We start from the raw sequence: 57,529 nt of genomic DNA on the forward strand, positions 1-57,529 counted from the left end.
GCCCATGACGACCCCCAGCACGCCCAGCGTCACGAGGTACGCGGTGAGGCGCTCGGACGGTGTCATGCCCTCGGCGTCCCGGCCAGCCCGGTGCGCGTCGTCGACCCGCTCCTCGGTGACGGAACGGGCGTACGCGTCCGGGTCTCCGAAGAGGTCGGCCGCGGGGCGACCGGTCTCGGTGACGGCCTCGTGCGCCTCCGCGAGGACCTGGTCGGGGAGTCCGTCGGGGACGCGTGGGTCGAGAGCGAGCCGCAGTTCCACGACCGACGCCCACTGCTCGTCGTCCGCACGCTGCCAGGTCCTGGTCATGACCGGTCTCCCTTCAGCAACGCCCCCACCACATCGTTCAGCTCGTGCCAAGCCGCGCTGTCCCGTCGTAGCCGGGCCCTGCCCTCCTCGGTGATGCGGTAGTACTTGCGGCCGGGGCCGCCGTCCCCCGCGCCCCATTCGATCTCCACGGCGCCCTCCTCCTCCAGCCGGGCGAGGGCGGGGTAGAGCGTCGCGGGCTTGATGCCGGACAGGCCCGCCTCGTCGAGCCGGCTGAGGAGGGCGTACCCGTAGTCGCGCTCCTCGGTGTCCAGGACTCCGAGGAGGCAGAGCGGGAGAACCGCCCGCGTCCACGCCGTGCTCGCCGCCGCCATCGGCCGTCGCCCCCTTGTCCAGATCCCCGACTATTACAGAAACCAGAATAGTCGGCAACGCCTGAATCCGAGAAGCCCCAGCCCTCACACCCCCAACGCGTAAGGGGCGCCCTCCACGGAGAGCGCCCCTTACCTGGTCCCACTACCGATCAGCTGTCGCCCGTCCTCGACCCCAGCGTCAGCTCCGCCGTCTGGCTCTTCCCACCCCGCGTGTACGTGATCGTCACCTTGTCCCCGGGCTTGTGCGTCCAGATCTCGCCGATCAGGGTCGGCCCGGAGTCGATGACGGAGTCGTCCAGCTTGGTGATGACGTCACCGGACTTGAGGCCGGCCTGTGCGGCGGGCCCGCCCGATTCCACGGCGGCGGTGCCGTTCGCCCCGGTGTCGCTGATCTTCGCCCCGCCGGTCCCCTCTTCGAGGGATACGGACGCGCCGATCTTCGCGTACACCGGCTTGCCGGTCTTGATCAGCTGCTGGGCGACGTACTTCGCCTGGTTGATCGGGATGGCGAAACCGAGGCCGATCGAACCGGACTGCCCGCCCCCGAGACCACCGCTGCTGCTCGACTGGATCGCGGAGTTGATGCCGATCACGTTCCCCGCGGCGTCCAGCAGGGGGCCGCCGGAGTTGCCGGGGTTGATCGAGGCGTCCGTCTGGAGCGCGGACATGTACGAGCTGCTGCTGCCGCTGCCGTCCGAGGAGGCGACGGGACGGTTCTTCGCGCTGATGATGCCGGTCGTCACCGTGTTGGACAGGCCGAAGGGGGCGCCGATCGCGATCGTGGAGTCGCCGACGGCCACCTTGTCGGAGTCGCCGAGGGTGAGCGGCTTCAGGTCGGAGGGGGCGTTCTTCAGCTTGATGACGGCGACGTCGTACCCCTGCGCGTGGCCGACGACCTCCGCGTCGTACTTCTTGCCGTCGGGGAACGTCGCCGTGACCTTGCCGCCGTCGACCGCGTCCGCGACGACGTGGTTGTTGGTGACGATGTGGCCCTGGGTGTCGAAGACGAAGCCGGTGCCGGTGCCGCCGTCGCCGCTGCTGGACTCGGCCTGGATGGTGACCGTGCTGGGCAGGGCGCGGGCGGCGACGTTCGCGACGGTGCCGGCGGCGCGGGTGACCGAGCCGCCGCTGTCGGAGGCGGAGACGGTCGTCGAGTTCGTGTCGTCGTTGTCCTTGGCCATGGTGTAGCCGAGCGCGCCGCCGAGGCCGCCGGCCACGAGGGCGGCCACGACGACCGCCGCGACGAGCCCGCCGCGCCCCTTCTTCTTCGGCGCGGGCTCCTGCGCGTACGCCGCGCCCCAAGCAGCCCCAGCACCACCGGCCCCGGCGCCGCCGTCCGCGTAGGACGGGGTGGGCGGCGGCGGAGGGGGCCAGGCGGCGTCCACGGGGGAGGTGGTGGAGCCGTAGGGCGGCTGGGCCGCCGTGTCGTAAGGCCCGGCCTGCGGGGCCGCGTACGGGTCGTGCGGGGCCTGGGCGGCGGCGGGCGGGGGCCAGCCGGCCTCCGGGGCGCTCGCCGGGGGCTCCGGGGCAGTCTTCGGGAGCTCGGCCGTCGGGGCCGCGTCCGGCGCGGGGCGGTCGGCGGACGTCGCGGGAGAGTCCACCGGCACGGGGGGTGCGGACGGGGCCGGGGGTACCGCGGTGCCCTCGTTCTCGGTGCTCACAGCGTCTTCTCCTCGGTCCACGGCTGTCTGTCGAGTGTGCGTTGCCTTTACGCTTCAAGCTTTTCCCACAGGCCGTCAGAGCACCATAAGCGGTGGCTGTGGGTCGGCGAGCTTTCCTTATGTGAGATATCGGACGATACGACGGATATACCGGGCGCTTGTACAGAACATCTCAGACGGTTCTCAGACGCACGTCCCGGATCTCGCGCCGTCCGCCGCGATGGGACCATGACGCGGTGACCCACGCACGGCAGCACCACATCCAGGTCGTCGCCCACCGCGGCGCCTCCGAAGAGGCCCCCGAACACACCCTCGCCGCGTACCGCAAGGCCATCGAGGACGGCGCGGACGCGCTCGAATGCGACGTACGGCTGACCGCGGACGGGCATCTCGTCTGTGTGCACGACCGGCGCGTCAACCGGACGTCCAACGGGCGCGGGGCGGTGTCGGCGCTGGAGCTGGCCGAGCTGACCGCCCTCGACTTCGGCTCCTGGAAGACCCGGCGGGCGGCACGCGCGCGCGTGGGCGACGAGGAGGAGCCGGACTGGGAGTTCCGGCCCGAGGACCGCGAGCACACGTCCGTGCTGACGCTGGAGCGGCTGCTGGAGCTGGTCGCGGACGCGGGGCGGCCGGTGGAGCTGGCGATCGAGACGAAGCATCCGACGCGTTGGGCCGGACAGGTGGAGGAGCGGCTGCTGACGCTGCTGAAGCGGTTCGGGCTGGACGCGCCGGAGACCCCCGCCGAATCGGCCGTACGGATCATGAGTTTCTCGGCGCGGTCGCTGCACCGGGTGCGGGCGGCGGCGCCGACGCTGCCGACCGTGTATCTGATGCAGTTCGTGTCGCCCCGGCTGCGGGACGGGCGGCTGCCGGTGGGGGTGGGGATCGCGGGGCCCTCGATGCGGATCGTGCGCGGTCATCCGGCCTACGTGGAGCGGCTGAAGCGGGCGGGGCACCAGGTGCACGTGTGGACGGTGAACGAGCCGGAGGACGTCGACCTGTGTGTCGGGCTCGGGGTCGACGCGATCATCACGAACCGGCCGAAAGCGGTGCTGCGGCATCTCGGGACGGCCTGACGCCTACGGGGAGTGCACCGGCGCGTTCGGTGCGTCGCCGAAGGTAAGAAATGCGTCAGCGGAGGGACGTCCACCGGTTTCCGGCGCGGACCAGGGGGGCATCCACTCGGTGGCGTGGGGCTAAGGAGGTCTCGGGGGTGGCGTTGGTGGTGGCACAAGAGGTGCCCACGTCGTCGAGCATGGCCGTGTCCCATGGCCCTGCGGGCGTGGGCGAGGCGAGACACCGGATGCGGGACCAGCTGCGCGGCGGCGGGGTCTGCGAAGAGGTCATCGACGACGCCGTACTGATCCTGTCGGAGCTGCTGAGCAACGCGTGCAAGCACGGACGGCCGCTGGGGGACGCGCTCGCGGGTGACGGCGACGTCCGCGCCGCGTGGCGGGTCGACCCGCGCGGGCGTCTGCTGGTCGAGGTCACGGACGGCGGCGGCCCGACCCGGCCCGCTCCGGCGACCCCCTCCGTCTCCGCCCACGGCGGGCGCGGCCTCAACATCATCTCCGCCCTCGCCCACGACTGGGGCGTCCGCGACGACATCCACGGCGAGGTCACCGTCTGGGTCGTCGTCCACAACGACGTCCACGACCCCGACGCCCACGCCTGCGCCGACTTCCCGGCGAGCCTGACGACACCGTCGCTGGCGGGGCTGGACTTCGACGACCTGGAGTAGGGGCGGGCCTCCCTGTCGTCCCGTCACCCCCTCTCCCCCGACCGGCTAGGCTCCCCGCGTACCAGACCAGCCGTATCCGGGAGACAGTCGATGGCCAAGAAGCGACCCCAGACCAAGGCCCAGGGGCCTCAGGTGACCGACGGAGAGGTGCCGGTCGTGGGGGCGCGGGAGCCGTGTCCCTGCAAGAGCGGGCGGCGCTACAAGGCGTGCCACGGCCGGGCGGCGGCGCAGGCGGTCACCGAGCTGGTGCAGCGGCCGTTCGAGGGGCTCGCGGGGGAGGGCGACTGGATCGCGCTGCGGGAGCTGGTGCCCGCGGCCACCGCCGAACTGACGCTCAAGGGCGGCCTGCCGGACGGCGTCCCCTCCGTGACGCTCGCCACGGTCCTCCCGATGGCCTGGCCGGCCCTGCGCCGGGACGACGGCTCGGTGCTGCTGGGCCTCCAGAACGACACCGCCTCCGGGGACATCAGCCGCGACCTCGCGGACAACCTGGTGCGCGCCCTCGAAGCCGCCCCCGGCACCCCCGTACAGGGCCGCCGTGCCCCGGCGGACGGTCCGCGCCTCCAGGATCTGCTGGATTCCGAAGGCGGGTTCGAGCCAGTTGTGCACACCGGTTTCGACTTCTGGGTTCCGGACACGGAGAACGCGACCGCGGACGTCACCGCGTCCCTGGAGCGCGCGAACGAGGCCGTGATCCCGACGGTCAAGCTGACCGGCGTGGACGCCGCGTACTGGTGCGAGACGCCGGAGAAGAACCACCTCAGGTGGGTCATGCCGTACCCGGAGGAGCGTCTCCTGGACGCCCTCGCGCGGCTGCACGCGGCCGGTACGGCCGGTCTCGGCGAGGGCACCCGCCTGGTCGGTTCCTTCCGGGCGCACGGCCTCACCGTGCCGGTCTGGGACCTGCCGAGCGGCGTCACCGCGGAGGACGTCGAGAAGCCCGCCGCACAGTTCGCGGAGCGCCTCGCGACGGCCCTGGCCTCGGACGCCCCGCTGACCCCGGACGAGCGTCGCGCGCGCGGCGGTCTGACGAACCGACAGGTCACGCTGAGCTGACCCGGGCCTCCCCCGGCCGGGTGACTCCGCTCACAACTCCCGCCCCCCGTAAGGCGGGTCGGCGCCGAAAACCGCCGCTCAGGGGTTGTCCGGAAAGCCGATGAAAACAGGAGATCGAATTTGCTTGGAGCCGATCTCTTGTTACGGTTCGAGTAGCCCGGTTGCTGGTGCATCCCCCGTCGCCAGCAACCGGGTCTTTTCTTGCCCTCCTGAGGGCCCGCGCCGCTTCACAGTCCGGCGCGATACGTCAACTCCCCGTGTCCGGTGTGGAGTTGCTCCCCGAGCGCAGCAGCAGCGGCCCGTCGCCCCGGTGCGCGAACTCCGTCACGGCCGTGTACGCGTCGAGGCTCCCCCTGGTCCGCTCGCGGGGTGTCTCGCAGCTCGCGGGCTCGTCCTCGGCGCCGACGGCGCAGCGCAGCTGGACGGTCCGCCCGTCGGGGCCCAGGAAGCTCAGGACGGCCTCCAGGGCGCGTCCGGTGGCGTTGCGGTAGTAGGTCCGCGCCCAGGTCTCCTCACCCTGCGTCAGGACACACGTCTGCGCCTCCACGCCCTCCGGGGAGGCCAGCTCGGGACCGCAGCGGGCGGCGGTGGCGAGGCCGAGGCCCAGCAGCCGCGCGGGCTCCCTCGACACGGCCGGCCTGGGATCGTCGTACACGTCGGCGCCGCCGCGCGGGAGGACCGTGCGTACGGCGTCGTCGAGGACGGTGGCCTCCTCGCCCGTCTGGCCCGCCGACGCGATGGTCAGGGGGAGCACGACGGCGCACAGGGCGGTGGCGCCGAGGGCGAGGAGGCGAAGGTTCATAGGCGGAAGATAACGAGCGGGCGCGCGCCCGCCGCCCCGTCCGCGCCGGGCGGCCCTACAACTCGGGGGCGCTCACACCCGTACGAGTGAGGACGTCGACGACCGTGTCGACCACGGCCTCCACGTCGGGCACCCAGGGGGAGGCGGAGCCGGGCAGCGGGGCGCGCTCCCAGCGGATGTCGCCCTGGCCGGTGAGGCTCGGCGGGAGGGCGAGGTAGCCGCCCTCGCCGTGGAAGCGGAGGGAGCCGGGGACGTAGTCCTTGGCGTACAGCAGTTCGCCGAGCTGTTCCATGGAGTACGGCTTGACGAGGATCGCCCAGCGCGCGGGGGCCGCGACGACCGGGCCGAGGCGCAGCCCCGCGGCGTCCAGCTCGACGAGGGCCTGAGCCGCGGCGCGGGCGGGCAGGCTGACCGCGCAGGGCGCCTTGTCGCCGGTCGCCAGGATGATCGGGGCGGCCGGGCGCTGCGTCCACCACCAGCGGACCATCCGGTCGTCGGTGGTGGCCGCGAGGAGGCCGGGGTCGAAGGGGTGCGCGCCGGGCATCGTGCAGCCCGGGTCGGGGCAGGTGCACCGGGACCGCCCCTCGGGGTCGGCCGGCGCGCCGGGGAGAACCGGCCACTGCCACTTCGTCGCGCAGGTCAGGGCCGCGTCGATCAACTCAGGCATCCCGTCGCCGCGCTGGGACAGAAGCCTGCGTCGCCTTCCGAGGATCTCGCGCATGAGCGCTCGTTCCTTTCCGTTGCACCGCTGGCAACACCGTGGGCCACATCACACCATGTGTCGATCACTTCACTGTGCATACCTGTTGGCGCATCACACCCTTGCACCGAGCAAGAGGAACCCCGAACTGCGTCTCGCGAAAGCCTGGGTGGCGTGGGGTGGCGAAGTCTGGCGTTTTGCCGTCCCGCGTATTTCTCTCCGCCTCCGCCACGGAGGATGGGGCTCGGTCGTCGGTGGCTAAGACGCCCGGGTGGGTCACCAGGTTCCGGGCGGCTCTCCACCACCCCTGAATCCCTACCGAGTACGTACCCATCACGACCGGTGTGACGCTCTGTGGAGCAAGCCCAGTCGACCTCAATCGCCTGGAACCCGAGGCGGTTTTAAGCCAACTTTGCATTTCTGTCCACGACTCACTCTCCGCTCATGGACACCCGGAATCCGGATAGGACAATGCTGGACATCCCAACACGAGTGCGTGTAGATGTGGTGACAGTGCCGGCGGTGCCGAATGAGCCGAATGACATGGGGGTTTGCGATGCTTTTGAGCAATACGCACCGGTTCGAGAGCCGGACGCCATGAACGCCCCTCACCCGCCGAAAGTGGCCGGAATCGATTCCACGGTTCCCGCACCCGCACACACTGCGTCGCCCGTCTCCGTGGGCCCGCCCGCCGCGGCCGTCCCGCTGCCCGCCACCGCCCCCACCTGCGCGTCCGGCCCCGGCGTCGTGCTCCAGGACCGCCTCGCGGGCTGGGTCTCGGACCTCACGACGCTCCACGAACTCACGGAACGCCTCTCCCGCACGGACGCGCTGCCCGCGGCCCTCGACGAGCTGCTGCGCGCCGGCGCCGCCCTGCTGGGCGCCCGCCGCGGCCTGGTCGTCCTCGAACCCGCCTCCCCCCTCGACGGCCCCGCCACCACCACCGCGCTCGGCCTCGACCGCGCGGACCTCGGCCACCTGGAGACGGTCCCCCGTGCGGCCCTCCCCCACGCCCTCCTCCTCGACGGCCGCACCGGCCGCGAACTCCGCCGGCCCGACCTCCTCGCCGAGCCCGACCTCGACCCCCGCCACCGCGAGGTGGCCGCCCGTCTGGGGTACGCGGCGGTGTACGGGGTGACGCTGAACTCTCTGACGGCGGAAGGGGGTTCGCGCTACGGAGACGGCACACCCCTCGGACGCCTGACCGGCAGGGGGAGCTTCGCGGAGGCGGACGACCGGGGCGTGGGCGGAGGCGGTCCGGGGACCGGCACGGGGGCGGCGACGGCAGCGGACGGCGTCCGCGGGACCGGCGGCCCCGAGGCCCCCGGCGGACCTGGTTCGACAGGGGTTCCCGGCGCCGCGAGGAACCCCGGCACGGCCGACACCCCGGACCTCGCGAACAGGCCCGGCACCCCCGGCACCACCCCACTCGGCTCGCCCGGCACCCCCGCCACACACCCCCTCCCCGGCGCCCCCGACGTGTTCGCCTCCCTCGGGAACCCCGCCCTCGCCGCGGGCCCCGGCGTCCTCCACACCCCCGCCGCCCCCCGCGCCGGTGTCGCCGGCTGGGCCGAGGCCCCCCGGGGCGGGTTCACCGGAGCCGTCGTCTGGTTCTACGACGAGGCCGGGGAGCCCGACGAGCGGCGGCGGCACCTCGTCGAGCTGTACGCGCGGTTCGCGGCGGCGCACGTCGGACGGCTGTCGGAGGTCGAGCACACCCGGGCCTGCATCGCGACGATCGCCGAGGAACTGCTCCCGTCACGGCTGCCGAGGGTCGCGGGGATGCAGCTCGCCGTCCGCCACCGCAGCGGTGCGCGGGGCGGCGGGGACTGGTACGACGCCCTGCCGCTGCCGGACGCGGCGCTGGGCCTGTCGGTCGGGTCGGTCACCGGGAGCGGGCCCAGCCCGGTGGCCGCGATGGGCCGGCTGAGGGCCTCGCTGCGGGCGTACGCCGTCATGGAGGGCGAGGACCCCGTCGCCGTCCTCTCCGACCTGGAGCTGCTCCTGCGCCTGACCGAACCGGCCCGCTCGGCGACCGCCCTGTTCGCCTACTGCGAGCCGGCCCTGCGCAAGCTCACCCTCGCCGGAGCCGGCCACTGTCCCCCGCTGCTGGTCGGCGACCGCCGTACCGAGTTCGTGGAGACGTCCGTCTCGGCGCCGCTCGGCATGCTGTCCTGCTGGGAGGCGCCAAGCGTCGAGCTGGAGGCCGAGCCGGGAGAGACGGTTCTGCTCTACACGGACGGGCTGCTGCGGCGCACCGGCGAGTCCATGGACCGCGCCTTCTCGCGCCTGCACTCCGCCGCCGCCGGTGTCCCGAAGGCGCTGCGGGGCGACCCGGGGGCGATCGCGGACCACGTCCTGCGGGCGATGCTCCCGGGCGGCGCGGACGGCGAGGACCGCGCGGAGGACGTCGTCCTGCTGGCCGCCCGCTTCGAGTAGGCGGGTTTGCGCGGATACGGCACGCTTCCGCACAACCGTACGATGGGGACGGTCCCGTGCCGTATGGAGGAGGAAGACCGTGTCCGACGAGCTCATTCCGGAGACCCCGGAAGCCGAGGAAGCCGAGCCGATCAAGCAGCGCAAGAACGGCCTGTACCCCGGAGTCTCGGACGAGCTGGCGGAGAGCATGAAGTCCGGCTGGGCCGACACGGAGCTGCGCGACCTCGCGCCGATCCCGCAGGCCGCCGAGACCGCCGCCCGCCGCGCCGCGCTCTCCGCCCGCTTCCCCGGCGAGCGGATCGTCGTCCCGGCGGGCAATCTCAAGGTCCGGTCCAACGACACGGACTACCCGTTCCGCGCGTCCGTGGAGTACGCGTACCTCACGGGCAACCAGACCGAGGACGGCGTCCTCGTCCTGGAGCCGGTCGCCGCCGGCGGGCACACCGCCACCCTCTACCTCCTGCCCCGCTCCGACCGTGAGAACGGCGAGTTCTGGCTCTCCGGCCAGGGCGAGCTGTGGGTCGGCCGCCGCCACTCCCTCACCGAGGCGGAGCAGGTGTACGGCCTGCCGGTGTCCGACGTCCGCGCGCTGCCGGACGCGCTGCGCGAGGCGACCGGCCCGGTGCGGGTCGTGCGCGCGTACGACGCCGGCGTCGAGGCCGCCCTCACCGACAAGGTCACCGCCGAGCGGGACGAGGAGCTGCGGGTCTTCCTCTCCGAGGCGCGGCTCGTGAAGGACGGGTTCGAGGTCGCCGAGCTCCAGAAGGCCGTCGACTCGACCGTGCGCGGCTTCGAGGACGTCGTCCGGGTCCTCGACAAGGCCGAGGCGACGTCCGAGCGGTACATCGAGGGGACGTTCTTCCTGCGCGCCCGCGTCGAGGGGAACGACGTCGGGTACGGCACGATCGCCGCCGCCGGGGCGCACGCCTGCACGCTGCACTGGGTGCGCAACGACGGGCCGGTGCGCTCGGGCGACCTGCTGCTGCTCGACGCCGGGGTCGAGACCCACACGTACTACACCGCCGACGTGACGCGGACCCTGCCCGTCAACGGGCGGTTCAGCGAGGTGCAGCGGCGGGTGTACGACGCCGTGTACGACGCGCAGGAGGCGGGGATCGCCGCCGTGCGCCCCGGCGCGAAGTACCGGGACTTCCACGACGCCGCCCAGCGGGTGCTGACCGAGCGGCTCGTCGAGTGGGGGCTCGTCGAGGGGCCCGTCGAGCGGGTCCTGGAGCTGGGCCTCCAGCGCCGCTGGACGCTGCACGGCACCGGGCACATGCTCGGCATGGACGTCCACGACTGCGCGGCGGCCCGCGTGGAGTCGTACGTGGACGGCACCCTGGAGGCGGGCATGGTCCTGACCGTCGAACCCGGGCTGTACTTCCAGGCCGACGACCTGACCGTGCCGGAGGAGTACCGGGGCATCGGCGTACGGATCGAGGACGACATTCTGGTGACGGAGGAGTCCAACCGGAACCTCTCGGACGGACTGCCCCGGCAGGCGGACGAGGTGGAGTCCTGGATGGCCTCGCTCAAGAGCTGACGCAGAGGTCAGAGCGCCGGCAGCGCGTCCACGAACAGGGCGCCTGCCAGGAGGCCCGCGCTTCCCCTCGGGCTCCAGCCCCGCTCCGTCAAGTCCGCGTCGAACGCCTCCAGTTCACGGCCCCCCTCTTCCGTCGCCGTCCCCCCTGCCTCCAGCACGCCCCTCGCCCCCGCCTGGACGTGCCGCAGCCCCAACGGGCCGGCCGTGTGCAGGAGTTCGGTGTCCTGGAGGGTGGACATGACGGTCAGGAGGGCGTCGAGGCGGGACTGGGGTTCGGGGGTGCCCGCTGAGCGGGACGCCGACAGGGCTGTGAGGGCTCGGCGGACGTGGGGGAAGCCGGCTCTCGCTTCGCCTCTGGCTCCTGCCGCGCCGTATTTCGCCGAGACGCTGGAGCCCCGGGACGGGCGGCGGGGGGCCGTGCGGTCGGGGTGGGCGGCGATGCGTTTCGCCGTCGCCGTGACGTCCGCGCCGCGTGCACGGGGGTCCAGGGCGGCCGCGGCGACCAGGAGGCCGAGGGTCCACAGGGCGCCCCGGTGACCGCCGCCCGCCAGGCCCACGGAGTGCTCCGTGCAGCGGCCGATCGAGCCGAGTTCCGCGCGCAGGCGGGGGGTCGGTTCGCCGGTGCGGCGGGCCGCCGCCGCCATCGCCGTGAGGCCGGGCGTCAGGGCCTGCGCGGACCAGCGCAGGCCCAGGTGGTCCCGGCGGGCGGACAGGTCACGGTCGGCGGACAGGTCGCGGGGGTCGGGGAGACCCGGCTTGGGGGCCAGGGCGAGCTGTCCGGTCAGCGCGGTCACCGCGGCCCGCGCGAGCGCGTCGTCCGCCGGGCTCTTCATCGTCGTACGGCTCACCCGGCGCCCCCTAGGCCGACGGGGCGTCGGTCGGCGTGCCGGTGGGCGGGGTGCCGGTCGGGGGCTCGCCGCCGCCTCCGCCGCTGCCGGCGCCCGTGTTCTCGGTGTCGGGGTCGATGCCGAGGGTGAGGTAGCCCTTGTAGCCCTTCGCGGGGTCCTTCTTGTGGACGGGGTCGAGGGTCAGGAGTCCGCTGGAGGCGCCGCCGCCGTCGTAGACCATGTCGTTGTCGAGGGTCGTGTAGCTGCCGGAGTGCTTCGCGTACGGGTCCAGGGTGAAGACCTGCTCGGCGATGTCGTCGGCGAAGAAGAACTGGCCGGTATAGTTGACCTTGCCGCCCTCGTACGTGCCGTCCTCCTTCGCGCCGCCGGTGTGGACCTTGACGTGGATGTGGCAGGTGCGCGGGGTGTACCAGCCGGGGAAGATCGTCTCGAACTTGACGACCCCGTTGGCGTTGGCGATCTGGTAGCCCCGCAGGTACGTCGCGTCGTTCGCGGTGGAACCGTCCTCGCTCTCGGCGGGGGCCGAGCCGCCGGGGTTGGCGGTGGTGTAGCCGGAGTAGTAGCCCCAGGCGTCGCAGTGCCAGATCTCGACGGCCGCGCCGGGGACGGGGGTGCAGCCGTCGGTGGCGTCGACGACGGTGAGGCGGAGGGTGAGGGGGACGCCGCTCTTGCCCTCGGTGATGTTCTTCCGGACGAGCGCGCCGTCGAGGTAGTACGGGCCCTCGGTGACGCTCGTCATCAGCGTCATGCACTCGGTGGCGGCCGTCGTCTCGGTGGTGGTGGCCGCGGTCTCCGTCGTCGTCGTGTCCGCGAACGCCGTCTGGTAGCCCGCCAGGGCCAGTCCGCCGGCCGCGACCGTGCCGCCGCCGACGACCATCGCGCGGCGCCGGGTGATCGTGGTGTCCTTGTGGTTTCCCGTCATGCACAGAAAGGTAAGAACGGTGACCGTCAGTACCTTGGGTGTCCGCTGAGAGGAACCTGTGAGTGCTGAGGAACCTGAACCGGCGTCACACCGCGACGAGCGGGGCGTCCTCGCGCCACTTGAGGATCTTGTCGAAGCTGACGACCGCGCCGCCGATACCGGGCTTGTTGCCGATGTGGACGTGGTCGGCGAGCTGCCGGATCAGGAAGAGGCCCCGGCCGTGCTCGGCCTCGGAGGACGACACTCTCGGCGCGGCTCTCTCGCCCTGCACGAACCCCGGCCCCGAGTCGGCGACTTCGATACGGCACTTCTCGCCGTCCAGGTACGCCGTGACCCGGTACGCCTCCGACGTCGTGCCCCCGCCGTGCTCGACGGCGTTCGCGCACGCCTCGCTCAGGGCCACGGAGAGGTCGTAACAGACGTCGGGGTCGACGCCCGCGGTCTCCATCGTGCCGAGCAGCAGGCGGCGGGCGAGCGGCACGCTCGCGGCGTCGCGCCGCAGATGCAGTGACCACCAGATGCTCATGTTCCAGCCTCCTGGTCGCGGCTCTGGTCGCTCGACATACCGATACCTATTGCCCCGAGGGGGCCTGTGTAAGCGCGAATTCCGCGTGATCCCGCCCATATGGTGGATGCGCGCGGGGCCGGAACGGGTGTATTGGGGCGGAAAACGGCCCGGTGCGGACCTTGCGGACCTGCCGTCGGGCGGCGATACGACCAGTGCGATGATGAGCCCGCCATGACTGTCCCTCTCCGGCTGCTCCGGGCCGCGGTGTTCGCCGCGGTCTGCGTCGTGCTGGCCGCCGCCGGGCACGCGATCGCGTCCTGCGCGAGCGTCCCGCTGTGGACGCTGGGGGCGGGGTTCCTCGTGATGTGCGCGCTCACCCTGCCGCTGTGCGGGCGGGAGCGGTCGCTGCCGGGGATCGTGGCGTTCCTCGCGGTCGGACAGGCCGCGCTGCACACGGTGTTCGGCCTCGGCCAGCACACGGCGTCCGGCGCCATGTCGTCGATGCCGGCCATGGCCTCGACGCCGGCCGCCTCCCCGGTGTCCGACGCCGACCTCGTCGCCCAGGCCGCCCGCCTGCTGTGCGGCACCACCACCGCCGCGATCAGCCCGGCCCACGCCTACCGGATTCTCACCGAGGCCCGCGTGTACGACGCCGGCGCGCATCCGGCGCCGTCCGGCGGGGCCGGTTCCGTCGACCTGCTGCCGTCGCTGCCGATGCTGCTCGGGCACGTCCTCGCGGCCGTCGCCGTCGGCTGGCTGCTGCGGCGTGGGGACAGCGCGGTGCTGCGGCTGATCCGGCTGTCGGTGCGCGGGGTCGCGGAGGGGGCGCTCGTCCGCTCCCTGCGCGGGGCGCTCACGCTGGTGCGCGCGCTGCTCGCGGGGCTGCCCGGGGCGCCGGAGAAGGGGCCGCGCGCACCCCGCGCGGACCGGTCGGCGCCGCCTCGGCTGCGGCATGCGGAACTTCAGCACACGGTCGTGCGGCGGGGGCCGCCGGCGGGGGCGTTCGCTCTCGCCGCCTGACACGACGGGTCGTCCCCATCCTTTTTTTGGGGGGGTGATCGCCGTCGTGCGGCACGCCCCCACGCGTTGTCGTGGGTCCGCGGTACGACCATCGGACCGCCCCGGCGTGCCCCTCACCCGACCTCACTCACCGTGGAGTGCCCGCAGCCATGAAGTCCCTGACCGTTCGCACGCCCCGCCGTCTCCTCGCCGGTTCCGCCCTCGCCGGGACGGCCGTCCTCGCGCTGTCCTCGCCCGCCTTCGCGCACGTCTCCGTGGTGCCGGAGGGCACCGCCGCCAAGGGCGGTTACGCGGTCGTCGACTTCCGCGTCCCGAACGAGCGCGACAACGCCTCGACGGTCAAGCTGGAGGTCACCTTCCCGGCCGACCACCCGCTCGCGTCCGTCATGCCGCAGCCGGTCGAGGGCTGGTCGGTCGTCGTCACGAAGGGCAAGCTCGCCAAGCCGCTGTCCCTGCACGGCAAGCAGATCACCGAGGCCGTCACCAAGGTCACCTGGACCGCGACCGCCCCGGACAAGGGCATCCAGCCCGGCTTCATCCAGCAGTTCCCCGTCTCGGTCGGCGCGCTACCCGAGGACACCGACTCGATCGTCTTCAAGGCGCTCCAGACCTACTCCAACAAGGAGGTCGTGCGCTGGATCGAGGTGCAGGAGAAGGGCGCCGAGGAGCCGGAGTACCCGGCCCCGACCCTCACCCTGTCCGCCGCGACCGGTGACGGCCACCACGACAGCGGCACCACCGAGGCCGCCGCCGCGAACACCACGACCACCGCGGCGTCGTCCGCCCCCGCCGACAGCACCGACACCACCGCCCGGGTGCTCGGGGTCGTCGGCATCGTCGTCGGCGTCGCCGGGGTCGCGTACGGCGTCCTCGCGGGCCGGCGTCGTACCACCGCGCCCGGCGCCTGATCCTCGCGGACGCGCGCCGGGACGCACCGGCGCGCGTCCCCCCTCCTTCTGAACATCTGGGACATTTCTCTATGCTCTCCAAGCCTTCTCAGCGCAAGAAGACGTACGCCGCGACCGCCCTGCTGGCCGCCGCTCTCCTCACCCTGTCCGCCTGTGGCAGCGAGGACGGCTCCTCCTCCGTCGCCTCGGTCGTCGACGAGGGCGGCAACACCACCGAGCAGGCCGCGATCGTGCTGGACCAGCCCTTCACCAAGCCGAACCTCGTGCTCACCGACACCAAGGGCGCGAAGTACGACCTGCGGGCCGCGACCAAGGGGCAGCCGACCCTGCTGTACTTCGGCTACACGCACTGCCCCGACGTCTGCCCGCTGACCATGAGCAACATCGCGGTCGCCAAGTCGAAGCTGCCCAAGGCGCAGCAGGACGAGCTGAAGGTCGTGTTCGTGACGACCGACCCCGCGCGGGACACCCCGGCCGCGCTCGCCTCCTGGCTCAAGGGCATCGACCCGCAGGCCGTCGGGCTGACCGGTGACTTCGCGACCATCCAGGCCGCCGCCCGCACGGTCGGCATCACCATCGAGCCGCCGCACAAGGACAAGAACGGCAAGATGGTCTCCACCCACGGCACGCAGGTGGTCGCGTTCTCGCCGAAGACCGACGGGGGGTACGTCCTCTACACCGAGTCGGCCACCGTCGACGACTACATCAAGGACCTGCCGAAGCTCGTCCAGGGGGCCAAGCCGTGAGGTTCGCCGTGGCGGGCGCGGGCGCGGTGCTGCTGCTGGCCGGGTGCTCGTCCTCCTCCGACAGCGCGCCCGCCCTGTCCGTCGGCGCCGCCTACATCCCGCAGCCCGTCTCCGACATGGCCGCCGGGTTCCTGACCATCAGCAACAAGGGCGGTACGCAGGACGAGCTGACGTCCGTGACCAGCGCCGCCGGGCCGGTCACCGTGCACGAGACGAGCGGCGGGACGATGTCCGAGGTGACGTCCCTTCCGGTGCCCGCGCACGGTCAACTCGTGTTCAAGAGCGGCGGTAACCATCTGATGTTCGAGAAGCTGGAGCGCAAGCCGAGGCAGGGCGAGAAAGTGACCGTGACCCTGCACTTCGCCGAGTCGAAGGCCCTGGAGGTCGAGATTCCGGTGGAGTCGGCCACGTACGTCCCGAAGACCGGGAACTGAGGGAGGGAAACACATGCCGTCGGCCACCGCCTCGCGCGTGCGCACCTGGGTGCTGCTGTTCCTGGCCGTCACCGGAGCGCTCCTCGCCGGCGCCGCGCCCGCGTCGGCGCACGCCGCGCTCACCGGCAGCGATCCCACGCAGGGGTCGGTGGTCAAGGAGGCGCCCACGCAGGTGACGCTCACGTTCTCCGAGAAGATCGCCACCAACACGGACTCCGTGCGCGTCCTGGACCCCAAGGGGAACCGGGTCGACGCCGGGAAGGCCAACAACACGGACGGCACGAGTTACGCCGTTCCGCTGCGCAGCGGTCTGCCCGACGGGACGTACACGGTGACGTACCAGATCGTCTCCGAGGACAGCCATCCCGTCGCCGGGGCGTTCACGTTCTCCATCGGGGCGCCCTCCAAGACCAGCGTCTCGGCGTCCGTGCAGGCCGCGGGCGGCGGGGTCGTGGGGGCGCTCTACGACACCGGGCGGTACATGTCGTACGCCGGGTTCATCGTCCTCGTCGGCGGGGCCGCGTTCGTGCTGGCCTGCTGGTCGCGGGGGAGTTCGGTGCGGGCCGTGCAGCGGCTCGTCGTCGGGGGGTGGCTGACGCTCACCGCGTCGACGCTGTTCCTGCTGCTCGTGCGCGGGGCGTACACCGGGTCCGGGAAGGTCGGGGACATCTTCGACCTCGCGCTCCTCGGGGACGTCCTCCAGACGAAGGCGGGGGCGGCGCTCGTCTCCCGGCTGCTGCTGCTCGCGGCTGCCGCGCTGTTCATCGCCGTGCTGTTCGGGGCCTATGACAAGCGGGATGACGAGGAGAAGCGCGACCTGACGTTCGGGCTCGCGGTCGGGGGTACGGTCGTCGCGGCCGGGCTCGCGGCGAGCTGGGCGCTGGCCGAGCACGCGTCCACCGGGCTCCAGGCGGGCATCGCGATGCCGGTCGACATCGTCCACCTGCTCGCGGTCGCGCTGTGGCTCGGCGGGCTCACGACTCTGCTGGTCGCGCTGTACCGGGCGCCCGCCGACCGGCCCGTCGAGACGTCCGCCGTCCGGCGGTTCTCCCAGATCGCCTTCGGCAGCGTCCTCGCCCTGATCGCCACCGGCGTCTACCAGTCCTGGCGGCAGCTGGGCTCCTGGTCGGCGTTCACCGAGACGTCGTACGGGCAGCTGCTGCTGGTGAAGATCGGGCTGGTGGTCGTGCTGGTGGGGATCGCCTCGGTGTCGCGACGGTGGACGGGGCGGCTGGCGGAGACCGGGGGGACCGCGGTTTCGGCGGAGGAGGCTGCCTCAGGAGAGGCGTCGGCCTCCTCCGAGGGCGCCGAGAGCGATGCGGCCGGCGAGGACGGCGGACGTAGCGAGGGCGCGCAGGTCAAGGAGACCGCCGCCGTGCGGGCTGCGGGCGGCGGTGGCGAGGCCGCCGAAACGGCGGGGGGAGATGTGCGGGTCGGCGACACGGCGGGCGGCGAAGCCCGGGCCGCTGACACGGCCGGCGGGGACGCCACTCCGGGCGCCGGCACGGCCGGGGACGAAGCCCGGGGCGCCGACACCGTCGGGGACGAGGCTCAGAGCGCCGGCGACGACAGTCCGGCCCTCGACTCGGCCGACCGTAAGCGTGCCGCTCAGCTCGCTCGGCAGCAGGTCGCTGTGGACTCCGCGCGGGAGCGGAAGCTGCGGGACGGGGACGTCAACCGGTTCGGGCTGCGGCGGTCAGTGCTGGCCGAGGCGGGGGTGGCCGTCGTGCTGCTCGCCGTGACGACGATCCTGACGTCGACCGAGCCGGGGCGGACCGAGCTGGACGCCAAGGCCGCGAACTCGGTGTCGTCGAGCACCGCCTCGGACGGGACCGGCGGGGCGCTGACGCTGGACATGAGCTTCGACACCGGCGGCGCCAAGGGCAAGGGCGTCGTCAGTGTCGACATGGACCCCGCCGGGACCGGCCCCAACGAGATGCACGTCTATGTGACCGACGCCAACGGCCAGCCCTTCGACGTCGCCGAGCTGAAGGTCGCCTTCACCCTCGAATCCCAGAAGATCGGGCCCCTGCCCGTCACCCCCGACCACATCACCACCGGTCACTGGGCGGCGAACGGAGTACAGATCCCGGTGGCCGGCGAGTGGAAGATCGCCGTCACCGTCCGGACCTCCGACATCGACCAGACGACCGTCTCCAAGAACGCGCAGATCGGCTGAACCGTGACCCTTTCGGAGCCCCGTACCACCCCGGAGACCCCCTTGAAGGAGGGCCTCTCCCGCCGCGCCCTGCTCGGCACCGCCGGCGCGACCGGGCTGGTGCTCGGCGCGGCGGGCGGTGCCGGCGTCGCCTACGCCGCCGCGCCGAGCGAGGCGACGCCGTTGACCTCCGTCGGGTCGGACGCGGTCTCGTTTCACGTGAAACATCAGCCCGGCATTCTCCAGGGGCTCCAGGCCCGTGGGCATGTCGTCGCGTTCGACCTGGCGGCGGGGACGGGGGCGGGGGCGGGGGCGGGGGCGGGGACTGGGGCAGCCGGGCGGGCGCAGGCTGTCGCGTTGATGCGGCGCTGGTCGCAGACCGCCGAGCGGCTGATGGCGGGGGAGGCTTCGACGCAGGGCGACACCGGTGTCGCCCTGGACGCCGGGCCCTCCGCGCTGACCATCACCTTCGGTTTCGGGCACAGCTTCTTCGCGAAGACCGGTCTGGAGAAGCAGCGGCCCGTGGGGCTCGACCCCCTGCCGAGCTTCTCCTCGGACCGGCTCGACAAGACCCGCAGCGACGGCGACCTGTGGGTGCAGATCGGCGCGAACGACGCCCTCGTCGCCTTCCACGCGCTGCGCGCGATCCAGAAGGACGCGGGGAGCGCGGCGAGGGTCCGCTGGCAGATGAACGGCTTCAACCGCTCGCCGGGCGCCACCTCCCACCCCATGACGGCCCGGAATCTCATGGGCCAGATGGACGGGACGCGCAATCCGAAGCCGTCCGAGTCCGACTTCGACCAGCGGATCTTCGTCCCCGAGTCCGGTTCGGAGAACCCCGCGTGGATGGCGAACGGCTCCTACGCCGTCGTCCGCCGTATCCGGATGCTGCTGGACGACTGGGAGAAGCTGACGGTCGCGGCGCAGGAGCAGGTCGTCGGGCGGCGGAAGGCGGACGGGGCGGCGCTGTCCGGGGGGTCGGAGACGACCGCGATGGATCTGGAGAAGACCGACGCGAAGGGGGATCTCGTGGTCCCCATCAACGCGCACGCGCGGATCTCGCGGCCGGACCAGAACGGGGGCGCGGCGATGCTGCGGCGGCCGTTCTCCTTCCACGACGGGATCGACGCGGACGGGACGCCCGACGCCGGGCTGCTCTTCATCTGCTGGCAGGCGGACCCGCTGCGGGGGTTCGTGACGGTGCAGCGGAAGCTGGACCGGGGGGACGCGCTGTCGAAGTACATCCGGCACGAGTCGAGCGGGTTGTTCGCGGTGCCGGGGGGCGCGGAGAAGGGGGGGTATGTGGGGCAGGGGTTGCTGGAGGGGTGAGGCTGGCTTTGGGCTTTGGGCTTTGGGGGCTTGAGGGCACGCCGCTCGGAGCTTCTCAGGGTTTCTCGGGGCGTGAGGTCACGCTGATTCACTCGACCGTGAGACGCGCGGGCCGCGCCGCTCTAGGGCCATTAGGGTGAGGCCATGCCTGCCAGCTATGCGTATCTCGGTCCCGAGGGCACCTTCACGGAGGTCGCCCTGCGGACGCTGCCCGAAACCGCGACCCGGCAACTGATCCCGTACGTGTCGGTGCAGTCCGCGCTGGACGCGGTCCGGGCCGGCGAGGCCGAGGCCGCGTTCGTGCCGATCGAGAACTCCGTCGAGGGCGGCATCACCACCACCCTCGACGAGCTGGTCGCGGGCACCCCGCTGATGATCTACCGCGAGGTGCTCCTGTCGATCACCTTCGCGCTGCTGGTCCGGCCCGGTACGAAGCTCTCCGAGATCAAGACGGTCTCCGCGCACCCGGCGGCCCAGCCGCAGGTGCGGAACTGGCTGAAGAAACATCTGCCGGACGCGCTCTGGGAGTCCGCCGCCTCGAACGCGGACGCCGCCCGCCTCGTCCAGGAGGGCCGCTACGACGCCGCCTTCGCCGGTGAGTTCGCCGCCGCCCGGTACGGCCTGGAGGCCCTGGAGACCGGCATCCACGACGCGGAGAACGCGCAGACCAGGTTCGTCCTGGTGGGCCGCCCGGCCCGGCCCGCCGCACCGACCGGTGCCGACAAGACGTCCGTCGTGCTGTGGCAGCGCGACGACCACCCCGGCGGGCTGCGCGATCTGCTGGGCGAGTTCGCGACGCGGGGCATCAACCTGATGGTGCTCCAGTCCCGGCCGACCGGTGCGGGGATCGGCAACTACTGCTTCTGCATCGACGCCGAGGGGCACATCAACGACCGGCGGATGGCGGAGACCCTGATGGGGCTCAAGCGGATCTGCCGCGAGGTGCGGTTCCTGGGGTCGTACCCGAGGGCCGACGTGGTCGACGCGGGGGAGGTCGCGATGCCGTTCCCGGGGACGTCGGACGCGGAGTTCGTGGCGGCGTCGGAGTGGGTGGCCCGGTGCCAGGACGGGCGCTTCTAGCCGGTAGTACTGGCATATCGCAGTTATCCACAGGAGTTATCCACAGGTGGGCTTCTCGACCTGGGGATAAGTCGACTGCGCGGGGGTGCCTGGTCGACAAATCGCCTCACAGACCCCCAGCTTGTCCACCGGCGGGTCGGTCACTCTTCGTCCACCTGTTTCCCTCGCGCCATCCTTTGGGGCGACGCGTTTCCACTCGAAAGTGGATACGAGGCGCGTTTAGGACAGAATCTCGCGGGGCGGGGCGGCGCGAGGGAAAGATCGTTCCCGATATCCACAGATCTTCCGCACACCCTGTGGATAACTTTTCCCAGGGTGTGGACGACTGTGGACAACCGATCCCCAAGTCCCGCTTTCCACAAGGCAGTCAGGTCAACACCGGGCCGTCCGCGTGCCCCGTCCCAGGGAGTGGGACGCATTCCCTTGACGGCACCGGCAATTCCCTCATAACGGGTTATTCGGGGCACCGGAATAGTCGGTCGTGAGGCGTCGGCGCACACCGGTAGCCTTGGGCCTGTGATTGACCTTCGCCTGCTCCGTGAGGACCCCGACCGTGTGCGCGCGTCGCAGCGCGCCCGTGGAGAGGACGTCGCGCTCGTCGACTCCCTCCTCTCCGCCGACGAGCGGCGCAGGTCGTCCGGCGTCCGCTTCGACGAACTCCGTGCCGAGCAGAAGCAGCTCGGCAAGCTGATCCCCAAGGCCGCGGGGGAGGAGAAGGCGGAGCTGCTGAAGCAGGCTTCGCAGCTGGCGGCCGACGTCAAGGCCGCCGACGCCGAGCGCGACGCGGCCGACACCGAGACCCATGAGCTGCTGCTCCGGCTCGGCAACCTCGTCCACCCCGCCGTCCCGGTCGGCGGCGAGGAGGACTTCGTCACGCTGGAGACGCACGGCGAGATCCGTGACTTCTCCGCCGAGGGCTTCGAGCCCAAGGACCACCTGGAGCTGGGCCAGCTCCTCGGCGCGATCGACGTCGAGCGGGGGGCCAAGGTCTCCGGTTCGCGCTTCTACTTCCTGACCGGCGTCGGCGCGCTGCTGGAGCTGGCTCTGGTCAACGCGGCGATCGCGCAGGCCACGGCCGCCGGGTTCACGCCGATGCTGACGCCCGCGCTGGTGCGTCCGCAGTCGATGGCCGGGACCGGGTTCCTCGGGCAGGCCGCGCAGGACGTCTACCACCTCGACAAGGACGACCTCTACCTCGTCGGCACGTCCGAGGTGGCGCTCGCCGCGTACCACATGGACGAGATCCTCGACGCGGAACGCCTTCCGCTGCGGTACGCCGGGTTCTCGCCCTGCTTCCGCCGGGAGGCCGGGTCGCACGGCAAGGACACGAAGGGCATCTTCCGGGTCCACCAGTTCGACAAGGTCGAGATGTTCTCCTACGTCGCCCCCGAGGACTCGGAGGCGGAGCACCAGCGGCTGCTGGAGTGGGAGAAGCAGTGGCTGACCTCGCTGGAGCTGCCGTTCCGCGTCATCGACGTCGCGACGGGGGACCTCGGGTCGTCGGCCGCCCGCAAGTTCGACTGCGAGGCGTGGATTCCGACGCAGGGGAAGTACCGCGAGCTGACGTCGACGTCCGACTGCACCGAGTTCCAGTCGCGCCGACTGTCCATCCGCTACCGCGAGGGCAAGACGGTCCGGCCGCTGGCCACGCTCAACGGCACGTTGTGCGCGGTTCCGCGCACGATCGTCGCGATCCTGGAGAACCATCAGCAGGCGGACGGGTCGGTGCGGGTGCCGGAGGTGCTGCGGCCGTTCCTGGGCGGGCGCGAGGTGCTGGAGCCGACGGGGGTCTGAGGGGTCTCCGAGGGTCCTGGGGGCTTGAAGGGGCCTGAGGGGTCCTGAACGGGGGCGTCCGTGGGGCGTCCCCGAGTGGGGGGATTCCGAGCGGGGGCGACTTGAGTGGAGCTGGGCGGATCGTGGGTGCAAGGGAACATACGGTGGACGAGGGTGCCGCAGACGTCAGCGGCGACGCCGAAGCTGTGGATGCCAGTGGGAGTGCGGGGAGTTTTCCGTACAAGCTGATCGCCACCGACCTCGACGGCACGCTGCTGCGGTCCGACGAGTCGGTCAGCCCCCGTACGCTCGACGCCCTCGCCGCGGCGACCTCCGCGGGCGCCACCCACATCGTCGTCACCGGCCGCGCGGTCCCCTGGACCCGGCACATCCTCGACGACCTCGGCTACACCGGCCTCGCCGTCTGCGGGCAGGGCGCCCAGGTGTACGACGCCGGCGCGCACCGTCTGCTGACGTCCGTGACGTTGGACCGGCAGCTCGCCGGGGTCGCCCTCGCGAAGATCGAGGCGGAGGTCGGCCCCCTCTTCCTCGCCGCCAGCCGGGACGGGCTGGACGGGGAGGTGCTGGTCGGGCCGGGGTACGCCAGCGTCGGCAAGCTGCCGGCGACGCCGCTCACCGATGTGTCCGAGCTGTGGGCCGCGCCGCTGAACAAGATCTACATCCAGCATCCGACGCTGGACGACGACGAGCTGGCGGAGGCCGCGCGGCAGGCCGCCGGCGGGTTCGTCACGGTCGCCATGGCCGGCGAGGGGATAGTCGAACTCCTCCCCCTCGGCCTCTCCAAGGCCACCGGCCTCTCCCTCGCCGCGCGCCGGCTGCGCCTCAGGTCCGCCGACACGATCGCCTTCGGCGACATGCCGAACGACCTCCCCATGTTCGCCTGGTCCGCCCGAGGCGTCGCCATGGCCAACGCCCACGAGGAGCTGAAGGCGGTGGCGGACGAGGTGACGTCGTCGAACGAGGAGGACGGGATCGCGGTGGTGCTGGAGCGGTTGCTGGGCTGAGCGGAGGGCGCTGCCGGACTGAGCCGGGGGTGCTGCCGGGGGCGGGTGCGCTGTTGCCGGCCGCGCTCACGCGGCGAAGCCGCATATCGGTTACGGCCCCGCGCCCCTTTGGGCCGGACCAGTTGCCCTACCCCGACGCCCAGACCGACGCCGGTTCAGCACTCGACTCACGCCGGCCACGACAACCGGCCCGACTTCCAGCGGAGGATGCACGGATCGAACGTGCGCGGGCTGTCACACCCGACCACGGCTGCTTCTGATCGGACTCAGCGCAAGCCGGTGCCTTGCCACTCGGCCAATCCTCCGGGTGGGCGGCCCACGCGAGAGCGACATCGCGTGCTCGAAGCGGCCGCCCCGGGCAGTTCCTCGTGGGCGGACTCGAACGGAGTGAGCGACTACTCCGGAGCCCGCGGCGGACTGCCCTGACGGAAGCGGAACGAACTGCCGTGCATGGACATCGCCCCGCTCCTCTCCCTGTACATGACGCCGGGCGAACCCCGGCGATGCGGACACAACCACTGTGCCCGCTCAGGAAGTTGACCGCCACCGAATAAACCGGCACCCGGCGCCGGAAGGAGCACCCCGCCCCTACTTCCTCCGCCACCTCTTCCGCCGGGCCTTGCTGAAGAACCACCCCGCCGGCGGCTCGTCGGACCGCCACGGCTGGGGCTCCGGTGCCTCACGGCTCCAGCGGGCGGAGAGCATCCGCGCCCGGGCGGACGGCTCGGACGACTCGGCGCCCCGGACGAACTCCTCGTCCAGCACCAGCCCGTCCCACATCTCGTCCCGCCCGGCACCGCCCTCCCGACCGGCCCCCGCCGAAAGTTCCTCCGCCATCCGATCCTCCTGACTCCGCCTCGTCCCCACAGCTCTCGCCCCCTTTACGCCAGTGTGCCCGGACGGAGGTGAAACCTCCGTCAAGGCCGACCGGCACCTCACAGTTCCCTCTCGCCCTGGCTCACTCCTCCCCGGCGAGCGTCAGCGTGCGCAGCTTCTGCCCCGCGTACCAGGTCGCGAGCCCTGTGACGACGACCAGCAGGACGGTGGCCGTGGTGAGCCCGACGTCGGAGGTGATCAGCTCCCCGCCGGTCACCTCATGGGCGACGGCGAGCGACCACTGCTGGATGCTGAGCGTCCGCGCCCCCGGCACGAGCGACCCGAACAGCGCCTCCCAGACCAGCGCGTAGACGAGCCCGAAGACCACGGCATGCCGCGAGACGGTGCCGAGGAGCAGGAACACCGCGGCGTAGGCGATGGACGCGACGAGCGCGGCGACGGTGTACGCGACGGCGATCTGCTGGCCGTTGCCGTTGAGGATGAACCCGGCGACGAGCGTGGGCAGCGCCGAGAACACCATGGTCACGGCGATGGCGACGATCAGCTTCGTGGAGATGATCGTCGGCCGCTTGATCGGCTTGGACAGCAGGTACACCACGGACCCGTCGTCGATCTCGGGCCCGATCGCGCCGGTCCCGGCGATGACGCCGATGATCGGCACCATCGTGGCGAGCGCGAGCCCGCCGAGGAGGTTCACCGCGGTCTGGTCGTCGGCCCCCGCGAGGGCCCGGACGATCACGGCGATGACGATCAGCAGCATCGGCAGCGCGCCGAGGATGAGGGCCCGGCGACGGCCGAGCAGGGCCCGGTAGGTGAGCCGGGCGACAGTGGGGTCGTACATCTTGGCCTCCTACGCCGCGACCAGGTAAGAGAACACGGATTCGAGGGACTCGTCGGACGGCGAGACGGCGAGGAGCCGGATGCCGTGGTCCCGGGCCACCCGCGGCAGCAGGGCGGTGAAGCGGCCGAAGTCGACGGCCTGGATCAGCAGCGCGCCTTCCGCCTGGTCGACCTCGATGCCGGCGGTCGACGGGTCGGCGATCAGCGCCGCGGCGAGCGCCCGGTCGTCGCTGGAGCGGACCAGGTAGCGGTGCGGCCGGTCGGTCATGAGGCGGCGGATACGGCGGAAGTCGCCGCTCGCGGCGTGCCTGCCCGCGACGATGACCTCGATGTGGCGGGCGAGCTGCTCGACCTCCTCCAGGATGTGCGAGGAGAACAGGACGGTGCGGCCCTCGTCGCCCATGCGGCGCAGCAGGTCCATGAGCTGCATGCGCTGGCGGGGGTCCATGCCGTTGAAGGGTTCGTCGAGCAGGAGCAGCGAGGGGTCGTGGACCAGGGCGCTGGCCATCTTCACGCGCTGGCGCATGCCCTTGGAGTAGGTCTGGATACGGCGGTCCTGGGCGTACTCCATCTCGACCGTGGCCAGCGCCCGCTGGGCGGCCTTGGCGCCGAGGCCGTGCAGTTCGGCGTTGGCGACGACGAACTCGCGGCCGGTGAGGAAGTCGTACATCGCCTCGCGTTCGGGGACGATGCCGATGTGCTTGTAGACCTCCTCGTTGCGCCAGACGGCGACGCCGTCGAGGGTGACGGTGCCGGTGGAGGGGGCGAGGAAGCCGCCCATCATGTTGATGAGGGTGGACTTTCCGGCGCCGTTGGGGCCGAGGAGGCCGGTGACGCCGGGGCCGATGGTCATGGTGATGTCGTTGACGGCGACCACGTTGCCGAACCAGCGGGAGACGTGGTCGAGGGAGAGCGTGGTCACAGGCCCACCTTCCGGTAGCGGCGGATCAGCAGGCCGTAGCAGGCGGCGATCAGTCCGAGAGTGACGAGGACGTAGACCGCTCCTTCGGCGTTCGACGGGCCCACCCCGCCGGGGAAGGCGGAGCTGGCGCCGAGGAACGCGGTCTGGATGCCGTCGATCAGCGTGATCGGCGAGAACAGGCCGATCCAGGGGATGGAGCCGCCGCTGGACTGCTCGTGGGAGATGGCCTGGAGGGTGGAGACGGCGCCGTAGGAGATGGTCAGGACGGCGATGACGGCGGCGATGCCGAAGCCGCGCCGGGGGGTGACGGCGGCGATGACCAGGCCGAGGCCGGCGAAGAGCAGGGAGAGCAGGGCCACGGAGACGACTCCCTGGGCGAAGCCCTTCGTCTGGTCGGCGAAGTCGAGCTTGGCGAGCAGCGCGCCCACGTAGAGGACGAGGAGCGGGGCGGCGGTCAGCGCGAAGAGGGCCGAGGCGAGCGCGGCGAACTTCGCGAGGACGTAGTCGGCGGTCTCGATGGGGCGCGAGAAGTACAGCGGGACCGTCTTGAAGCGCAGGTCCCGGGAGACCGACTGGGGTGCCTGGGAGGCGACGTACAGGCTGATGACGGCCTGCATGACGATCGCGTAGCGCGTGTAGTCCAGGGGGAGTTCCTTGGCCTTCGTGGCGACCGCGACGGCGACCATGATGGCGGCCGGCACGAGCATCACGACGAACAGGAGCATCGGCAGGACCTTGGACTTCACCGAGCGGCCGAGGCCGTAGGAGCCGCGCAGGGACTGCGCGTACAGCGAGCGGCGGGCGTAGGCGCGGCCGAGGCGGGGGCCGTCGTAGCCGCGGTAGCCGATGTCGTGGATGCGGGAGGTCTCGCCCGCTGTCTGGTCAACCGCCATGGCCGACGGCCTCCTTGTGCTGCTGGTCGCCCTGTTCGCCGGCGGGGGTGGTGAAGACCTCGGAGATGTGGTGTCTGCGCTGTTCCATGCGGACGAGGCCGAGGCCGAGGTCGGCGACGACGTCCCGGACGAGGTCGTAGGTCTCCTCGCTCCGCGCGGTCAGCAGGAGGAGGTGGCCGGCGCCGGGTAGGCCCGCGCCGCCGTCCTGGACGTCGGCCCCGCGGGCGAGGAGGGCCTCGCGCAGGGCTTTGGTGCCGTCCGGGTGGGTGTCGGTGTCGGTGACCTCGACTGCCAGGGTCGTCGTGGTCTGGGTGAAGTCGGTGGTGGAGCTGGAGCGCAGGAGCTTGCCGCCGTCGACCACGACGACGTGGTCGCAGGTGCGTTCCAGTTCGCCCAGGAGGTGGGAGGTGACCAGGACGGAGATGCCGAAGTCGGTGTGGATGCGGCGGATCAGGCCGAGCATCTCGTCGCGCCCGACGGGGTCGAGGCCGTTGGTCGGTTCGTCGAGGAAGACCAGGCGGGGGTCGTGGACCAGGGCCTGGGCGAGCTTGACGCGCTGCTTCATGCCCGTGGAGTAGCCGCCGATGGGGCGGTAGCGCTCCTCGTAGAGTCCGACGTGCCGCAGGGTGTCGGCCGTGCGCTCGCGGGCGGCGGTGGGCGGGAGGCCGGACATGCGGGCCATGTGGACGACGAACTCGGTCGCCGAGACGTCCGGCGGGAGGCAGTCGTGTTCCGGCATGTAGCCGACGCGTTCGCGGATCTCCGCGCCTTTGGTCGCGACGTCGAGGCCGAGCACTTCGGCGCGGCCCTCGCTCGCGGGGGACAGACCCAGGAGGATCTTGATCAGGGTGGACTTGCCGGCGCCGTTGGCCCCGACGAGTCCGGTCACACCGGGTCCGATGTCCACGGACAGCCGGTCGAGTGCGGTCACCCTCGGGAACCGCTTGCTCAGGCTTTCGGTCGCGATCACAGTCACAGGTCCGAAGGTAGTGACCCCGCCCACATCCGGTCGTCACCCCGGAGAGCCGTCTTCGCCCCCACCTTCAGATGTAGGGGATGCCTAAGGGATGCCCTACCTGAGAGGTACGGGCCGGGCAGCAACCCGTGCGTGGCGCCCTATTGACGGTTTCTCTAACAAGTGCCAGATTCGGCGTGGTCAAGTTACGGACGCGTATCGCAACCGCACGGCGAGGTGGCATGACAACGGCAGTGACCCTCGACTCCCCCGCCGAACTGCGGGGATTCCGCCAGGTCCAGCGGCTCGCCTACGAGTGCGCGCAGGACGTGGCGTCCCGGCTGACACCGGGCGTGACCGAGCGCGAGGCCGCCGGCATGCAGCGCCGGTGGATGCGCGAGCGCGGCGTACGCGACTGGTTCCACCTCCCGTTCGCCTGGTTCGGCGACCGCACCGCGTTCACCGGCTTCCGCGTCCCCCTCCAGTTCTTCCCCACGAACCGCCGCCTGGAGCCCGGGATGCCGTTCATCCTGGACCTCGCCCCCGTGTACGACGGCTACACCGCCGACATCGGCTACTCGGGGTCGCTCGGCGCCAACCCCGTACAGGAACGCCTGATGGCCGACCTGGAGGCGCACCGGGAGCTGATCCTGCGGGAGGTCCGCGAGCGCAGGTCGCTGCGGGAGATCTACCAGGACGTGGACCGCCTCATGGCTCTCCAGGGCTACGCCAACCGGCATCGCGCGTACCCCTTCGGTGTGATCGCCCACAAGGTCGACCGGGTGACGCGGCGGCGGTTCTCCCCGCACCTGTTCGGATTCGGCACCCAGTCCCTCAAGGGGCTCGCCTCGGACGCCCTGCACGGGCACCGCGACGGGTGGTCGCCGCTGTGGTCGCCGTACCGTTTCTCCGACCACCCGCCGCAGCCGGGCCTGTGGGCGGTCGAACCGCATCTCGGATTCCGTGGCACCGGCGCCAAGTTCGAGGAGATCCTGGTGGTCACCGACTCCGAGGACGCGGTGGAGAGCGCTTTTTGGCTGGACGACGACCTGCCGCACGTGCGGCGCTGGGCGGAGGGAAAGTGACGATGCTCGACGGGGCGCGCGAACGCCGGATCAGCACCGGCGGGATCGAGCTGTGCGTGGCGGAACTGGGCGAGCTGGGCAACCCCGTCGTCGTCCTCGTGCACGGCTACCCGGACACGAAGGAGGTCTGGTCGCCGGTCGCGGCCCGCCTCGCGGAACGGTTCCACGTGGTGCTGTACGACGTGCGCGGACACGGGAGTTCGACCGCGCCGAAGCCGCTGCGGGGCGGGTTCACACTGGAGAAGCTGACGGACGACTTCCTCGCGGTGATCGACGCGGTGAGCCCGGGGCGCCCGGTGCACCTCGTGGGGCACGACTGGGGGTCCGTGCAGTCCTGGGAGTTCGTGACGGTCGCGCGCACGGAGGGCCGGATCGCCTCCTTCACGTCGATGTCGGGGCCGTCCCTCGACCACTTCGGCCACTGGATCAACAGCCGTCTGCGCAGGCCGACTCCGCGCCAGGTCGGCCAACTCCTCGGCCAGGGCGCCAAATCGTGGTACGTGTACGCGCTGCACACCCCGGCGCTGCCCGAACTGGCCTGGCGGGGACCGCTCGGCAAGCGCTGGCCGGCCCTGCTGCGCCGTACGGAACGCCTCGACGACGCCTCGTACCCGACCGCGTCGCTGCCCTCGGACGCGGCGCACGGCGCGTGGCTGTACCGGGACAACGTCCGGGCCCGGCTGCGGCGTCCGCGCGCCGACGCGTACGCGCACGCGCCCGTGCAGCTCATCACCCCGCTCGGCGACGCGTTCCTCTCCCCGAGGCTGTACGACGACCTGGAGACGTGGGCGCCGCGTCTGACCCGGCGCACGCTCCCGGCCAAGCACTGGATTCCGCGGACCCGGCCCGACCAGGTGGCGTCCTGGATCAGCGAGTTCGTCACCTCCGTCGAGGCCGGGCGGGCGCGGGCGAACACCGCGACCGGGGTGCACGCGGAGCGGTTCGCCGGGCAGCTCGTGCTGGTCACGGGCGCGGGCAGCGGGATCGGCCGGGCCACCGCGTTCGCCTTCGCGGAGGCGGGCGCGCGGGTGATCGCCGTCGACCGGGACGCCGAGAGCGCCGCGCGGACCGCCGAGTTGGCGCGGCTCGTGGGGGCCCAGGAGGCGTGGGCGGAGACCGTGGACGTCTCCGACGAGAAGGCGATGGAGGAACTCGCCGACAAGGTGGGGGAGTCGTACGGAGTCGTCGACGTGCTGGTCAACAACGCCGGCGTCGGGCTCTCCGGCTCGTTCTTCGACACGACCACCGAGGACTGGCGACGCGTCCTGGACGTCAACCTGTGGGGCGTCATTCACGGTTGCCGGCTCTTCGGGCGGGCCATGGTCGAGCGCGGTCAGGGCGGTCACATCGTGAACATCGCGTCGGCCGCCGCGTACCAGCCCTCGCGCGCGCTGCCCGCGTACGGCACCTCCAAGGCGGCCGTCCTCATGCTGAGCGAGTCCCTGCGCGCGGAGTTGGCGGGCAAGGGGATCGGGGTGAGCGCGATCTGTCCCGGGCTCGTCAACACGGGCATCACCTCGACCGCGACGTTCGTCGGCGTCGACGCGCGGGAGCAGGAGCGGCGCCGGGAGCGTTCCTCGCGGCTGTACGGGCGGCGCAACTACCCGCCGGAGAAGGTCGCCGACGCGATCGTCCGCGCGGTGATCCGCAACGACGCCGTCGTCCCGGTGACGCCGGAGGCGAAGGGGTCGCGGCTGCTGTCGCGGCTGTCGCCACGGGTGTTGAGGGCGCTGGCGCGGTTCGAGCCGCGTGTGTAGGGGAGTTGATCAAGTGCCTCACGAACGGCCTTAGTTACCCAAATACCGCATTTCACCCGTCAGTTATCCACAGAATCCCCAATTCCCCTGTGGATAACTACGGTTGGTTGTGGATCAAACCTGGGGACGAAAATCGGGTGCGTGATCCACATCTCTCTCCGCACACTGAGGGGATGACCACCGACCATCGCATCGTGAAGGTGTCCAAGTACCTCTCGAAGCACCTCCGCCACCAGCCCGAGCGGATCGGGCTGCGCCTCGACGAGGCGGGCTGGACCGAGATAGACGCCCTTCTCGCGGCCACGGCCGGCCACGGCTTCCCCATCACCCGCGAAGAGCTGGACCGCGTCGTCGCGACCAACGACAAGAAGCGCTTCGCGATCGAGGGCACCCGTATCCGCGCCAGCCAGGGTCACAGCATCCCGGTCGACCTGGCGCTCCCCGCCACCACCCCGCCCCCGCACCTCTTCCACGGCACCAACGCCCGTGCCCTCGCCGCCATCCGCGCCGAAGGGCTGCGCCCCATGAACCGCCACGACGTCCACCTCTCCCCCGACCGCACCACCGCCACCCGCGTCGGCGCCCGCCGGGGCCGGCCGGTCGTCCTGACGGTCGACTCCGGGGCGATGCACCGCGACGGGCACGTGTTCCAGGTCAGCGCGAACGGGGTGTGGCTGACGAGGGCGGTGCCGGCGGAGTACATCCGGTTCACGGAAGCGGGCTGAGAGCGCGCTGAGCCGGGTGCAGTGAGCCGGAAGCTCACCGACCCCTGCCGGGCGGCGACAGACGGTGACTGTTTCACGTGAAACACGACTCTCCGCATACGCTCGACACATGAGCCTGCACCTGAGCACCGTGATCCTCCCCCACCTCCGCTGGCACGAAGGGGGACGCGCGGCCTGGACACGTGCGGAGCAGCTCGGCTTCCACGCGGCCTACACCTACGACCACCTGTCGTGGCGGAGTTTCCGGGACGGGCCGTGGTTCGGGGCCGTTCCGACGCTCACCGCCGCCGCGGCAGCCACCGAGCGCATCCGGCTGGGCACGCTGGTCACCTCGCCGAACTTCCGGCACCCCGTGACGCTGGCCAAGGAACTGATCTCGCTGGACGACGTCTCCGGGGGCCGAGTCACCCTCGGGATCGGCGCGGGCGGTACCGGGTTCGACGCGACCGCGCTCGGGCAGGAGCCGTGGACACCCCGGGAGCGGGCCGACCGGTTCGCGGAGTTCGTGACGCTGCTGGACCGGCTGCTCACCGAGGACGCCGTGTCGTACGAGGGCGACCACTACTCGGCCCACGAGGCCCGCAACATCCCCGGCTGCGTCCAGCGTCCCCGGCTGCCCTTCGCCGTCGCGGCGACCGGGCCTCGCGGGCTGAAGCTGGCCGCGCGGTACGGGCAGGCGTGGGTCACCACGGGCGACCCCAAGCTGTACGAGAACGGCACGCCGGAACAGTCCCTGCGGGCGCTGCGCGAGCAGGTCGACCGCCTCTCCGACGCCTGCGAGGCCGTCGGCCGCGACGCCGCCTCCGTCGACAAGGTCCTCCTCACCGGCTTCACCCCCGACCGCGCCCGCCCCCTCGACTCCCTCGACGCCTTCCTCGACTTCGCCGGCCACCACCAAGCCCTCGGCTTCACCGAGATCGTCCTCCACTGGCCCATCCCGAACACCGACTTCGCCGCCGACGAAAAGATCTTCGAACACATCGCCATGGAGGCCCCGAGCCACCTGAGCTGACACCACCAGCCGCACCGCCTTGCCGCGGCCAGCACCTACCGAGCTACGGCCAGTACCTACCTGGCCGAGGCCGGCCACACCCCAGCCGCGCCGGCCTCCACCCGCCCTCCGGCCCCCAGCCGCGCCGCCACCCACCCGCACCCACGCTCCTGCCGTCACCCAGCAACGTCCGGCCGAGTCGCCCCTACCGCCACCCAGCCGTGTGCGCCGCGCCGCCCCCCTCCCACCCACCCACTCACCCGCAGCCACCTCTCCTCCCGCCACCTAGCTGCGGGCAATCGTGCCGCCAGGGCACGGGTGGGCTGGGGTCCCCCCTGCTCGAAGAGCTCGGGGGAGGCACCCCGCCGCGCGGGCAAGCGACCCCCCGCCCCCAGCCACCCACCGGCCCGACCGAAGCCCACCCACCCCGCACCCACCCCCACGTCAGCTACGTCTCATCCGCGCACGCACCCCCACACCCGAGCACCCCCATACGCGAGAATGCCCCCGTGACCTCTGCGACCCGACAGCCCGACACCCCCTCCGCCGCCCACCCCCCGCGCCTGATCGCCACCGACCTGGACGGAACGCTGCTGCGGGACGACGGAAAGGTGTCCCCCCGGACGATCGCCGCGCTGGCGGCGGCCGAGGCCGCGGGGATCGAGGTGTTCTTCGTGACCGGCCGCCCGGCGAGATGGATGGACGCGGTGAGCGACCACGTCCACGGCCACGGCCTGGCGATCTGCGGAAACGGCGCGGCAGTGGTCGACCTGCACGGCGGCCCCGGAGCCCACCGCTTCGTGAAGGTACGGGAACTGGCCCGCCAGAACGCCCTGGACGCCGTACTCCTGCTGCGCGAGGCCGCCCCCGGCACGGTGTACGCGGTGGAGCAGACGTACGGATTCCACCAGGAGCCCGACTACCCCAAGATGCACATGGAGATACCGGACTCCCTCGCACCCGCGGAAGCCCTGCTCGCCCCGGACGGCCCCGGCGCCCAGGAACCGGTCCTGAAGATCCTCGCCTTCCACCCCACCCTGGACCCGGACGAGTTCCTCACCCTGGCCCGCGACGCCATCGGCGACCGCGCCTCGGTCACCCGCTCCAGCCCCAGCGCCCTCCTGGAGATCGCGGGCCCCGGCATCTCCAAGGCCAGCACCCTCGCCCTGTGCTGCGCGGAACGCGGCATCACCCCCGAGGAGGTCGTCGCCTTCGGGGACATGCCGAACGACGTCGAGATGCTCACCTGGGCGGGCCGCTCGTACGCGATGGGCAACGCCCACCCGGACGTACTCGCGGCGGCATCGGGCCGAACGGTCGCGAACAACGAGGACGGCGTGGCGGTCGTGATCGAGAAGCTGGTGGCGGAACGGGCCTGACCGGCACCTCAGCGCCACCCCCTCTCACTCCAGCCCCACCCCCCGATCCGCCAGCCAAGGCACCGGATTCACCGCCGACCCCATGTCCGGCGTCACCCGCACCTCGAAGTGCAGATGAGGCCCCGTGGAGTTGCCGGTGGTGCCGGTCTGCCCGATCCACTGGCCGGCGGCGACCCGCTCGCCAGGATCGACGGCGACGGAGGCGAGGTGGGCGTACTGGGTGTAGTAACCGCCGGGATGGCTGACGACGACCTGGACGCCGAACCCGTCGCCGCAGCTCACCCGCACGACCCGCCCCGCACCGACCGCACGGACGGGCGTCCCGATCGCGACGGCGAAGTCCTGCCCGGTGTGGCGGTGCGCCCAGCGCGCACCCCCGCTCCCGAAGGACGCGGAGAGCCGGTACCCCTCGACGGGCGCCACCCACGCCCGCGTGGAGTACGACGGAGGCTGCGGCAGCCGCACCGCCCCGGGACAGGCCCCCGCCGCGACGGACGCCGCCGCCTCCCCCTGGAGCCGCCACCGCGCCTCCTCCAGCTTGCGCTCGATGTCCCGCTTGAGCCCGGCGAGTTCGGCGGTCCGCCGCTCCAGCACCTGCCAGGCGGACACCGCCCGCGCCCCGTCCGCGGCGAGCCGCTGCTCGACGGCCTGCCGCCTGCCGAGCGCGCTCCCGACCGCCAGATTCGCCTGCGCGAGGACGTGCTGACCGCGCATCAACCGGTCGGGATCACCGTCCAGCACCATCCGTACGGCCATCGGCAGCCCGCCCCCGTCGCGGTACTGGGCCCGCGCGATCCGCCCGAGGTCCTCACGGAGCCGGCCCAGCTCACTCAGCTCCTGGGCGCGCAGTTCCTCGTACCGCTGGGCCTTGGCGCGCTGTGTCTCCGCCTCGCGGCGGCCGGCGTCGTACTCCTGGGAGGCGGCGGCGGCCTCCTCGTACAGCCTCGCGACCTGCGCCCCGAGCCCGTCGCCGAAGCCGGTCTCGCCGTCGCCGGAGTGCCCGGCGGCGGCGGTCGGGCGGGCCGCGAGGACCGCCGCCGCGCACAGCAGGGCCGGAACGAGCAGGGGGCGGCGGTGAGGTGAGCGCATGTCAGCGATCGTGTCCCAGGGGGCCGGGGACGTGCCTGTTCACGTCATACGACCGGGGGACAGCGCGTCCGGATGGCCCAACCCCGGGTGACGCCCCGTCACACCCGGTTGACGCGAACGCCCGCCCCTTCGGCGTTCAGTACGGCGCCTCCCACACCACCGTCGTGCCGCCGCCGTCCACGCCGATCCCCGGCCCGTGCCGGCTGTCCCCGCCGAGGGACTCCGCGCGGCGCGCGAGGTTCAGCAGGCCGCTGCGGCGACCGCCGTCCGCGATGCCGACCCCGTCGTCCGCGACGGTCAGCCGTACGCCGGCCCGGCCGCCGGGGAGGGTCGCGGTGGCGTCCACGGCGACGTCGATCCGGGTCGCGCGGGCGTGCCGGAAGGCGTTGGAGAGGGCCTCGCGCAGGGCGGCGACGAGGTTCTTGCCGATCGCCTCGCCGACGAGCGTGTCGACGTCCCCGGTGAACCGGCAGTCGGGCGCGAAGCCGAGCGGGACGGCGGCCATGGCTACCTCGCGCAGGACGCGTGTGCGCAGGTGGGAGGGGGTGTCGCCGGGGCCCTGACGGAGGGCGAAGATCGCGGTGCGGATCTCCTGGATGGTGACGTCGAGTTCGTCGACGGCCCGCCCGACGCCCTCGCGCACCTCGGGAGCGACCGCCTCGCGCTGCGCGCCCTCCAGCGTCAGCCCGGCCGCGAACAGCCGCTGGACGACGAGGTCGTGCAGGTCACGGGCGATCCGGTCGCGCTCCTCGAACACCACGAGGCGTTCCCGGTCGCGCTGCGCCTCGGCGGCGACCAGCGCGAGCGCGGCCTGCGCGGCGAACCGGCGGGCGAGTTCGCGCTCGGCGCCGGTGAACGTCCGCCGGCCCCGGACGCGGGCCATGCAGAGCGTGCCCAGGAACCGGCCGTCGCTGCGCAGCGGGAGGAGCAGGACGGGGCCGTACTCGTGCGCGTGGGAGGTGACCGAGCGGGGGTCGGTGGCCGCGTCCTCGACGAGGACCTCCTGTCCGTCCAGGAGCGCCGTGACGAGGTCGCTGTCCGGCGGGATCACCTCGCCGAGCATCCCCGAGGGCCGGTCGGCGGCGACGGCCGCGATCTCCAGGCCGCCCTCGTCGGCGGGCAGCAGGACGACCCCGGCGGCGGCCTCGGCGAGCGTGCGGGCCTGTTCGGCGACGACCTGGAGCGCGTCGTCCGGGTCGTCGTCGGCCAGCAGCGCGGTGGTGACGGCGACGGAGCCGTCGATCCAGCGCTCCCGCTGCCGTGCCGCCTCGTACAGGCGCGCGTTGCCGATCGCGATGCCCGCCTCACCGGCGAGGGCGCGCGCGAGGTAGAGGTCGGCTTCGTCGAAGGGCTGTCCGTCGTCGCGCTCGGCGAGACAGAGGCTGCCGTAGAGCTCGCCGTGCGCCCGGACCGGCACGGCGAGCGCCCAGCCGGACCCGTCACCGCCCGCCTCGACGGCCGCGCTCCGCACACCGAGGAGGGCGACAGCCGTCCCGGGGATGCGTTCCAGCTCGCCGCCGACGGCCCGCAACGCTTCGAGGAGACGGCTCTCGGCCGGGTCGACTGCCATGAGGGTGAGGGTAATTTGCCCTATTTGCCAAACAAAGCCCGACTCAAGAGCACCCCCACAAAAGCCCCTTCAGCCGGCCCCCACCAGCCCCTCCACCGCCGCCTCCCGCTCCGCCATCCGCCGCAACGGCCCCTCCACAGCGGCCAGCTCGGCGTACGCCCCGCGCTGCACGACCCGCCCCTCCTCCAGCACGACCACCTCGTCGACCGCGTCGAGCCCGGCCAGCCGGTGCGTGATCAGCAGCGTCGTACGCCCCTCGGTCGCGGCCAGCAGATCCTCGGTGAGCGCGTCGGCGGTCGGCAGGTCGAGGTGCTCGGCGGGCTCGTCGAGGACCAGCACGGGGAAGTCGGCGAGGAGCGCGCGGGCCAGCGCGAGCCGCTGCCGCTGCCCGCCGGACAGCTTCGCGCCGTGCTCGCCGACCAGCGTGTCGAGGCCGTCGGGCAGCCCGTCGGCCCACTCCAGGAGCCGCGCCCGGCGCAGCGCGTCGCGCAGCTCCGCCTCGTCCGCGCCCTTCCGCGCGAGCAGCAGGTTCTCGCGGACGGTGGAGTCGAAGAGGTGCGCGTCCTGCGCACACAGCCCGACGAGCCCGCGTACGTCGTCCCCGTCGAGCGCGTACGCGTCGACCCCGCCGAGCGTGTACGTCCCGGCCCGCGCGTCCAGGAACCGCAGCAGCGCCTGCGCGAGCGTCGTCTTCCCGGACCCGGAGGGCCCCACCACGGCGATCCGGCGCCCCTCGGTGAGCGTCAGGTCGACCCCGTCGAGCGCGTCGCGCCCCTGCCCGTCGTACCGCGCCGAGAGCTCCTTCACGACCAGCGGGAACGGCGTGGCGGGCGCCGTCCGGGGCCGCTCCGGCTCCCGGACGGGCACGGGGGAGTCCAGCACCTCGTACACCCGCTCCGCGCTGCGCCGCACCCGCTGCCGGTACCGCACCGCGAGCGGCAGCCCGAGGACGGCCTCGAAAGCGGCCAGCGGCGTGAGCACCACGACCGCCATCGACACCCCGTCGAGCCGCCCGGAGCCGACCCCCTGAGCCCCCACCAGCGCCGCCGCGACGACCGTCAGTCCCGACACCAGCGCCGTCAGCCCGTCCCCCAGCGCGGTCGCCGCGGCCCCCCGCGAAGCGATCCCCGTCAGCACCCCGTCAGCCTCCCGCGCCTCCTCCGTACGACGCCGCAGGGCGCCGGCGACGGTGAGTTCGGCGGTGCCGGCGAGCAGGTCGGCGACCCGCGTGGCCAGCACCCCGCGAGCGGGCGCGAGCCGGCGTTCGGCCCGCCGGGACACCGCCCCGGTGACCAGCGGCACGCCCACCCCGGCCAGCAGCAGTCCGACGCCGAGCACCGCGCCCGCCTCGGGCAGCAGCCACCCGGTGAAGGCCACCGACCCCGCCGACACGACGACGGCGGCTCCGACCGGCAGCAGCCAGCGCAGCCAGTAGTCCTGGAGGGCGTCGACGTCGGCGACGAGCCGCGACAGGAGGTCCCCGCGCCGGGCCCGCCGCAGTCCGGCGGGCGCGAGCCGCTCAAGGCGCCGGTAGACGGCGACCCGGGTGTCCGCGAGCATCCGCAGGACGACGTCGTGCGAGACGAGCCGCTCCGCGTACCGGAACACGGCCCGCCCGATCCCGAACGCCCGCGTCCCCGTCACGGCGACCATCAGATACAGCACCGGCGGCTGCTGCGAGGCCCGCGAGATGAGCCACCCGGACGTCGCCATGAGCCCCACCGCGCTGCCGAGCGCGAGGCTCCCGAGCAGCGCCGCGAGCAGCAGCCGCCCCCGGCGCGGCCCGGCCATCGCGCGTACACGGGCGAGCACACCCCCACGCACGGTCTCGCCGGGCACCTTCCCCGCGGCTCCGTCGGAGTCCCCGGCCCGTTCCTCCTGGAGCTCCCCCACCACGAAGAAGTCCGCCTGCGTGACGCCGTGGTCCTCCCGTGCGTCCGCCACCGGCGCCCGCTCCACCACGCCGTCGCCGATCCGCGCCTCCGCGAGCCGCACCACCCGGTCCGCCACCTCCAGCAGCGCCGGCCGGTGCACGACGAGCAGCACGGTCCGCCCCTGTGCGAGCCGCCGTACCGCCGCGACGACCTCCGCCTCGGTCGCGCCGTCCAGCGCGGCCGTCGGTTCGTCGAGGAGCAGCACCGGACGGTCGGCGAGGAACGCGCGCGCGAGGGCGAGCCGCTGGCGCTGCCCGGCGGAGAGCCCGGCCCCGTCCTCGCCGAGCACGGTGTCGGCACCGGCGGGCAGCGCGTCCACGAACTCCAGGGCGCCCGCGTCGGCGAGCGCCCGGCGGACGGCCGTGTCGTCGGCGTCGGGGCGGGCGAGGCGGACGTTCTCGGCGATCGTCGCGGCGTACAGATGGGGCCGCTGAGGCACCCAGGCGATCCGCGCGCGCCACTCTTCCAGGTCGAGCCCGGCGAGGTCGGCGCCCCCGATCCGGACCTGGCCCTCGGCGGGGTGCGCGAAGCCCAGCAGGACGTTCAGGAGCGTCGACTTCCCGGCGCCGCTCGGGCCGACGAGGGCGACGGTTTCGCCGGGTTCGACGGTGAACGAGGCGTTCTCGACGGCGGGGACGGCCCGGCCGGGGTAGCGGACGGTCACGCCGTCCACGGTGATCGCGCCCTGCGGGACGGCGGCGGTGCCTGCCGCCGGGACCGGCTCCTCCAGCACCGCGAAGATCTCCTCGGCGGCGGCGAGCCCCTCGGCCGCCGCGTGATACTGCGTGCCGACCTGCCTGAGCGGCAGATACGCCTCGGGCGCCAGGATCAGGATGACGAGCCCGATGTAGAGGTCCATCTCGCCGTGCACGAGCCGCATCCCGACCGTCACGGCCACCAGCGCGACCGAGATCGTGGCCAGCAGCTCCAGAGCGAACGAGGAGAGGAACGCGATCCGCAGCGTCCTGAGCGTCGCCTGCCGGTACTCCCCGGTGATCTTCCGGATCGACTCCGCCTGCGCCTTGGCCCGCCCGAACACCTTCAGCGTCGGCAGCCCGGCCACCACGTCCAGGAAATGCCCCGACAGCCGCGACAGCAGCCGCCACTGACGGTCCATCCGCGACTGCGTGACCCACCCGATCAGCATCATGAACACCGGGATCAACGGCAGCGTCCCGACGATGATCGCCGCCGACACCCAGTCCTCGGTCACGACCCGCACCAGCACCGCGACGGGTACGACGACGGCGAGCCCCAACTGCGGCAGATAGCGCGAGAAGTAGTCGTCCAGCGCGTCCACGCCCCGGGTCGCGAGGGCGATCAGCGAGCCGGTCCGCTGCCCGCTCAGCCACCCCGGACCGAGCGCCCCCGCCCGCTCCAGCAGCCGCCCCCGCAGCTCAGACTTCACCGCGGCACCGGCGCGGTGAGCGGCGAGTTCGGTGACCCAGGAGACCAGCGCCCGCCCGATCGCGACGGCGACCAGCAGGAGGAGGGGCGTACGGAGCTCGGCGACCGAGTGGCCGTGCTGGAAGGCGCCGACCACGATCTCGGCGATCAGCATGGCCTGGGCGATGACGAGGAGGGCGCCGAGGACGCCCAGTCCGACGACCCCGGCCATGAACAGCCGGGTGGCGCGGGCGTACCGGAGGAGACGTGGGTCGATTGGTTTCACGTGAAACATGCCCTTCGGTCCAGCGAGGATGTTTCACGTGAAACCAGCGATGTTTCACGTGAAACGTCCCCCTGACGGACTCAGTGCGCGGGTTCGGCGATGTGCTGCGTGCCGATCCGCTTCCGGAACACCCAGTACGTCCACCCCTGGTACAGCATCACGACCGGCGTGGCGATCACCGCGCACCACGTCATGATCTTCAGCGTGTACGGGCTGGACGACGCGTTCGTGACCGTGAGGCTCCACTCCGGGTTCAGCGACGACGGCATGACGTTCGGGAAGAGCGTCAGGAAGAGCATCGCCACGGCGGCCACGATCGTGACCCCGGAGAGCGCGAACGACCAGCCCTCACGCCCGGCCTGGTTCGCGAGGAGCGCGGCGACCAGGGCGGCGACGGCCACGACCAGGGCCACCAGGCTCTTGCCGTCCCCGTTGTCGGCCTGCGTCCAGACCAGGAAGGCCAGCGCGAGGGCGGCGGTGACGAGACCGACCTTGAGGGCCAGCTTGCGTGCGCGCTCCCGGATGTCGCCGACCGTCTTGAGGGCCGTGAACACCGTGCCGTGGAAGGTGAACAGGCTCAGCGTGACGAGCCCGCCGAGGACGGCGTACGGGTTGAGCAGCTCCCAGAAGCCGCCCACGTACTCGAAGTCCCGGTCGATCTTCACACCGTGGACGATGTTGCCGAAGGCCACACCCCACAGGAACGCGGGGATCAGGGAGCACCAGAAGATCGCCTGCTCCCAGTTACGCTGCCAGTTCTCCTCGGGCCGCTTGGCGCGGTACTCGAAGGCGACGCCCCGGACGATGAGGCACAGCAGGATGAGCAGCAGCGGCAGGTAGAAGCCGGAGAAGAGGGTGGCGTACCACTCGGGGAAGGCGGCGAAGGTCGCGCCGCCCGCGCTGAGCAGCCAGACCTCGTTGCCGTCCCAGACCGGGCCAATGGTGTTGATGAGGACGCGCTTCTCCACCCGGTTGCGGGCGAGGAGCTTGGTGAGGACACCGACCCCGAAGTCGAAGCCCTCCAGGAAGAAGTATCCGGTCCACAGGACGGCGATCAGGACGAACCAGACGTCGTGCAGTTCCATGACTGTTCGGCTCCCTCTGCCTAGTACGAGAAGGCCATCGGCTTGTCGGCGTCGCGCGCCTCGCCGCCGATCTTCGTGGGCGGGTTGAGGTCGGCCTCGGTCAGCTCCGGCGGGCCGGCCTTCACGTACTTGGCGAGCAGCTTGACCTCGACGACGGCGAGGATCGCGTACAGCGTGGTGAAGGCGATCATCGAGGTGAGGACCTCGGCCTGGGAGACACCGGGGGAGACCGCGTCGCGGGTCTGGAAGAGGCCGTAGACGACCCAGGGCTGACGGCCCATCTCGGTGAAGATCCAGCCCCAGGAGTTGGCGATCAGTGGGAAGGCCAGGGTCCAGATCGCGAAGCGCCAGTACCAGGTGGTGAGCTGGGGGCCGAGGGCCTTCTTGCGGAAGAGGACCAGGTTCGGCACCTCGTCCTCACCGGTGCGCAGGTGTTCGGGGAGCATGAACTTCTTGCGGGTCAGCCAGAGGCCGATCATGCCGATCGTGAGGGAGGTCATGCCGAAGCCGATCATCCAGCGGAAGCCCCAGTAGGCGACCGGGATGTTGGGGCGGTAGTCGCCGGGGCCGAACTTCTCCTGCTCGGCCTTGTTGACGTCGTTGATCCCGGGGACGTACGAGCTGAAGTCGTCGTTCGCGAGGAAGGACAGCAGGCCAGGGATCTCTATGGCGACCTTGTTGTGGCCCTTCTCGACGTCCCCGTAGGCGAAGACGGAGAACGGGGCGGGGGCCTCGCCGTCCCACAGGGCCTCGGCGGCGGCCATCTTCATCGGCTGCTGCTTGAACATGACCTTGCCGAGGGTGTCGCCGCTGATCGCGGTGAGCAGACCGGCGACAACGACGGTGATGAGCCCGAGGCGCAGGGTCGTCCTCATCTCGACGATGTGCCGCCTGCGGACCAGGTGGAACGCGGAGATGCCGACCATGAACGCGCCACCGGTGAGGAACGCGGCCGTGAGGGTGTGGAACGCCTGGCTGAGCGCGGTGTTCTGGGTCAGAACCAGCCAGAAGTCGGTCAGTTCGGCGCGGCCCTTGGCCTCGTTGATCCGGTAGCCGACGGGGTGCTGCATCCAGGAGTTGGCGGCGAGGATGAAGTAGGCCGACAGGATCGTGCCGATCGAGACCATCCACATGCAGGCGACGTGGATCTTCTTCGGGAGCTTGTCCCAGCCGAAGATCCACAGGCCGATGAAGGTGGACTCGAAGAAGAAGGCGATCAGGGCCTCGAAGGCGAGGGGGGCGCCGAAGACGTCGCCGACGAAGCGCGAGTAGTCGGACCAGTTCATGCCGAACTGGAACTCCTGCACGATGCCGGTGACGACGCCCATCGCGATGTTGATCAGGAAGAGCTTGCCCCAGAACTTCGTCGCTCTGAGGTACTTCTCCTTGCCGGTCCGCACCCAGGCGGTCTCCAGGCCCGCGGTGAGCGCCGCGAGGGAGATCGTCAGGGGGACGAAGAGGAAGTGGTAGACGGTGGTGATACCGAACTGCCAACGCGCCAGTGTCTCTGGCGCCAGGGCCATTTCCACGTCGTCGGTCTCCTTACATGCCGTGGTACTGCGGCAGTTTGCCCCTTATGTCACACACAACAGTGGAGCAACCGGGACACGCTTGTGAACGCGTTCACATTCACAAGCAATTATGGCGCATGGCTGTTCGAGACTTGACGGGAGGGGGGGTCTGATGGGTCACAGACCCCCCGGCAGGTACGATCGCGCACCCTCGAAGGGGGCTCAGCCCGCCTTGACGAACCCCTCGGTCACCTTCAGGAAGATGTCGTTCGCCTCGGTCTCCCCGATCGTCACCCGCGCGCCCTCCGGGAACGGCCGCACGACGACCCCGGCCCGCTCGCACGCGGCGGCGAACTCCGCCGTCCGCTCCCCCAGCCCCAGCCAGACGAAGTTGGCCTGGCTGTCGGGGACGGACCAGCCCTGCGTCCGCAGCGCGGCCACCACGCGGGTGCGCTCGGAGACCAGGGAGCCGACCCGGCCCAGGAGTTCGTCCTCGGCGCGCAGGGAGGCCACGGCCGCGTCCTGGGCGAGCTGCGTGACGCCGAACGGCACCGCCGTCTTGCGCAGGGCGGCGGCGACGGGCTCGTGGGCGATCGCGAAGCCGACCCGCAGGCCCGCGAGGCCGTACGCCTTGGAGAACGTGCGCAGGACACAGACGTTCGGCCGGTCGCGGTACAGCTCGACACCGTCGGGGACGTCGAGATCGCGGACGAACTCGCGGTACGCCTCGTCGAGGACGACCAGGACGTCGCCCGGCACCCGGTCCAGGAACCGCTCCAGCTCGGCCCGCCGGACAGCCGTACCCGTGGGGTTGTTGGGGTTGCAGACGAAGATCAGCCGGGTCCGCTCGGTGATCGCGTCGTACATCGCGTCGAGGTCGTGGACGTCGCCCGGGGTGAGCGGGACCTGGACGGAGGTCGCGCCGCTGATCTGCGTGATGATCGGGTACGCCTCGAAGGAGCGCCAGGCGTAGATGACCTCGTCTCCGGGGCCCGAGGTGGCCTGGAGGAGCTGCTGGGCGACGCCGACGGAGCCGGTGCCGGTGGCGAGGTGGGAGACGGGGACGCCGAAGCGGTCGGCCAGCTCCTGCATCAGCGCCGTGCACGCCATGTCGGGGTAGCGGTTGAACGAGGCGGCGGCGGCCGTGACGCTCTCCATCACCCCGGGCAGCGGCGGGTAGGGGTTCTCGTTGGAGGAGAGCTTGAAGGCCACAGGACCGCCCTCCGCGGCCGGCCTGCCCGGCTTGTAGGTGGGGATACCCTCCAGCTCGACCCGCAGCTTGGGGCTCGTCTCGCTCACCGCACTCCTCCTCGTGACCAGCGACGGGATTCAATTCTCCTCACCTTATGAGGATTCGGCCCGCTCACGTCAGCGCCGGACCCCACCCGCTCGGTCCGGGTTCGTCACACGTGCATCAGGGGCAACAGCGTACGAAGGGCCACGAAACAGGGGGCGCGCTGTACATATATCTACGCGCTGGTGGCACGCGCCGTGGCGCGCATCCCTCGTCCAGGTGAGTTGAGACCTCTTCGAGACATCGGTGCGTCGCCAGGCTCATCCGCGCCGACACCACACGTAGTGCCATCGAAACGCTCAACTGACTTTGTTTCTCATGTACTTGACCCCTCTTGACCTTGCAGAAACGTGCCTGTCAACGCGTGCATATGCGTCCGCCCTACCCCACCTCAAGAGCCCTACTATCGGCACGCCATGACAGCAGCAGGGAAGCACCAGGTGAGCCGCGCGGAAACCTCACGCCGAGGCAGCCGGCCGGGCCGAGCGGGCATCAGGGACGTGGCCGCCGCCGCCGGAGTATCGATCACGACCGTTTCCGACGCCCTGAACGGCAAGGGCAGGCTCCCTGATGCCACCCGACGCCACGTCCGCGAGGTCGCCGACCGGCTGGGCTACCGCCCGTCGGCCGCGGCCCGCACGCTCCGTACGGGCAAGTCCGGACTGATCGGACTGACCGTCACCACGTACGGGGATGAACCTTTCACCTTCACCGAGTTCGCGTACTTCGCGGAGATGGCCAGAGCCGCCACCTCCGCCGCGCTCGCCCGCGGCTACGCGCTCGTCATCCTCCCGGCGACCTCGCGCCACGACGTGTGGTCGAACGTCGCCCTGGACGGCACGGTCGTCATCGACCCGTCCGACCAGGACCCGGTGGTCGGCGAGCTCGTCCGGCAGGGTTTACCCGTCGTCTCCGACGGGAAGCCGTCCGGTCCGCTGCCGGTCACCGCGTGGGTCGACAACGACCACGAGGCCGCCGTGCTCGACATCCTCGACCATCTCGCCGACGCCGGAGCGCGCCGGATCGGGCTGCTCACGGGGACCACGACCGACACGTACACCCACCTGTCGACCACCGCGTACCTGCACTGGTGCGAGCGGGTGGGGCAGGACCCGGTCTACGAGGCGTACCCGGCCCACGACCCGTGCGCGGGCGCCGTCGCCGCGGACCGGCTGCTGGCCAGGCCCGACCGGCCGGACGCGGTGTACGGACTCTTCGACCCGAACGGCACGGATCTGCTCGCCGCCGCCCGCCGCTACGGCCTGCGGGTGCCGGAAGACCTCCTGCTGGTGTGCTGTAGCGAGTCCACGGTCTACGCGAGCACCGAGCCGCCGATCACGACGCTCTCCCTCAAGCCGCGCCGGATCGGCACGGCGGTCGTCCAGCTCCTCATCGACGCCATCGAGGGAGTCGACTCGGATCAGCCGGTCGAGCAGGTGATACCGACCGAACTGATCATCCGGACGTCCTCTCAGCGCCGGCCGCCGCGTACGACGGTGAGCCCGCCGCGCACGCCTGAGGGGAAGTAGGGGGGTGCTCCGGGGGACCCGTACGGGTCCCCCGGAGAGGCTGCCGGGGGCGCGGCAGGGGCCCGGGGACAGGGGGCAAGGGTTTCCTCCGGGTCCGGGGGCACGCGGCCGGGGCTCACGCGGCTCCCTCCGGGCCGGAACCCGCGAGACACCCGGCCGCACGCTCCCGGCCGGGCAGGTCGCCCCGCGTTCCGGAACTCTCGGGGGCGTCCGGCCGTACGGATTCCCGCGCGGTCTCCGTGGGTATCGCGCCCGCCCGCCGAAGCCCCCTCGCCCGCCTCCCTCGGCGGCGGTACCCCTGGGGCGGGAGCCGCCGGGCGGTGTGCGTGAGGTGTGCGCAGGGTGCGAAGCGGGGCGGCGAGAGCCGACGGCTCAGCGGCCAAGCACGGCCCAATCGGGGCGAATACCCCTCCCGGGCGCGGGCCGAAGCCGATTCACCACCCCTGGGTCATCACACGGCGCGATCCGCATTCCTATGATGGGCCCACGACACCGCGGGCCGCTGCGACCAGGCAGTCCGAAGCGGTGCAGATGCGGCGCGATGGTGGAGGGGTCTGATGACTCAGGGGGCCGGTCAGGGACCCGAAGCGGAACGGACGGCGACGTTGCGCGACTTCCGGGTGCCCGCGTACGTCCATGAGACCGGTCCGTACGACGACGGCGGGCATCCCGGCGACGCCGTACCGGCCGACGAGCAGCCGTACCCCGAGGGGTACACGCCGACCCAGCGCGACCTGCCCGTCATCAACCGGGGCGACACGCTCAGGCTGCCGACCGTGGAGCCCGTGGCGGAGCGGCCGACGGACGGTCCCGGACCGCTGTTCGTGGTCGGCGACGTGCACGGCTATCTCGACGAACTCCTCGCAGCGCTCCAGGAACAGGGCCTCGTCGACGCGGCCGGGCAGTGGTCCGCCGGCAACGCGCGGCTGTGGTTCCTCGGCGACTTCACCGACCGCGGCCCGGACGGCGTCGGCGTGATCGACCTGGTCATGCGGCTGTCGGCGGAGGCCGCCGCGGCGGGCGGCTACTGCAAGGCCCTGATGGGCAATCACGAACTCCTCCTGCTCGGCGCGAAGCGGTTCGGCGACACCCCCGTCAACTCCGGGGCCGGCACCGCGACCTTCCAGGCGGCCTGGCTCCTCAACGGCGGCCAGAAGTCCGACATGGACCGCCTCCAGGACCACCACCTCCAGTGGATGTCCCGCCTCGACGCCGTCGAGGAGGTCGACGGCTTCCTGCTCGTCCATTCCGACACGACCGCCTATCTCGACTACGGCGACTCGATCGAGGCCGTCAACGACACCGTCCGCGAGACGATCACGCGCAACGACGCGGACGAGGTGTGGGACATCTTCCGCAAGTTCACCAAGCGCTTCTCCTTCCGCGACGAGGGCGGCGCCGACGCCGTCCGCTCCCTGCTCGATACGTACGGGGGCACCCGGATCGTTCACGGACACAGCCCGATCCCCTATCTGCTGGGCGAAGTCGGCTCCGAGGACGGCGAGGACCAGTCGGGTCCGAACGTCGAGGGACCGCACGTCTACGCGGACGGACTGGCCATCGCGATGGACGGCGGAGTGACCATGGCCGGAAAACTGCTGGTCCAGCAGTTGCCCATGGATAATCGACTGCTCAGCGGGCAGGCGACCGGTATGGAGGACTGATCGCCCTCGGCACCGGCCCGGGTCCAATTTCCGCAAACCCCCTGTCACCTTGAGCCGTCGCCGCTCTACCATCGGCTTATCCGTAGCAGGCTCCCCTCCGTTTCTGCCCGACGGCTCGTTGGCATGCGAGCCCCAAGCCCTACGGAGCATCGGGGGATGCACATGAACAGCGTTCCGCAGCACCTGAACAGTGAGGACCGCCAGGAGTACGAGCGGGTCCTCGACGAGGCGCTGCGCTCCGCCCCACACCACCCGGAACTGGCCGGTATCGGCCGGCGTCTCAACCCGGAACAGCTGCGCACCATGGCGCTGGGCGCCACCGCGTTCATCACGGCCGCGGCGGCGACCGAGTACCAGCACTACACGAAGGTCCGTGAGGAGCTGCGCCATCCGGCGCCGCACGCGTCCCGCGATCCGGAGTCCGGGGAGCCGGTCGCCGGTCTGGGGATGACCGGTCTCGGAGAGGCCGCCGTCGAGCCCGCCGGGGCGGGGGCCGTCGCCGTCGCCGCCGTGCTCACGCCCGTCCTCGCCGGGACGGCCGCGGTGATCTTCCTGCTCGTCGGCTACCTCCTCAAGGCGCTCGACCCGGCCCCGGCGTTCGCCGAGGCGCTGGTCACGGCGGGCTGGGTGTTCGGGGTCGTCACGGCCCTGGCGATCCTGGTCGCGACCTTCGGCCTGCTGCTCACGGCCCTGCGCAACCGGCCCGCGGTGGCGGCCGGGCCGTACAACGAGCAGGCGGAGGAGGTCGCGCGGGCCAGAGAAGCCTGGCGGGCCGCCCTGCTGGAGCGCGGCTTCCTGCCGTACTTCAGCGATGCCCTCGCCAAGCAGGACACGGACCCGCCGGCCACGGTCCCCCGGACGCCCCCGCCGTCCTCGTCGACCGGCCGCCTGCCCAAGATCGGATACGACCGTCCCGGGTTCACCAGCCCCGACGACGGCCCCGCTCCGGGGCACCGCCCGAGCTTCTCCAGTCCGGACTACACGAGCCCGGACTTCGGCGGCCCGGACAACGCCCCTGACTGACCACCTCTCCACCCACACCCCCTTCGCTCCGCATCCTGCTCCCGGTCCGTGTCCCCCTCGGGGCGCGGACCGGGGGTTTTCCGGGGCCCGCCTCACAGCACCTGAAGGTCGATCAGGTAGCTGGTGACGACCACGAAACAGGCCACTTCTCCGGACGCCGACCGGCCCAGCCAGACGGGATACACCCCGTCGCCGCCCGTCCCGAAGCAGATCAGGTCGCCGCCGGTCGCCTCGTCGACGCTGCGCAGGAAGCCGTCCTGAACGAAGTCCACGGGGACCTCGCGGCCGTCCGGGGCGTAGTACTCCTTGATCTGACCGACGTGCGTCCGCCAGCCGGACGCGTCCGCGAAGGCGCCCGACGCGGTGTCCGTGCCGTACCCGAAGCACTCGTCGTCCCTGAGCAGCCGGACGTCGTCCCGCACGCTGAGCGCCTGCTCCCAGCCGACCACGGGCTCGTCGCTCAGCAGAAGACGTACGGCGACGGAGTCCTCCGTCTCGACATGCGCGCCCATGAATTCGTATTCGTAGGCGACGACCGCCTCCTGCACCGGGTAGACACCCGGGGCGAACGTCTCGGCCAGTTCCCGCCCGTCGGCCAGGGGGTCCGCGACGACCAGCCGCCCGCTGGGGAGCCGCAGTCCGGCGATCTCCCTCGGCTCAAGGACCGTCATCTCCGGCTCGGTGTCGGTGGAGAGCCGCGTCCCCGGGGTGAACAGCTCGGTCAGGTGATCCGGTTCGGCGGGGCGGGGCGGCAGCCACGGCGTGACCACGAGGCCGTCCGCGGCCGGAGCCGTGGTGTCGGCCTCGGCCGGTTCCTCCGCGTCCAGCGTCTCCCGTACGCCGTGCTCCTCTCCGGCGAGCAGCAGCCAGCCGTCTCCCCGCACCCCCAACGCCCCTCTGGACAGCCACCGGTCGGCCTCGGCGATGTCCGGGCGGGTGTGCGTGGACCCGCCGTCCGCCCGATCGACGACCTTGCGGCCCTTGCCGTCGGGGTAGAGGTCGTGGCGGACGCGGGTGACACCGGCGGCGAACTCCGGCTGCTCCGGGGAGTCGTACAGCCAGGCGCCGAGGTGGCGCAGGAACACCCGCTCCGGCTCCAGCAGCCGCCAGTCCACCTCGGCCCTGCGCCTGCCCTGCTCGTCGTACGCCCACATCCCGACGTAGGAGTCACCCCAGGCCACGAGATGCACCTCCACGGGCTCCCGCCGCCCCGGAACCCGATACACCATCACATACGGCTCCCCCGCGGCGTCCCGCGCCTCCGCCCCGGCCCGCGAGAGCGGCCCCACAGCGGCCCGCGCCCCGAGATCCCACCCCACCGCGTACGACACGAACACCTTGCCCACGACACCGACCCCCGTCCCACACACCCGGCCACGGGCCGGTCGAACACCTATGCCAATACCGTAGCCCCCACCACTGACAATGACCCCGTACCCACGCATTTCCCCAGCTGAGCAACGGTGCCCGCCTCCCCCACGACGGACACCGCACCCACCCCGCTCAGTCCACTCAGTCCGCGATCGGCAGATACACCCGGTTCCCCGCCGCCGCGAACTCCTTCGACTTCTGCGCCATCCCGTCCTCGATCTCCGCACGACTGCCGCCGTGTTCACGGCGGATGTCCTGGCTGATCTTCATCGAGCAGAACTTCGGACCGCACATCGAGCAGAAGTGCGCGGTCTTGGCGGGCTCGGCCGGGAGGGTCTCGTCGTGGAACTCGCGGGCCGTCACCGGGTCGAGGGCCAGGTTGAACTGGTCCTCCCAGCGGAACTCGAAGCGGGCGTCGGAGAGGGCGTCGTCCCAGTCCTGGGCGCCGGGGTGGCCCTTGGCGAGGTCGGCCGCGTGGGCGGCGATCTTGTAGGTGATGACGCCGGTCTTGACGTCGTCGCGGTTGGGCAGGCCGAGGTGTTCCTTCGGCGTGACGTAGCAGAGCATCGCCGTGCCCCACCAGGCGATCATCGCGGCGCCGATACCGGAGGTGATGTGGTCGTACGCCGGGGCGACGTCCGTCGTCAGGGGGCCGAGCGTGTAGAACGGGGCCTCGTCGCAGATCTCCTGCTGGAGGTCGATGTTCTCCTTGATCTTGTGCATCGGGACGTGCCCCGGGCCCTCGATCATCGTCTGGACGTCGTGACGCTTCGCGATCCGGTTGAGTTCCCCGAGCGTCCTCAGCTCGGCGAACTGCGCCTCGTCGTTGGCGTCCGCGATCGAGCCCGGCCGCAGTCCGTCGCCCAGCGAGTAGGTGACGTCGTAGGCGGCGAGGATCTCGCAGAGTTCCTCGAAGTTCTCGTACAGGAACGACTCCCGGTGGTGCGCGAGGCACCAGGCCGCCATGATCGAGCCGCCGCGCGAGACGATGCCGGTCTTGCGGTTCGCGGTGAGCGGCACGTACGCGAGACGCACGCCCGCGTGGACCGTCATGTAGTCCACGCCCTGCTCGGCCTGCTCGATCACCGTGTCCTTGTAGATCTCCCAGGTCAGCTCCTCGGCCCGCCCGTCGACCTTCTCCAGCGCCTGGTACAGCGGCACCGTGCCGATGGGGACGGGGGAGTTGCGCAGCACCCACTCGCGGGTGGTGTGGATGTTGCGGCCGGTGGAGAGGTCCATGACCGTGTCGGCGCCCCAGCGGGTCGCCCAGGTCATCTTCTCGACCTCCTCCTCGATGGAGGACGTCACCGCCGAGTTGCCGATGTTCGCGTTGACCTTCACCAGGAACCGCTTGCCGATGATCATCGGCTCGATCTCCGGGTGGTTGACGTTCGCGGGCAGCACGGCCCGCCCCGCCGCGATCTCCTCGCGGACGACCTCCGGGGAGACGTTCTCCCGCAGCGCCACGAACTCCATCTCCGGGGTGACCTCGCCCCTGCGCGCGTACGCCAGTTGCGTGACCGGCCGCCCGTCCCGGCTGCGGCGCGGGAGCCGGGGGCGGCCCGGGAAGACCGCGTCGAGATTGCGCAGGCCACCGCGCGGAGAGGTGTGCTTGATCCCGTCGTCCTCGGGGCGGACCGGACGACCCGCGTACTCCTCGGTGTCGCCCCGGGCGACGATCCAGTTGTCCCGCAGCGGGGCGAGCCCCCGGCGGACGTCGGTCTGCGCGGACGGGTCGGTGTACGGGCCCGAGGTGTCGTACAGGGTGACCGACTGCCCGTTGGTGAGATGCACCTGACGGACCGGCACGCGCAGATCGGGGCGCGAGCCCTCGACGTACGCCTTGTGCCAGCCGACGGACTTGCCTGCCTCCGCGGACTTCACAGCCTCTGCGGGGGGCGTGCCGTGATCGGACCGCTCGTCCTGGCTGGAGGCAGGCGTGCGTGCGTCCTTGATGGTCATGAGACCTACTCCCTACGCCGGCATTACCCGGTAACAGGTTCAGCGGTCGACGCAGCGGCTTCCGTCTGCCGATGTTTCATGTGAAACATCACTCGATCCCGGTGACGTTTCACGTGAAACACCGCGAAGACGAAGGTCAGCGCCCTCTCAGCCCGGTGCTCCGAGCTCCCGCGTGTGCAAAAGGTGCCTCCACGCTAGCGGTATTTGTGGCGCGGTGAACAGTGGGCCTCTGTCGTTCTTGCGATGATCGGTCGGTGACCACACCACCCCGCTCTCCGTTCCCCCCTCCGTCCGAGCCGCACCGCCGGCCCGGCACGGGAAGCGGTCCCGACTCCGGGCCCGGCCAAGTCCCGGACGACACGCGCGATTTCGGCGCGGCGGGCGGGTACGAGGGGCAGGGCGAGTACGGAGGGCAAGGCGCCGTTCACGACGGTGGTGTGCCCGGTGGTGTCCACCCCCGCGCCCGGCTCAGCTCGCTCCAGCGCCGGGGACCACTGCTCCGGAACGAGCCCGGCCAGGAGTTCCGCCGTACGGAGGAGCAGGGTCCCGGCAACGCGGGCGCCCCCAACCCGCCCCAGGGCCCCGGCAACGGCGGCGCTCCCCGCCAGGTGCAGAGCCCCGGGTACGGCGTCGGCCCCGTCCGGCGACCTGAGGACACCGGTCCGACTCCGCAGGTACGACGCCCTGTGTACGAGAGCGGCCCGGTCCCGAGGGTCTCCATGCACGACAGCGGTCCCGTACCTCGGGTGGGTGGGCCCGGGAGGGGTCCCGCGCCTCAAGTGCCGCCGTACGAGAGCGGTCCCGTGCCCCGGGTGCCCCTCCACGACAGCGGTCCCGTCCCTCAAGTACCTCTGCACGACAGCGGTCCCGTGCCGCAGGCGTCCGTGCACGACAGTGGTCCTGTCCCGCGGGTTCCGGGGCGCGAGGCCCACGTTCACGGGGGCGGCGCCGGTCACAGCGCGGGCCCCGAGTCCGGCGGGCAGGCTCACGGCGGGCACTCCCACGCCCACCCGCCCCACGGCGAACCCCACCACGCCCCCCACGGCACACCCCCCGGCGGAGGGCACGGCGACTCGCACGGCGGTGGCCATGGCGGCGGCCACTCGCACAGCCACAGTCACGGCCCCGCCGCCCCCGTCTCCCGGCACCTCCGCAAGGTCATCGGCGCGATCCTGATCCCCTTCGCCGCGGCCGTGGTCGTGGGGCTCGCGGTGCTGTGGCCCGGCGGCGCCCCGCCGCACGAGCGGACCGGCGTCGGGTTCGACCGGCAGACACAGCAGGCGACGGTCACCAAGGTCGAGAAGCTGAGCTGCGCGTCCGTCAACGCCGGGGGCGTGCCGCCGACCGGTGACACTTCCACGGCCGAGGGCTCCTCGGCGGTGCAGCAGGCGAACGGCACCTGCAAGCGGGCGACGATCCGGGTCGACACCGGCAATGACAAGGGCCGTACGTTCACGGAGATCATCCAGCCCGACCAGTCACGGCAGTTGAAGCTGGACCAGAAGGTCGTCGTCGCCTACGAGCCGTCCGCGCCGAAGGACCTCCAGTACTCGGTGGCCGACGTCAACCGGCGCTTCCCGATGGCCCTGCTCGCCGGGATCTTCGCGCTCGCCGTGGTGATCGTCGGCCGGCTGCGGGGCGTCATGGCGCTGGTCGCGCTGGCGATCAGCTTCCTCCTCCTGAACTTCTTCGTCCTGCCCGCCATCCTCCAGGGCTCGAACCCGCTGGTCGTGGCAGTGGTCGGAGCGAGCGCCATCATGCTGATCGCGCTCTATCTGTGTCACGGACTCTCCGCGAGAACCTCGGTCGCCGTGCTCGGCACGCTGATCTCGCTGCTGCTGATCGGCGTCCTGGGCTCCCTGTTCAACAGCTGGGCCGCACTCACCGGCAACACCGACGACAACACCGGTCTGATCCACGGGCTGTACCCGTCGATCGACATGAGCGGTCTGCTGCTGGCCGGCATCATCATCGGCTCGCTCGGTGTCCTGGACGACGTGACGGTCACCCAGACCTCGGCGGTGTGGGAGCTGCACGAGGCGAACCCGACGATGGGCTGGCGCGGGCTGTACCGGGCGGGCATCCGGATCGGCCGCGACCACATCGCGTCCGTCGTCAACACGCTCGTCCTCGCCTACGCGGGCGCCGCGCTCCCGCTCCTCCTGCTCTTCTCCATCGCCCAGAGCAGCGTCGGCGCGGTCGCCAACAGCGAACTGGTCGCCGAGGAGATCGTCCGTACCCTCGTCGGCTCCATCGGCCTCGTCGCCTCGGTCCCGGTCACGACAGCCCTCGCGGCCCTGGTCGTCTCGGCGGACCGCCCGGACACCAAGTCGGCCCCGCCGTCAGCACCGTCGACCCCGGCCCCGGACCTGACTCCGGCTGCGGCACCGGCGCGGGGAGGCCGAGGCCGCCGCCGCAAGCACTGAGCCCGCTGCGGGCTGGACAGGCGTGCGGGCTGGGCAGGCGTGCGGGGCCGTGCAGGCGTGCGGGGCCGTGCAGGGCGTGCAGCATGCGAGGCGTGCAGCAAGAACGCCGAGCAGCGCGGCGGAGGCCGGGGCAGGTGCAGGGGCCCTGACGAGCCTTCAGAAGCTCCCGGAAACCCGGTAACCCAGGAGGCCGGAAACGGATGGAGGGGCCACCCGGTCCCACCGAACCAGAAGCTTCCGTCACCCGACCAGTGCATCCAGTCCGGCCGCCCCTGAGACCCGGGGAGCCGGAAACCCGGAGAACCTCCACCCCACCCCACCCCGGCCGACCCGCAAACCCCCAACCCCGGCCCGGAAAGCCATCGGCCAGCTCCCCCCGCCACACCCGCTCATCCCAGGCACCGCCGAAGAAGCGGCCACCACACGCCGAGCCCCGAAGCCCGCGAAGCCGACGCCCACCCCAAAACCCGCCGGCCCCGCGCCCAAGCCCAACCTCGCCCCCCACCAGCCAACGCCCCCACCCTCGCAGAACCGTTCCTGCACTGATCCGAACGCGCTGAAGCGTTTCCCCGTCCGAGCGGCGCAGCCACCCTCACCCCGCGCTCTGCTCCTCCGCCAGAATCCGGTCCAGCGCCTCGTCGAGATGCGCGTCGAAGTCGGCGAAGGAGGCTTCCTGGCCGAGGGGGACGACGCGGTCCGTGCGGTCGAGGAAGGCGATGAGGGGAGCGGCGGAGGAGCGGAAGACCGCCTGGTCGGCGCCGACCTGAAGGCGGATCAGCACCTCGCCGAGGGACTCGTGCTCGGCGGGAGCCACCCGGACGTCGCCCTCACCGCACGGCCGCCCGACCCCGTCGATCAGCAGCTCGCGCCCGAACGTCCAGGTCACGGGCGCGTCCCCGGGCAGATGGAAGGTGAGCCGGACGGCATACGGGTCGTACGACTCGTATGCCAGCTCCACCGGGATACGGAACGAGAGCTCCTCGGAGACGAGGAAACTCATCATGACCTCTGCCTGAACTGTCTGTACGGACTCGCGCATCGCCTTACCCCGTCTGTGCCGTCGACTGGCCGGGAATGTACCTGTGACCCTGTAACGAATCTTGCTGAACGTACACAATGGATCACAAGCAGTGATTTTTCAGATGCTGATAGAGAGCGCGAGCGCCCCCACCGCCCGCCCGACCTCCCGCTCAAGCTTCCGTACGGCCGGCAGCAGCCGCTCGGCCTGACGCACCGGCAACGAGATCGCGACCGTCGCCACCGTCGCCCCCAGCGTGATCGGCACCGCCGCGCAGACCGTGCCCAGCAGATACTCCTGCCGCTCGGTCACCGCCTCCGCCCGCCGCGCCCCGGCGAGCCGGCGCAGCAGACTGTGCCCGTCGCGGACGGTGTACGGCGTGAGGGTCCGCGCCGGATACCGGTCGAGGTGGTCACGGCGGGCCCCCTCGTCCAGCTGGGACAGCAGGCACTGCCCGATCGCGTGCGCGTGCCCGGTCTCCCGGAAGTCGGCCCACTGCTCGACGGCGGGGGACTCGGGGGTGTCGGCGACGTACCGCGTCTCGATCTCGCCGTTCTGGTAGACGGCGTAGTAGACGGGCGCCCCGATCGTGTCCCGCCACTGCGCGAGCGTGTCGACGATCGTGCTGCGACGTTTCTGCGCGGCTCCGGCCGAGGCCAGCCGCTCGGCAGCCTCGCCGAGGAAGAACAGGCCCTTGTCCCGCCGGAGATAGCCCTCGTGGACGAGGGTGCGCAGCAGGTGGTAGGCGGTGGGGAGGGCGAGGCCGGTCTCCCGGGCCAGTTGTTTGGCGGGGGCGCCGTACGCGTGTCCCGCGACGCTCTCCAGGAGGCGCATGGCGCGCTGGACGGAGCCGATGAGGGTGGTCGTGGGATGCGGTTGTTCGGGAACGGCCGCCGGGGCGGCGCGCGGTCGCGGGGGGTGCGGGGCGGACGGGCGGGCGGGGGGTGCGCCCTGTTCCGCCGGGGAGGTGTCAGCCGTGGCCAAGGGGCACTTCCGAAGCGCGAGGGTGGTCCGTGCGGGGTCGTCCCCGCGTCGAGTTCCGGACTCTAACGGCCCGAAACGGGCCACCACCGCGCTGCGCGGGAAACTTCCCCCGCCCGAGGGAACCGGCGCTCCCTGTTACCGCTCACCGGTGCCCCGTACGGCCCCTCCGCCGTCACCAGTCGCCGCGGGAGGAGGAGCTCGACGTGAACTTCCGTACGACGTAGACCAGTCCGCCGACGAGGGCGACGAAGACCAGCACCTTGAACAGCAGCCCGATCACGAAACCGACGACGCTCGCTATCAGCCCGCCGAACACGACGAGGGCGATGACCGGCACCGCCACCCACTTCACCCACCACGGCAGTCCCGCGAAGATCTCTCGCATCGCCCTTGTCTCCATCTGTGCGCCGGCCGGCGGCCCTTTCGGCCACCGGCCCTGTTCGGATGTCCTGCTTCGATGCTAGATCCCCGAGGTGCCCCCGCGGGGGCCTCGCACCCCTTGTCCTCCCCTGACCCGTCCCCTAGGGGAAGCGGGAGTTCCGGCATCCGCTGCGAGGTGGAGACGCGGCCCCGCGCCTCAGCCTTTCGGCCATCGCCCGAGGTCAGCCCTCCGGCGGGGAGAACACCACGAGCACCCTCAGGTCCTCGCTGATGTGGTGGAACTTGTGGGCGACCCCCGCGGGCACGTAGACCACGCTGCCGCGCGCCACCTCGGTGGTCTCCATACCGACGGTGATCGACGCGCGCCCGCTCACCACGAAGTAGACCTCGTCCTGGTTGTGCGGGTTCTGTGGATCGTGGCTGCCGGCGTCGAGCGCGTACAGACCGACCGACATGTTCCGCTCGCGCAGAAATTGCAGGTAGGCGCCGTCGTTGGCGGCTCGTTCCGCCTCCAGTTCGTCCAGCCGGAATGCCTTCATCGCCCTCGTCCCGCTCATGGCCCGTGTAGGCCGTCGATCTCTCTGGAACGATCAGACACATGAAGATTTTCGTAGTCAAGACGATCGCCAACGCGGGCGCCCTGGCGGTCGCGGTCTGGCTGCTGGACAAGATCACCCTGACCGGTGACAGCACGGGCAAGAAGATCGGCACCCTGCTGATCGTCGCCCTGCTCTTCGGTCTGGTGAACTTCCTGGTCAAGCCGGTCGTGAAGGTGCTGACCTTCCCGCTGTTCATCCTGACGCTCGGCCTGATCACGCTGGTCGTCAACGCCCTGATGCTGCTGCTCACCTCGTGGCTGGCCGACAAGCTCGACCTCAGCTTCCACGTGGAGGGCTTCTGGACGGCCGTCCTGGGCGGCCTGATCATCTCCGTCGTCTCGTGGGCGCTGAACCTCGCCCTGCCCGACGGGGACTGACTCCCCGATGGCCTATCGCGTCTGTTTCGTCTGCACCGGCAACATCTGCCGCTCGCCGATGGCCGAATCGGTGTTCCACGCGCGCGTGGAGGACGCCGGACTCGGCCACCTCGTCGACGTCGACAGCGCCGGTACGGACGACTGGCACGAGGGCGAGGGCGCCGACCCGCGCACGGTCGCCGTCCTCCGGGAGCACGGGTACGACGGCGACCACACAGCCCGCCGTTTCGTCCGCTCCCGGTTCGCGGATCTCGATCTCGTGATCGCCCTCGACTCCGGCCATCTCAAGGCCCTGCGCCGGCTCGCCCCGACCCCCGAGGAC

General features: G+C 71.7%; 50 protein-coding genes, 1 tRNA gene and 1 riboswitch (2 of these 52 running past the window's edge). Of the genes, 25 read left to right on the forward strand and 26 right to left on the reverse strand.

The genetic code is table 11. The features are described 5' to 3' along the window. The 3 genes from ABZX85_RS38780 to ABZX85_RS38790 form a co-directional block, all read right to left on the reverse strand. On the reverse strand, positions 1-309 hold the start of the coding sequence (locus tag ABZX85_RS38780; RefSeq protein ID WP_355879938.1) for a hypothetical protein. Its footprint begins 693 nt before the window's first position; only the first 309 of its 1,002 coding nucleotides appear in the window; it begins with the start codon at positions 307-309; its stop codon lies beyond the left edge, outside the window. Further along, positions 306-641: a PadR family transcriptional regulator gene (locus ABZX85_RS38785; RefSeq protein ID WP_355879941.1), complete on the reverse strand. Its 336-nt coding sequence runs from the start codon at positions 639-641 to the stop codon at positions 306-308. Before ABZX85_RS38785 ends, ABZX85_RS38780 begins: the two co-directional genes overlap by 4 nt. 149 nt (positions 642-790) lie before the next feature. Further along, positions 791-2,302, reverse strand: coding sequence for a trypsin-like peptidase domain-containing protein (locus ABZX85_RS38790; protein WP_355879944.1), 1,512 nt, complete (start codon positions 2,300-2,302; stop codon positions 791-793). A gap of 236 nt (positions 2,303-2,538) precedes the next feature. Here ABZX85_RS38790 and ABZX85_RS38795 point away from each other — a divergent pair, with 236 nt between their 5' ends. From ABZX85_RS38795 to ABZX85_RS38805, 3 genes are all read left to right on the forward strand, one after another. Next, a complete protein-coding gene (locus ABZX85_RS38795) occupies positions 2,539-3,378 on the forward strand; it encodes a glycerophosphodiester phosphodiesterase (RefSeq protein WP_355879947.1) in 840 nt (279 codons plus the stop codon). Between the two features lie 50 nt (positions 3,379-3,428). Further along, entirely contained in the window at positions 3,429-4,043 is a 615-nt protein-coding gene (locus ABZX85_RS38800) for an ATP-binding protein (protein WP_355879950.1), read from the forward strand. A 90-nt stretch (positions 4,044-4,133) separates the two neighbouring features. Continuing rightward, entirely contained in the window at positions 4,134-5,099 is a 966-nt protein-coding gene (locus ABZX85_RS38805) for a DUF5926 family protein (protein WP_355879953.1), read from the forward strand. Between the two features lie 247 nt (positions 5,100-5,346). Here the strand turns inward: ABZX85_RS38805 and ABZX85_RS38810 are convergent, their stop codons facing one another. Then, positions 5,347-5,901, reverse strand: coding sequence for a hypothetical protein (locus tag ABZX85_RS38810; RefSeq protein WP_355879956.1), 555 nt, complete (start codon positions 5,899-5,901; stop codon positions 5,347-5,349). Between the two features lie 55 nt (positions 5,902-5,956). Next, positions 5,957-6,622 carry a bifunctional DNA primase/polymerase gene (locus ABZX85_RS38815; protein ID WP_355879958.1) on the reverse strand — a complete coding sequence of 222 codons (666 nt, stop codon included), beginning with the start codon at positions 6,620-6,622 and terminating at the stop codon, positions 5,957-5,959. A 576-nt stretch (positions 6,623-7,198) separates the two neighbouring features. Between ABZX85_RS38815 and ABZX85_RS38820 the strand changes: the two genes are divergently transcribed. Together ABZX85_RS38820 and ABZX85_RS38825 are read left to right on the forward strand one after the other, a co-directional pair. Beyond that, on the forward strand, positions 7,199-9,040 hold the full coding sequence (locus tag ABZX85_RS38820; protein ID WP_355879961.1) for a PP2C family protein-serine/threonine phosphatase: 1,842 nt from the start codon (positions 7,199-7,201) through the stop codon (positions 9,038-9,040). A gap of 79 nt (positions 9,041-9,119) precedes the next feature. Next, the gene (locus tag ABZX85_RS38825) at positions 9,120-10,583 is read left to right on the forward strand and encodes an aminopeptidase P family protein (RefSeq protein ID WP_355879963.1); all 1,464 of its coding nucleotides are present in this window, start codon (positions 9,120-9,122) and stop codon (positions 10,581-10,583) included. Between the two features lie 8 nt (positions 10,584-10,591). Here the strand turns inward: ABZX85_RS38825 and ABZX85_RS38830 are convergent, their stop codons facing one another. The 3 genes from ABZX85_RS38830 to ABZX85_RS38840 form a co-directional block, all read right to left on the reverse strand. Further along, a complete protein-coding gene (locus tag ABZX85_RS38830) occupies positions 10,592-11,416 on the reverse strand; it encodes a triphosphoribosyl-dephospho-CoA synthase (RefSeq protein WP_355880170.1) in 825 nt (274 codons plus the stop codon). A 25-nt stretch (positions 11,417-11,441) separates the two neighbouring features. Further along, entirely contained in the window at positions 11,442-12,353 is a 912-nt protein-coding gene (locus ABZX85_RS38835) for an intradiol ring-cleavage dioxygenase (protein WP_355879966.1), read from the reverse strand. 85 nt (positions 12,354-12,438) lie between these two features. Continuing rightward, a complete protein-coding gene (locus ABZX85_RS38840; protein WP_355879969.1) occupies positions 12,439-12,879 on the reverse strand; it encodes an ATP-binding protein in 441 nt (146 codons plus the stop codon). Positions 12,880-13,092: 213 nt separating this feature from the next. On the opposite strand from ABZX85_RS38840, the gene ABZX85_RS38845 reads away from it, so the two are divergent. From ABZX85_RS38845 to ABZX85_RS38885, 9 genes are all read left to right on the forward strand, one after another. Continuing rightward, positions 13,093-13,881 (forward strand): hypothetical protein, encoded by a 789-nt coding sequence (locus ABZX85_RS38845; RefSeq protein WP_355879972.1) that lies wholly within the window; start codon positions 13,093-13,095, stop codon positions 13,879-13,881. 149 nt (positions 13,882-14,030) lie between these two features. After that, positions 14,031-14,789: a YcnI family protein gene (locus tag ABZX85_RS38850; protein WP_355879975.1), complete on the forward strand. Its 759-nt coding sequence runs from the start codon at positions 14,031-14,033 to the stop codon at positions 14,787-14,789. Between the two features lie 71 nt (positions 14,790-14,860). After that, the gene (locus ABZX85_RS38855) at positions 14,861-15,535 is read left to right on the forward strand and encodes an SCO family protein (RefSeq protein WP_355879978.1); all 675 of its coding nucleotides are present in this window, start codon (positions 14,861-14,863) and stop codon (positions 15,533-15,535) included. Continuing rightward, positions 15,532-15,969, forward strand: a complete 438-nt coding sequence (locus tag ABZX85_RS38860; RefSeq protein ID WP_355879981.1) for a copper chaperone PCu(A)C — start codon at positions 15,532-15,534, stop codon at positions 15,967-15,969. The genes ABZX85_RS38855 and ABZX85_RS38860 overlap by 4 nt, the downstream gene beginning before the upstream one ends. A gap of 13 nt (positions 15,970-15,982) precedes the next feature. Further along, the gene (locus ABZX85_RS38865) at positions 15,983-18,148 is read left to right on the forward strand and encodes a copper resistance protein CopC (protein ID WP_355879984.1); all 2,166 of its coding nucleotides are present in this window, start codon (positions 15,983-15,985) and stop codon (positions 18,146-18,148) included. A gap of 3 nt (positions 18,149-18,151) precedes the next feature. Further along, positions 18,152-19,456: an iron uptake transporter deferrochelatase/peroxidase subunit gene (efeB, locus tag ABZX85_RS38870; protein WP_355879987.1), complete on the forward strand. Its 1,305-nt coding sequence runs from the start codon at positions 18,152-18,154 to the stop codon at positions 19,454-19,456. A gap of 144 nt (positions 19,457-19,600) precedes the next feature. Further along, a complete protein-coding gene (gene pheA, locus ABZX85_RS38875) occupies positions 19,601-20,536 on the forward strand; it encodes a prephenate dehydratase (protein ID WP_355879989.1) in 936 nt (311 codons plus the stop codon). Positions 20,537-21,052: 516 nt separating this feature from the next. Next, positions 21,053-22,330, forward strand: coding sequence for a serine--tRNA ligase (serS, locus tag ABZX85_RS38880; RefSeq protein ID WP_355879992.1), 1,278 nt, complete (start codon positions 21,053-21,055; stop codon positions 22,328-22,330). Between the two features lie 185 nt (positions 22,331-22,515). After that, positions 22,516-23,334, forward strand: a complete 819-nt coding sequence (locus tag ABZX85_RS38885; protein ID WP_355880173.1) for an HAD family hydrolase — start codon at positions 22,516-22,518, stop codon at positions 23,332-23,334. Positions 23,335-23,535: 201 nt separating this feature from the next. Here ABZX85_RS38885 and ABZX85_RS38890 read toward each other — a convergent pair. The 6 genes from ABZX85_RS38890 to ABZX85_RS38915 form a co-directional block, all read right to left on the reverse strand. Continuing rightward, positions 23,536-23,639: transfer RNA gene (locus ABZX85_RS38890), tRNA-OTHER, on the reverse strand. A 283-nt stretch (positions 23,640-23,922) separates the two neighbouring features. Next, positions 23,923-24,171, reverse strand: a complete 249-nt coding sequence (locus ABZX85_RS38895; RefSeq protein ID WP_355879994.1) for a hypothetical protein — start codon at positions 24,169-24,171, stop codon at positions 23,923-23,925. Positions 24,172-24,292: 121 nt separating this feature from the next. Next, positions 24,293-25,012, reverse strand: a complete 720-nt coding sequence (locus ABZX85_RS38900) for an ABC transporter permease (RefSeq protein ID WP_355879997.1) — start codon at positions 25,010-25,012, stop codon at positions 24,293-24,295. A 9-nt stretch (positions 25,013-25,021) separates the two neighbouring features. Then, a complete protein-coding gene (locus ABZX85_RS38905) occupies positions 25,022-25,933 on the reverse strand; it encodes an ABC transporter ATP-binding protein (protein WP_355880000.1) in 912 nt (303 codons plus the stop codon). Then, positions 25,930-26,826: an ABC transporter permease gene (locus ABZX85_RS38910; RefSeq protein WP_355880002.1), complete on the reverse strand. Its 897-nt coding sequence runs from the start codon at positions 26,824-26,826 to the stop codon at positions 25,930-25,932. Before ABZX85_RS38910 ends, ABZX85_RS38905 begins: the two co-directional genes overlap by 4 nt. After that, positions 26,816-27,796 (reverse strand): ABC transporter ATP-binding protein, encoded by a 981-nt coding sequence (locus ABZX85_RS38915; protein ID WP_355880176.1) that lies wholly within the window; start codon positions 27,794-27,796, stop codon positions 26,816-26,818. The genes ABZX85_RS38910 and ABZX85_RS38915 overlap by 11 nt, the downstream gene beginning before the upstream one ends. 227 nt (positions 27,797-28,023) lie before the next feature. Between ABZX85_RS38915 and ABZX85_RS38920 the strand changes: the two genes are divergently transcribed. From ABZX85_RS38920 to ABZX85_RS38940, 5 genes are all read left to right on the forward strand, one after another. Continuing rightward, positions 28,024-28,866 carry a M24 family metallopeptidase gene (locus ABZX85_RS38920; RefSeq protein WP_355880005.1) on the forward strand — a complete coding sequence of 281 codons (843 nt, stop codon included), beginning with the start codon at positions 28,024-28,026 and terminating at the stop codon, positions 28,864-28,866. Beyond that, the gene (locus ABZX85_RS38925; RefSeq protein ID WP_355880007.1) at positions 28,863-30,623 is read left to right on the forward strand and encodes an SDR family oxidoreductase; all 1,761 of its coding nucleotides are present in this window, start codon (positions 28,863-28,865) and stop codon (positions 30,621-30,623) included. Before ABZX85_RS38920 ends, ABZX85_RS38925 begins: the two co-directional genes overlap by 4 nt. Positions 30,624-30,796: 173 nt before the next feature. Further along, on the forward strand, positions 30,797-31,348 hold the full coding sequence (locus ABZX85_RS38930; RefSeq protein ID WP_355880010.1) for an RNA 2'-phosphotransferase: 552 nt from the start codon (positions 30,797-30,799) through the stop codon (positions 31,346-31,348). 109 nt (positions 31,349-31,457) lie between these two features. Beyond that, on the forward strand, positions 31,458-32,360 hold the full coding sequence (locus tag ABZX85_RS38935; protein ID WP_355880012.1) for an LLM class flavin-dependent oxidoreductase: 903 nt from the start codon (positions 31,458-31,460) through the stop codon (positions 32,358-32,360). A 488-nt stretch (positions 32,361-32,848) separates the two neighbouring features. Then, positions 32,849-33,718 (forward strand): Cof-type HAD-IIB family hydrolase, encoded by an 870-nt coding sequence (locus ABZX85_RS38940; protein ID WP_355880014.1) that lies wholly within the window; start codon positions 32,849-32,851, stop codon positions 33,716-33,718. A gap of 24 nt (positions 33,719-33,742) precedes the next feature. On the opposite strand, the gene ABZX85_RS38945 is transcribed toward ABZX85_RS38940, so the two are convergent. The 6 genes from ABZX85_RS38945 to hisC all read right to left on the reverse strand — a co-directional run bounded on the left by ABZX85_RS38945 (position 33,743) and on the right by hisC (position 43,878). After that, the gene (locus ABZX85_RS38945) at positions 33,743-34,807 is read right to left on the reverse strand and encodes a M23 family metallopeptidase (RefSeq protein ID WP_355880017.1); all 1,065 of its coding nucleotides are present in this window, start codon (positions 34,805-34,807) and stop codon (positions 33,743-33,745) included. A 136-nt stretch (positions 34,808-34,943) separates the two neighbouring features. Then, positions 34,944-36,377, reverse strand: coding sequence for a GAF domain-containing protein (locus ABZX85_RS38950; protein ID WP_355880020.1), 1,434 nt, complete (start codon positions 36,375-36,377; stop codon positions 34,944-34,946). Between the two features lie 69 nt (positions 36,378-36,446). Further along, on the reverse strand, positions 36,447-39,992 hold the full coding sequence (cydD, locus tag ABZX85_RS38955; protein ID WP_355880023.1) for a thiol reductant ABC exporter subunit CydD: 3,546 nt from the start codon (positions 39,990-39,992) through the stop codon (positions 36,447-36,449). Between the two features lie 71 nt (positions 39,993-40,063). Beyond that, positions 40,064-41,068, reverse strand: a complete 1,005-nt coding sequence (cydB, locus tag ABZX85_RS38960) for a cytochrome d ubiquinol oxidase subunit II (RefSeq protein WP_355880026.1) — start codon at positions 41,066-41,068, stop codon at positions 40,064-40,066. Positions 41,069-41,088: 20 nt separating this feature from the next. Beyond that, on the reverse strand, positions 41,089-42,597 hold the full coding sequence (locus tag ABZX85_RS38965; protein WP_355880028.1) for a cytochrome ubiquinol oxidase subunit I: 1,509 nt from the start codon (positions 42,595-42,597) through the stop codon (positions 41,089-41,091). A gap of 204 nt (positions 42,598-42,801) precedes the next feature. Next, on the reverse strand, positions 42,802-43,878 hold the full coding sequence (gene hisC, locus ABZX85_RS38970) for a histidinol-phosphate transaminase (RefSeq protein ID WP_355880031.1): 1,077 nt from the start codon (positions 43,876-43,878) through the stop codon (positions 42,802-42,804). Between the two features lie 411 nt (positions 43,879-44,289). Between hisC and ABZX85_RS38975 the strand changes: the two genes are divergently transcribed. The 3 genes from ABZX85_RS38975 to ABZX85_RS38985 all read left to right on the forward strand — a co-directional run bounded on the left by ABZX85_RS38975 (position 44,290) and on the right by ABZX85_RS38985 (position 48,089). After that, entirely contained in the window at positions 44,290-45,402 is a 1,113-nt protein-coding gene (locus tag ABZX85_RS38975) for a LacI family DNA-binding transcriptional regulator (RefSeq protein ID WP_355880034.1), read from the forward strand. Positions 45,403-45,959: 557 nt separating this feature from the next. Then, the gene (locus tag ABZX85_RS38980) at positions 45,960-47,066 is read left to right on the forward strand and encodes a metallophosphoesterase (RefSeq protein WP_355880037.1); all 1,107 of its coding nucleotides are present in this window, start codon (positions 45,960-45,962) and stop codon (positions 47,064-47,066) included. A gap of 156 nt (positions 47,067-47,222) precedes the next feature. Further along, the gene (locus ABZX85_RS38985) at positions 47,223-48,089 is read left to right on the forward strand and encodes a hypothetical protein (RefSeq protein WP_355880039.1); all 867 of its coding nucleotides are present in this window, start codon (positions 47,223-47,225) and stop codon (positions 48,087-48,089) included. 92 nt (positions 48,090-48,181) lie between these two features. Here ABZX85_RS38985 and ABZX85_RS38990 read toward each other — a convergent pair whose 3' ends face one another. Together ABZX85_RS38990 and thiC are read right to left on the reverse strand one after the other, a co-directional pair. Next, on the reverse strand, positions 48,182-49,435 hold the full coding sequence (locus tag ABZX85_RS38990; protein WP_355880044.1) for a DUF4241 domain-containing protein: 1,254 nt from the start codon (positions 49,433-49,435) through the stop codon (positions 48,182-48,184). 166 nt (positions 49,436-49,601) lie between these two features. After that, positions 49,602-51,422 (reverse strand): phosphomethylpyrimidine synthase ThiC, encoded by a 1,821-nt coding sequence (thiC, locus tag ABZX85_RS38995; protein ID WP_355880047.1) that lies wholly within the window; start codon positions 51,420-51,422, stop codon positions 49,602-49,604. Next, a riboswitch (TPP riboswitch) is annotated at positions 51,415-51,604 on the reverse strand. (Overlaps the previous gene by 8 nt.) A 621-nt stretch (positions 51,605-52,225) precedes the next feature. Between thiC and ABZX85_RS39000 the strand changes: the two genes are divergently transcribed. Beyond that, complete coding sequence (locus tag ABZX85_RS39000) at positions 52,226-53,848, forward strand: YibE/F family protein (RefSeq protein ID WP_355880050.1); 1,623 nt, start codon at positions 52,226-52,228, stop codon at positions 53,846-53,848. 592 nt (positions 53,849-54,440) lie between these two features. Here ABZX85_RS39000 and ABZX85_RS39005 read toward each other — a convergent pair. The 4 genes from ABZX85_RS39005 to ABZX85_RS39020 all read right to left on the reverse strand — a co-directional run bounded on the left by ABZX85_RS39005 (position 54,441) and on the right by ABZX85_RS39020 (position 56,770). Beyond that, on the reverse strand, positions 54,441-54,887 hold the full coding sequence (locus ABZX85_RS39005) for an SsgA family sporulation/cell division regulator (protein WP_355880053.1): 447 nt from the start codon (positions 54,885-54,887) through the stop codon (positions 54,441-54,443). A 99-nt stretch (positions 54,888-54,986) separates the two neighbouring features. Further along, complete coding sequence (locus ABZX85_RS39010; protein ID WP_355880055.1) at positions 54,987-55,850, reverse strand: IclR family transcriptional regulator C-terminal domain-containing protein; 864 nt, start codon at positions 55,848-55,850, stop codon at positions 54,987-54,989. A gap of 172 nt (positions 55,851-56,022) precedes the next feature. Further along, on the reverse strand, positions 56,023-56,235 hold the full coding sequence (locus ABZX85_RS39015) for a DUF5326 family protein (protein ID WP_190199285.1): 213 nt from the start codon (positions 56,233-56,235) through the stop codon (positions 56,023-56,025). A 217-nt stretch (positions 56,236-56,452) separates the two neighbouring features. Then, a complete protein-coding gene (locus ABZX85_RS39020; RefSeq protein WP_355880179.1) occupies positions 56,453-56,770 on the reverse strand; it encodes a cupin domain-containing protein in 318 nt (105 codons plus the stop codon). Positions 56,771-56,829: 59 nt separating this feature from the next. Here ABZX85_RS39020 and ABZX85_RS39025 point away from each other — a divergent pair, with 59 nt between their 5' ends. Together ABZX85_RS39025 and ABZX85_RS39030 are read left to right on the forward strand one after the other, a co-directional pair. Further along, positions 56,830-57,207 (forward strand): phage holin family protein, encoded by a 378-nt coding sequence (locus ABZX85_RS39025; protein ID WP_355880059.1) that lies wholly within the window; start codon positions 56,830-56,832, stop codon positions 57,205-57,207. A 7-nt stretch (positions 57,208-57,214) separates the two neighbouring features. Then, a protein-coding gene (locus ABZX85_RS39030; protein ID WP_355880062.1) for a low molecular weight protein-tyrosine-phosphatase crosses the window boundary here: on the forward strand, positions 57,215-57,529 show its 5' portion. The gene runs 180 nt beyond the window's last position; 315 of the gene's 495 nt are visible here — the first part of the coding sequence; the start codon lies at positions 57,215-57,217; its stop codon lies beyond the right edge, outside the window.

Origin of the sequence: Streptomyces sp. NPDC004539 (assembly GCF_040610055.1) — a bacterium.
Lineage (GTDB): Bacteria > Actinomycetota > Actinomycetes > Streptomycetales > Streptomycetaceae > Streptomyces.

Bases quoted from the DNA above. Each gene is read 5' to 3' on its own strand.
- ABZX85_RS38785 (WP_355879941.1), bottom strand. From the start codon at position 641: ATGGCGGCGGCGAGCACGGCGTGGACGCGGGCGGTTCTCCCGCTCTGC.
- ABZX85_RS38800 (WP_355879950.1), top strand. From the start codon at position 3,429: ATGCGTCAGCGGAGGGACGTCCACCGGTTTCCGGCGCGGACCAGGGGG.
- ABZX85_RS38805 (WP_355879953.1), top strand. From the start codon at position 4,134: ATGGCCAAGAAGCGACCCCAGACCAAGGCCCAGGGGCCTCAGGTGACC.
- ABZX85_RS38810 (WP_355879956.1), bottom strand. From the start codon at position 5,901: ATGAACCTTCGCCTCCTCGCCCTCGGCGCCACCGCCCTGTGCGCCGTC.
- ABZX85_RS38815 (WP_355879958.1), bottom strand. From the start codon at position 6,622: ATGCGCGAGATCCTCGGAAGGCGACGCAGGCTTCTGTCCCAGCGCGGC.
- ABZX85_RS38820 (WP_355879961.1), top strand. From the start codon at position 7,199: ATGAACGCCCCTCACCCGCCGAAAGTGGCCGGAATCGATTCCACGGTT.
- ABZX85_RS38830 (WP_355880170.1), bottom strand. From the start codon at position 11,416: ATGAAGAGCCCGGCGGACGACGCGCTCGCGCGGGCCGCGGTGACCGCG.
- ABZX85_RS38835 (WP_355879966.1), bottom strand. From the start codon at position 12,353: ATGACGGGAAACCACAAGGACACCACGATCACCCGGCGCCGCGCGATG.
- ABZX85_RS38840 (WP_355879969.1), bottom strand. From the start codon at position 12,879: ATGAGCATCTGGTGGTCACTGCATCTGCGGCGCGACGCCGCGAGCGTG.
- ABZX85_RS38845 (WP_355879972.1), top strand. From the start codon at position 13,093: ATGACTGTCCCTCTCCGGCTGCTCCGGGCCGCGGTGTTCGCCGCGGTC.
- ABZX85_RS38850 (WP_355879975.1), top strand. From the start codon at position 14,031: ATGAAGTCCCTGACCGTTCGCACGCCCCGCCGTCTCCTCGCCGGTTCC.
- ABZX85_RS38855 (WP_355879978.1), top strand. From the start codon at position 14,861: ATGCTCTCCAAGCCTTCTCAGCGCAAGAAGACGTACGCCGCGACCGCC.
- ABZX85_RS38865 (WP_355879984.1), top strand. From the start codon at position 15,983: ATGCCGTCGGCCACCGCCTCGCGCGTGCGCACCTGGGTGCTGCTGTTC.
- pheA (WP_355879989.1), top strand. From the start codon at position 19,601: ATGCCTGCCAGCTATGCGTATCTCGGTCCCGAGGGCACCTTCACGGAG.
- ABZX85_RS38895 (WP_355879994.1), bottom strand. From the start codon at position 24,171: ATGGCGGAGGAACTTTCGGCGGGGGCCGGTCGGGAGGGCGGTGCCGGG.
- ABZX85_RS38900 (WP_355879997.1), bottom strand. From the start codon at position 25,012: ATGTACGACCCCACTGTCGCCCGGCTCACCTACCGGGCCCTGCTCGGC.
- ABZX85_RS38910 (WP_355880002.1), bottom strand. From the start codon at position 26,826: ATGGCGGTTGACCAGACAGCGGGCGAGACCTCCCGCATCCACGACATC.
- ABZX85_RS38920 (WP_355880005.1), top strand. From the start codon at position 28,024: ATGACAACGGCAGTGACCCTCGACTCCCCCGCCGAACTGCGGGGATTC.
- ABZX85_RS38930 (WP_355880010.1), top strand. From the start codon at position 30,797: ATGACCACCGACCATCGCATCGTGAAGGTGTCCAAGTACCTCTCGAAG.
- ABZX85_RS38935 (WP_355880012.1), top strand. From the start codon at position 31,458: ATGAGCCTGCACCTGAGCACCGTGATCCTCCCCCACCTCCGCTGGCAC.
- ABZX85_RS38945 (WP_355880017.1), bottom strand. From the start codon at position 34,807: ATGCGCTCACCTCACCGCCGCCCCCTGCTCGTTCCGGCCCTGCTGTGC.
- ABZX85_RS38950 (WP_355880020.1), bottom strand. From the start codon at position 36,377: ATGGCAGTCGACCCGGCCGAGAGCCGTCTCCTCGAAGCGTTGCGGGCC.
- cydD (WP_355880023.1), bottom strand. From the start codon at position 39,992: ATGTTTCACGTGAAACCAATCGACCCACGTCTCCTCCGGTACGCCCGC.
- cydB (WP_355880026.1), bottom strand. From the start codon at position 41,068: ATGGAACTGCACGACGTCTGGTTCGTCCTGATCGCCGTCCTGTGGACC.
- ABZX85_RS38975 (WP_355880034.1), top strand. From the start codon at position 44,290: ATGACAGCAGCAGGGAAGCACCAGGTGAGCCGCGCGGAAACCTCACGC.
- ABZX85_RS38980 (WP_355880037.1), top strand. From the start codon at position 45,960: ATGACTCAGGGGGCCGGTCAGGGACCCGAAGCGGAACGGACGGCGACG.
- ABZX85_RS38985 (WP_355880039.1), top strand. From the start codon at position 47,223: ATGCACATGAACAGCGTTCCGCAGCACCTGAACAGTGAGGACCGCCAG.
- thiC (WP_355880047.1), bottom strand. From the start codon at position 51,422: ATGACCATCAAGGACGCACGCACGCCTGCCTCCAGCCAGGACGAGCGG.
- ABZX85_RS39005 (WP_355880053.1), bottom strand. From the start codon at position 54,887: ATGCGCGAGTCCGTACAGACAGTTCAGGCAGAGGTCATGATGAGTTTC.
- ABZX85_RS39015 (WP_190199285.1), bottom strand. From the start codon at position 56,235: ATGCGAGAGATCTTCGCGGGACTGCCGTGGTGGGTGAAGTGGGTGGCG.
- ABZX85_RS39020 (WP_355880179.1), bottom strand. From the start codon at position 56,770: ATGAAGGCATTCCGGCTGGACGAACTGGAGGCGGAACGAGCCGCCAAC.
- ABZX85_RS39025 (WP_355880059.1), top strand. From the start codon at position 56,830: ATGAAGATTTTCGTAGTCAAGACGATCGCCAACGCGGGCGCCCTGGCG.